The 57,671-nt window shown below is 25.7% G+C and carries 50 protein-coding genes, 3 rRNA genes, 1 other RNA gene and 2 pseudogenes (1 of these 56 only partly in view); 12 read left to right on the forward strand and 44 right to left on the reverse strand.

What is annotated here, in order from left to right; all coding sequences use genetic code 4:
- Positions 1–4: 4 nt before the first annotated feature.
- The 13 genes from ACI2WJ_RS00850 to ACI2WJ_RS00910 all read right to left on the reverse strand — a co-directional run bounded on the left by ACI2WJ_RS00850 (position 5) and on the right by ACI2WJ_RS00910 (position 14,363).
- The gene (locus tag ACI2WJ_RS00850) at positions 5–535 is read right to left on the reverse strand and encodes a hypothetical protein (protein ID WP_338957630.1); all 531 of its coding nucleotides are present in this window, start codon (positions 533–535) and stop codon (positions 5–7) included.
- Between the two features lie 596 nt (positions 536–1,131).
- A complete protein-coding gene (locus tag ACI2WJ_RS00855) occupies positions 1,132–1,686 on the reverse strand; it encodes a hypothetical protein (RefSeq protein WP_339038808.1) in 555 nt (184 codons plus the stop codon).
- Between the two features lie 152 nt (positions 1,687–1,838).
- Positions 1,839–2,645: an SDR family NAD(P)-dependent oxidoreductase gene (locus ACI2WJ_RS00860; protein WP_400254539.1), complete on the reverse strand. Its 807-nt coding sequence runs from the start codon at positions 2,643–2,645 to the stop codon at positions 1,839–1,841.
- A gap of 23 nt (positions 2,646–2,668) precedes the next feature.
- On the reverse strand, positions 2,669–3,310 hold the full coding sequence (gene pgsA, locus ACI2WJ_RS00865; protein ID WP_252320134.1) for a CDP-diacylglycerol--glycerol-3-phosphate 3-phosphatidyltransferase: 642 nt from the start codon (positions 3,308–3,310) through the stop codon (positions 2,669–2,671).
- A gap of 210 nt (positions 3,311–3,520) precedes the next feature.
- Complete coding sequence (locus ACI2WJ_RS00870; protein WP_400254540.1) at positions 3,521–5,404, reverse strand: VirD4-like conjugal transfer protein, CD1115 family; 1,884 nt, start codon at positions 5,402–5,404, stop codon at positions 3,521–3,523.
- Between the two features lie 45 nt (positions 5,405–5,449).
- Positions 5,450–5,578, reverse strand: coding sequence for a hypothetical protein (locus tag ACI2WJ_RS00875; RefSeq protein ID WP_338959541.1), 129 nt, complete (start codon positions 5,576–5,578; stop codon positions 5,450–5,452).
- A gap of 34 nt (positions 5,579–5,612) precedes the next feature.
- A complete protein-coding gene (locus ACI2WJ_RS00880; protein WP_400254541.1) occupies positions 5,613–6,971 on the reverse strand; it encodes an Mbov_0396 family ICE element transmembrane protein in 1,359 nt (452 codons plus the stop codon).
- Between the two features lie 58 nt (positions 6,972–7,029).
- Positions 7,030–7,329 carry a hypothetical protein gene (locus tag ACI2WJ_RS00885; RefSeq protein WP_400254542.1) on the reverse strand — a complete coding sequence of 100 codons (300 nt, stop codon included), beginning with the start codon at positions 7,327–7,329 and terminating at the stop codon, positions 7,030–7,032.
- A gap of 367 nt (positions 7,330–7,696) precedes the next feature.
- Positions 7,697–10,384: an Mbov_0397 family ICE element conjugal transfer ATPase gene (locus tag ACI2WJ_RS00890; RefSeq protein WP_339038815.1), complete on the reverse strand. Its 2,688-nt coding sequence runs from the start codon at positions 10,382–10,384 to the stop codon at positions 7,697–7,699.
- Entirely contained in the window at positions 10,365–10,616 is a 252-nt protein-coding gene (locus tag ACI2WJ_RS00895; RefSeq protein ID WP_400254543.1) for a hypothetical protein, read from the reverse strand. The genes ACI2WJ_RS00890 and ACI2WJ_RS00895 overlap by 20 nt, the downstream gene beginning before the upstream one ends.
- Before the next feature lie 330 nt (positions 10,617–10,946).
- Positions 10,947–12,302: a signal recognition particle protein gene (ffh, locus tag ACI2WJ_RS00900; RefSeq protein ID WP_252320142.1), complete on the reverse strand. Its 1,356-nt coding sequence runs from the start codon at positions 12,300–12,302 to the stop codon at positions 10,947–10,949.
- A 165-nt stretch (positions 12,303–12,467) separates the two neighbouring features.
- Complete coding sequence (gene rny, locus ACI2WJ_RS00905; RefSeq protein ID WP_252320144.1) at positions 12,468–14,042, reverse strand: ribonuclease Y; 1,575 nt, start codon at positions 14,040–14,042, stop codon at positions 12,468–12,470.
- A gap of 153 nt (positions 14,043–14,195) precedes the next feature.
- Positions 14,196–14,363 (reverse strand): hypothetical protein, encoded by a 168-nt coding sequence (locus ACI2WJ_RS00910; protein ID WP_400255220.1) that lies wholly within the window; start codon positions 14,361–14,363, stop codon positions 14,196–14,198.
- On the opposite strand from ACI2WJ_RS00910, the gene ACI2WJ_RS00915 reads away from it, so the two are divergent.
- Both ACI2WJ_RS00915 and ACI2WJ_RS00920 read left to right on the forward strand, forming a co-directional pair.
- Entirely contained in the window at positions 14,299–14,469 is a 171-nt protein-coding gene (locus ACI2WJ_RS00915) for a hypothetical protein (RefSeq protein WP_400254544.1), read from the forward strand. The two genes, ACI2WJ_RS00910 and ACI2WJ_RS00915, sit on opposite strands and share 65 nt — an antisense overlap.
- Positions 14,470–14,491: 22 nt before the next feature.
- A protein-coding gene (locus tag ACI2WJ_RS00920; protein WP_400254545.1) for an IS3 family transposase occupies positions 14,492–15,612 on the forward strand; the annotation gives its coding sequence in 2 pieces (ribosomal slippage) (positions 14,492–14,735 and positions 14,735–15,612; 1,122 coding nt in all).
- A gap of 22 nt (positions 15,613–15,634) precedes the next feature.
- Here ACI2WJ_RS00920 and ACI2WJ_RS00925 read toward each other — a convergent pair.
- The 4 genes and pseudogenes from ACI2WJ_RS00925 to ACI2WJ_RS00940 all read right to left on the reverse strand — a co-directional run.
- Positions 15,635–16,051, reverse strand: a pseudogene (locus ACI2WJ_RS00925) (recombinase RecA); the annotation flags it as partial.
- Between the two features lie 53 nt (positions 16,052–16,104).
- Positions 16,105–16,566 (reverse strand): CinA family protein, encoded by a 462-nt coding sequence (locus ACI2WJ_RS00930; protein ID WP_400254546.1) that lies wholly within the window; start codon positions 16,564–16,566, stop codon positions 16,105–16,107.
- A 48-nt stretch (positions 16,567–16,614) separates the two neighbouring features.
- Positions 16,615–16,964: RNase P RNA component class B (gene rnpB, locus ACI2WJ_RS00935), an RNA gene on the reverse strand.
- Between the two features lie 29 nt (positions 16,965–16,993).
- Positions 16,994–17,311, reverse strand: a complete 318-nt coding sequence (locus tag ACI2WJ_RS00940) for a DivIVA domain-containing protein (RefSeq protein WP_338959370.1) — start codon at positions 17,309–17,311, stop codon at positions 16,994–16,996.
- Between the two features lie 76 nt (positions 17,312–17,387).
- Between ACI2WJ_RS00940 and ACI2WJ_RS00945 the strand changes: the two genes are divergently transcribed.
- Entirely contained in the window at positions 17,388–17,849 is a 462-nt protein-coding gene (locus tag ACI2WJ_RS00945) for a Holliday junction resolvase RecU (RefSeq protein WP_338959369.1), read from the forward strand.
- On the opposite strand, the gene ACI2WJ_RS00950 is transcribed toward ACI2WJ_RS00945, so the two are convergent.
- On the reverse strand, positions 17,846–18,160 hold the full coding sequence (locus ACI2WJ_RS00950; protein WP_252320859.1) for an HU family DNA-binding protein: 315 nt from the start codon (positions 18,158–18,160) through the stop codon (positions 17,846–17,848). The genes ACI2WJ_RS00945 and ACI2WJ_RS00950 overlap by 4 nt on opposite strands.
- A gap of 486 nt (positions 18,161–18,646) precedes the next feature.
- Here ACI2WJ_RS00950 and ACI2WJ_RS00955 point away from each other — a divergent pair, with 486 nt between their 5' ends.
- Both ACI2WJ_RS00955 and ACI2WJ_RS00960 read left to right on the forward strand, forming a co-directional pair.
- Positions 18,647–19,027 carry a RidA family protein gene (locus ACI2WJ_RS00955; protein ID WP_252320861.1) on the forward strand — a complete coding sequence of 127 codons (381 nt, stop codon included), beginning with the start codon at positions 18,647–18,649 and terminating at the stop codon, positions 19,025–19,027.
- 614 nt (positions 19,028–19,641) lie between these two features.
- Positions 19,642–20,431 (forward strand): IS5 family transposase gene (locus tag ACI2WJ_RS00960; RefSeq protein ID WP_400254547.1). Its coding sequence is split into 2 segments (ribosomal slippage): positions 19,642–19,902 and positions 19,904–20,431, totalling 789 coding nucleotides; the frame shifts between segments, so codons are not numbered across the junction.
- Between the two features lie 218 nt (positions 20,432–20,649).
- Here ACI2WJ_RS00960 and ACI2WJ_RS00965 read toward each other — a convergent pair.
- A pseudogene (locus tag ACI2WJ_RS00965) lies at positions 20,650–21,774 on the reverse strand (IS3 family transposase).
- 282 nt (positions 21,775–22,056) lie between these two features.
- Between ACI2WJ_RS00965 and ACI2WJ_RS00970 the strand changes: the two are divergent.
- Positions 22,057–22,959 carry a trans-sulfuration enzyme family protein gene (locus ACI2WJ_RS00970; RefSeq protein WP_400254548.1) on the forward strand — a complete coding sequence of 301 codons (903 nt, stop codon included), beginning with the start codon at positions 22,057–22,059 and terminating at the stop codon, positions 22,957–22,959.
- Here the strand turns inward: ACI2WJ_RS00970 and ACI2WJ_RS00975 are convergent.
- Positions 22,931–23,720, reverse strand: a protein-coding gene (locus tag ACI2WJ_RS00975; protein ID WP_400254448.1) for an IS5 family transposase whose coding sequence is annotated in 2 segments (ribosomal slippage) — positions 22,931–23,458 and positions 23,460–23,720 — 789 coding nt in all. Because the reading frame shifts where the segments join, the coding sequence is not laid out codon by codon here. The two genes, ACI2WJ_RS00970 and ACI2WJ_RS00975, sit on opposite strands and share 29 nt — an antisense overlap.
- 70 nt (positions 23,721–23,790) lie before the next feature.
- Between ACI2WJ_RS00975 and ACI2WJ_RS00980 the strand changes: the two genes are divergently transcribed.
- Positions 23,791–24,132 carry a PLP-dependent transferase gene (locus tag ACI2WJ_RS00980; protein ID WP_400255221.1) on the forward strand — a complete coding sequence of 114 codons (342 nt, stop codon included), beginning with the start codon at positions 23,791–23,793 and terminating at the stop codon, positions 24,130–24,132.
- Positions 24,133–24,142: 10 nt separating this feature from the next.
- Here ACI2WJ_RS00980 and ACI2WJ_RS00985 read toward each other — a convergent pair whose 3' ends face one another.
- The 4 genes from ACI2WJ_RS00985 to tsaB form a co-directional block, all read right to left on the reverse strand.
- Positions 24,143–25,093 (reverse strand): type I phosphomannose isomerase catalytic subunit, encoded by a 951-nt coding sequence (locus ACI2WJ_RS00985; protein ID WP_400254549.1) that lies wholly within the window; start codon positions 25,091–25,093, stop codon positions 24,143–24,145.
- A gap of 33 nt (positions 25,094–25,126) precedes the next feature.
- Positions 25,127–27,226, reverse strand: a complete 2,100-nt coding sequence (locus ACI2WJ_RS00990; protein ID WP_400254550.1) for a fructose-specific PTS transporter subunit EIIC — start codon at positions 27,224–27,226, stop codon at positions 25,127–25,129.
- An 82-nt stretch (positions 27,227–27,308) separates the two neighbouring features.
- The gene (locus ACI2WJ_RS00995; protein ID WP_400254551.1) at positions 27,309–28,151 is read right to left on the reverse strand and encodes a MurR/RpiR family transcriptional regulator; all 843 of its coding nucleotides are present in this window, start codon (positions 28,149–28,151) and stop codon (positions 27,309–27,311) included.
- 50 nt (positions 28,152–28,201) lie between these two features.
- A complete protein-coding gene (gene tsaB, locus ACI2WJ_RS01000; protein WP_400254552.1) occupies positions 28,202–28,783 on the reverse strand; it encodes a tRNA (adenosine(37)-N6)-threonylcarbamoyltransferase complex dimerization subunit type 1 TsaB in 582 nt (193 codons plus the stop codon).
- Between the two features lie 212 nt (positions 28,784–28,995).
- Between tsaB and ACI2WJ_RS01005 the strand changes: the two genes are divergently transcribed.
- Positions 28,996–29,709: a hypothetical protein gene (locus ACI2WJ_RS01005; RefSeq protein ID WP_338988448.1), complete on the forward strand. Its 714-nt coding sequence runs from the start codon at positions 28,996–28,998 to the stop codon at positions 29,707–29,709.
- A gap of 418 nt (positions 29,710–30,127) precedes the next feature.
- Here the strand turns inward: ACI2WJ_RS01005 and ACI2WJ_RS01010 are convergent, their stop codons facing one another.
- Entirely contained in the window at positions 30,128–31,756 is a 1,629-nt protein-coding gene (locus ACI2WJ_RS01010) for a hypothetical protein (protein ID WP_400254553.1), read from the reverse strand.
- A 440-nt stretch (positions 31,757–32,196) separates the two neighbouring features.
- Here ACI2WJ_RS01010 and ACI2WJ_RS01015 point away from each other — a divergent pair, with 440 nt between their 5' ends.
- Positions 32,197–32,988: a Pr6Pr family membrane protein gene (locus ACI2WJ_RS01015; protein ID WP_400254554.1), complete on the forward strand. Its 792-nt coding sequence runs from the start codon at positions 32,197–32,199 to the stop codon at positions 32,986–32,988.
- Positions 32,989–33,058: 70 nt separating this feature from the next.
- Here the strand turns inward: ACI2WJ_RS01015 and ACI2WJ_RS01020 are convergent, their stop codons facing one another.
- The 8 genes from ACI2WJ_RS01020 to ACI2WJ_RS01055 form a co-directional block, all read right to left on the reverse strand.
- Entirely contained in the window at positions 33,059–33,547 is a 489-nt protein-coding gene (locus ACI2WJ_RS01020; protein ID WP_400254555.1) for a hypothetical protein, read from the reverse strand.
- A 39-nt stretch (positions 33,548–33,586) separates the two neighbouring features.
- Positions 33,587–34,376 (reverse strand): IS5 family transposase gene (locus ACI2WJ_RS01025; protein ID WP_400254556.1). Its coding sequence is split into 2 segments (ribosomal slippage): positions 33,587–34,114 and positions 34,116–34,376, totalling 789 coding nucleotides; the frame shifts between segments, so codons are not numbered across the junction.
- A 141-nt stretch (positions 34,377–34,517) separates the two neighbouring features.
- Positions 34,518–34,624, reverse strand: a 5S ribosomal RNA gene (rrf, locus tag ACI2WJ_RS01030).
- A gap of 82 nt (positions 34,625–34,706) precedes the next feature.
- Positions 34,707–37,648, reverse strand: a 23S ribosomal RNA gene (locus ACI2WJ_RS01035).
- A gap of 192 nt (positions 37,649–37,840) precedes the next feature.
- Positions 37,841–39,362: ribosomal RNA gene (locus ACI2WJ_RS01040) — 16S ribosomal RNA — on the reverse strand.
- The 16S, 23S and 5S rRNA genes sit together here, the layout of an rRNA operon.
- Positions 39,363–39,606: 244 nt before the next feature.
- Positions 39,607–42,627, reverse strand: coding sequence for a DEAD/DEAH box helicase family protein (locus ACI2WJ_RS01045; RefSeq protein WP_400254557.1), 3,021 nt, complete (start codon positions 42,625–42,627; stop codon positions 39,607–39,609).
- Between the two features lie 172 nt (positions 42,628–42,799).
- Positions 42,800–43,009 (reverse strand): 50S ribosomal protein L32, encoded by a 210-nt coding sequence (gene rpmF / locus ACI2WJ_RS01050; protein WP_281747878.1) that lies wholly within the window; start codon positions 43,007–43,009, stop codon positions 42,800–42,802.
- Between the two features lie 179 nt (positions 43,010–43,188).
- Complete coding sequence (locus ACI2WJ_RS01055; protein WP_400254558.1) at positions 43,189–43,335, reverse strand: hypothetical protein; 147 nt, start codon at positions 43,333–43,335, stop codon at positions 43,189–43,191.
- Positions 43,336–43,764: 429 nt separating this feature from the next.
- Between ACI2WJ_RS01055 and ACI2WJ_RS01060 the strand changes: the two genes are divergently transcribed.
- Positions 43,765–44,073, forward strand: a complete 309-nt coding sequence (locus ACI2WJ_RS01060) for a hypothetical protein (RefSeq protein WP_400254559.1) — start codon at positions 43,765–43,767, stop codon at positions 44,071–44,073.
- Between the two features lie 225 nt (positions 44,074–44,298).
- Here ACI2WJ_RS01060 and ACI2WJ_RS01065 read toward each other — a convergent pair whose 3' ends face one another.
- Positions 44,299–45,459, reverse strand: coding sequence for an Mbov_0401 family ICE element transposase-like protein (locus ACI2WJ_RS01065; protein ID WP_400254560.1), 1,161 nt, complete (start codon positions 45,457–45,459; stop codon positions 44,299–44,301).
- Positions 45,460–45,532: 73 nt separating this feature from the next.
- On the opposite strand from ACI2WJ_RS01065, the gene ACI2WJ_RS01070 reads away from it, so the two are divergent.
- Both ACI2WJ_RS01070 and ACI2WJ_RS01075 read left to right on the forward strand, forming a co-directional pair.
- Positions 45,533–47,239, forward strand: a complete 1,707-nt coding sequence (locus ACI2WJ_RS01070; protein ID WP_400254561.1) for a hypothetical protein — start codon at positions 45,533–45,535, stop codon at positions 47,237–47,239.
- 150 nt (positions 47,240–47,389) lie between these two features.
- Positions 47,390–47,626 carry a hypothetical protein gene (locus ACI2WJ_RS01075; protein WP_400254562.1) on the forward strand — a complete coding sequence of 79 codons (237 nt, stop codon included), beginning with the start codon at positions 47,390–47,392 and terminating at the stop codon, positions 47,624–47,626.
- A gap of 93 nt (positions 47,627–47,719) precedes the next feature.
- Here the strand turns inward: ACI2WJ_RS01075 and ACI2WJ_RS01080 are convergent, their stop codons facing one another.
- The 10 genes in view from ACI2WJ_RS01080 to ACI2WJ_RS01125 are tightly spaced (at most 42 nt apart) and all read right to left on the reverse strand, a layout consistent with a single transcriptional unit that may run on beyond the window.
- On the reverse strand, positions 47,720–49,762 hold the full coding sequence (locus ACI2WJ_RS01080; RefSeq protein WP_400254563.1) for a hypothetical protein: 2,043 nt from the start codon (positions 49,760–49,762) through the stop codon (positions 47,720–47,722).
- Positions 49,707–50,954 carry a hypothetical protein gene (locus tag ACI2WJ_RS01085; RefSeq protein ID WP_400254564.1) on the reverse strand — a complete coding sequence of 416 codons (1,248 nt, stop codon included), beginning with the start codon at positions 50,952–50,954 and terminating at the stop codon, positions 49,707–49,709. Before ACI2WJ_RS01085 ends, ACI2WJ_RS01080 begins: the two co-directional genes overlap by 56 nt.
- Positions 50,955–50,970: 16 nt before the next feature.
- Positions 50,971–51,093: a hypothetical protein gene (locus ACI2WJ_RS01090; protein ID WP_255495889.1), complete on the reverse strand. Its 123-nt coding sequence runs from the start codon at positions 51,091–51,093 to the stop codon at positions 50,971–50,973.
- A gap of 4 nt (positions 51,094–51,097) precedes the next feature.
- A complete protein-coding gene (locus tag ACI2WJ_RS01095; RefSeq protein WP_400254565.1) occupies positions 51,098–53,659 on the reverse strand; it encodes a hypothetical protein in 2,562 nt (853 codons plus the stop codon).
- 3 nt (positions 53,660–53,662) lie between these two features.
- Entirely contained in the window at positions 53,663–55,360 is a 1,698-nt protein-coding gene (locus ACI2WJ_RS01100; protein ID WP_400254566.1) for a hypothetical protein, read from the reverse strand.
- Between the two features lie 14 nt (positions 55,361–55,374).
- Entirely contained in the window at positions 55,375–56,559 is a 1,185-nt protein-coding gene (locus ACI2WJ_RS01105; protein WP_400254567.1) for a hypothetical protein, read from the reverse strand.
- Positions 56,560–56,577: 18 nt separating this feature from the next.
- Positions 56,578–56,952: a hypothetical protein gene (locus ACI2WJ_RS01110; protein ID WP_400254568.1), complete on the reverse strand. Its 375-nt coding sequence runs from the start codon at positions 56,950–56,952 to the stop codon at positions 56,578–56,580.
- A 16-nt stretch (positions 56,953–56,968) separates the two neighbouring features.
- A complete protein-coding gene (locus tag ACI2WJ_RS01115; protein ID WP_174480113.1) occupies positions 56,969–57,157 on the reverse strand; it encodes a hypothetical protein in 189 nt (62 codons plus the stop codon).
- Positions 57,158–57,199: 42 nt separating this feature from the next.
- The gene (locus ACI2WJ_RS01120; RefSeq protein ID WP_338959443.1) at positions 57,200–57,358 is read right to left on the reverse strand and encodes a hypothetical protein; all 159 of its coding nucleotides are present in this window, start codon (positions 57,356–57,358) and stop codon (positions 57,200–57,202) included.
- A 15-nt stretch (positions 57,359–57,373) separates the two neighbouring features.
- A protein-coding gene (locus ACI2WJ_RS01125) for a hypothetical protein (RefSeq protein WP_400254569.1) crosses the window boundary here: on the reverse strand, positions 57,374–57,671 show its 3' portion. Its footprint extends 125 nt past the window's final position; 298 of the gene's 423 nt are visible here — the last part of the coding sequence; its start codon lies off the right edge, out of view; the stop codon is at positions 57,374–57,376.

A 57,671-nucleotide genomic window follows, 5' to 3' on the forward strand; every position in this document is an offset into this window, starting at 1 on the left:
GAAATTATTCTTTCAAAGTATTGTCACTATAACTTACAATTTTATTATTTAAATTTAAATTTTTATTAATACCAATATTGGCAATTGTATTAAGACTTGATATTGGTAATGTTTTTACTCTAAAAGATAAATCATAAATTTCAGTTTCATTTAAGACACGAAGTTCTCCGTTGATTAAGTATTCATCACCAATTCTAAAGTTTTTAATTCAAGTTGCACGATTAAGATCAGCATAACTAATATCTTCCTCGCGAAAACTTAAAATAGAATTATTATTAGATTTTTTCAATTTAATAATAGATAAGTTATCACCTAATAAGCCTAGGCTTTGCTCATGTTGTTCAATTGAATTTCTAATAATAGGAATTATTAAACATTTTTGATCAGGAGTTTGTGTTCAAATGATAACTGTTTCAAGTTTGCAACCATTACAATATTGATAATTACAATTTATATTTTCACATCTAGTTTCGTTAGTTGTTTTTGTTAATGGCACATTGGCAAAATAAATGCCACAATTTATAATATTCTGCATTTAATAAACCTCATTTTCTAAAGTTTTAATAATACTTTTACTATAAACAAACTTAATTACCATAAAAGAGTAAATTTGACCTTAAACTTAATACTTTTAAATTATAATGATATAAATTTTAAAATGTTTTTAATTATTAGTCTGTATAAATTTTGGTTTAAGGGTAAGTGGGAATATTAATTTATGAAATTGGAATAGATATTAAATTGAGTTTTTAAACTAAATTAAAGACTCATATCAATAAATTAAAATACAAAACCCTTACATGAAAATTACTCATATAAGGGCATAAAGCCAAATTTACAATTTTAAATTAATTAAACTGATGTTTTGTCCTAAAGTTTTAGGACAAATATAATAATAACAAATTTAAACCAAATTACAATAGAATCTCATACTGTATATAATATATTTTGATTAATCATTATTATAAATTATTATTAATGCTTTAATTAATTTTATAATATAAATATTATTTATTTTATTATAATTATTTTATTTTAAAAAACAAAAAAAAATAAAAGCAGTACTTAAGTACTGCTTTTATAATATAATTTCTCTAATTAAGTTAAAAAAATAATATTTTAAACTATAAATTAAAATTCATGCAAATTTAACTTTAAACTAGTAGTAAAATAACCTCTCACAAACTGAGTATCTTTTTCATTATTTGCTGTAACCGTTTCAACACTAACAAATTTAAAAATAAATGCTTTTTGATTTCAATCATAATCGTAACTAACTGTTTGCTGAACTTTATTCATATTTCCTTCATGTGAAATACTATTATCAATAAACTTTGTATCACTAGATACAATAACTGAATTCTTACTTTGATCATTATAATAATAATCTTTTCCATTTATATGAAAATCGACATGACTTTTTATATCAGTTAATTCTATATATTTTAATTTTGAAGGATCACTAAAAAGAACAATAACATTTTTTTCAAAAGTTTTAACTGTAGTTTCTCCATTATCAGCAAAAATAGGGTATTCAACAATATCAATTGGTTGTATTACATCATGTAAATTATCAACATTTATTAAATTGGAATTTTTTACATATGAATTTAATATCGAAGAAGTTGAAAATATTGATGCTGCTGATAATGCTATTGTTGTTAACATTGATAAATATTTTTTCATAAATAACACCTCTTTTTTAATAACTTCTTAAAATCTTAAGAAGTTGGATACATCATAAACCTTTCTTTTAAAGAAAACAATAAAAAAACATTTATAATAAATAAATGTTTTTTAATAATTTTTACGATTAAAATAAAAAATGAAATTCATTATTAGCGATTTTTTTGATAATTATATACTAACTTAAGTACTGTTTTTAAAGGTAATATTCTAATAATAGTTCTTGTAATTTTATTAGAAATTCCTGTAATAATAACACTTTTTCTTTTTGTTTTTAAGGCTGTTTGTAAAGACTTTTTAGCATAAGTTTCAGTATCTAAAACTGGTAATAATGAACTATAATGTTCTTTATTTCCTTTACCATTACTACTACGATTTCAAAATTCAGTTTTTAATGGACCTGGACAAATTGTAATTACTCTTACTTTACTTTTTGCTCTTTTTAATTCATAATTAACTGCAACACCTAAATTTCAAACATATGATTTAGAAGCATAATAACTAGCAAAAACAGGACCTGGACTAAAAGCTGCCATACTTCCAATATTAATAACACGACCATAATTATTTTTACTAAAACGTTGAACAAATAACTTTGTTAAAATATGTAAACAAGAAATATTTAAATTAATCATATTTAATTCTTGTTCTAACATACTATCTGCAAATGTTCCTCAAACACCATAACCAGCATTATTAATAACTACTGTTACATTTAATTCTTTTGATAACTCAAATAATTTATAAATATTTTTTAAATCAGATAAATCTAAATCATAATTTTTAACTTGTAAGTGTGGATACTTATCTGCTAATTCTAATATTTTTTTACTATCACGTGATACCCCTAATACGTGATAACCTTGTGCTAATAATGCTTGACAGTAATAATATCCCAATCCTTTAGACGCTCCTGTAACTACTGCTCACTGATTCAAAACAATTACTTTATTTATCATTTATATTAATACTCCTTTTATTTTTAGATATTAAACAATTTTTTACTATTTGAACTAATATAATTATAAGCACTAAAAATACTTAATACTGTAGCAACGTACATTGGTATCATTACTAATTGATTAATTAAACCATATTGATCATTATTACTATGACCATTAACACTACCATTTAAAAATCGTCAATTAATAAAAAATAAAATTGTAATTCCTAACATTTGTAATGCTGCCTTTATTCTACCATATTTATCAGCAGCCATTACTGTACCTTTAGTAGCCAAAATTTGACGAACTACATCAATAATAAAATCACGTAATACCAAAATAATTACCATTCAAACCGGAATTATAGTAGCACATGCCATTACAATTAAAACACCATTAGTTAAAAGTTTATCTGCAATTGAATCAAAAAATTTACCAAAAGTTGTTACCTGATTAAATTTTCTTGCTCATCATCCATCAATAAAATCACTAATGGCAGCAATAATAAATAAAATTGCTGCTATTAACCAACTAATCGGTAAACTATAACTATTAATATTAATACTTGTTATTCAAAGATGATAAAAATTATCATTATCTATTGGACCGATAATCATTAAACTAACAATAATTGGGACTAATATTAATCTTATTAAAGAAATAATATTGGGAACATTCATATTTAAAATCCTTTCATATAAGTTTATTTATAATATTTAACATTATTATGTACTTACCTTTTTTAGCATAATTTATAAAAAGTAAAACTTATATTTTTGATCTATTCATGAAATAAGTATATCGTTATTTTCTATATCTATCAATAATATACATTTATATATTAAAATAAATATTCTTTTATATACAATTTCTTAACTATTGTTTGTTTTTTATTTTTCTGATTTTTCTCTTTCGGCAGCAGCTTGTGGATTTTTTCTTTTCTCAATATAATAGAATAAACCAATATAACTTAAATAATAATCTTTATTAAAATCAATTAAATGTGAAGCATTTGTAACAGTTGCTTGTCCTGCCGGTTTACTTCCTCATTCATAAAACGGAATTAAACGTGTTTTTGCTGGATTATGTTTTGCTAAAAAAATAACAGCAGTATCAAAATCTAATTTCATTAACTCACTACCTGTAATTAATTTTTTACCTTGTAATGATGAATTAATATTATCAGCTTTTTTATCTTTATTACCAGAATGGCTATAATTAATAATTGTTTTTTCACCGAACATATCTGAATATTTATTAGCGGTTTGTAAATCCATAGTTTGCAAAAAAGTATGCAAAATACAGTTATTAAAAATAGTTTCTGCTGTTTCTTTACCATATTTTTGTGTTAATTGTTGTAAATCTTGCATAATCATCATGAAAAAAATATTACGACTTCGTGCAACAGTAATCATTTGTGCCATACTAGCAATCGTTGGTATATTACCAAACTCATCAAATAAAAAGTATAAAGGACGTGGTAATTTAATATCAGGTAAAGTACTTGCATAACGAATTGTATTTTTATATAACTGTGCAATAAACATTGATACAAAAGCATTACGTTCATTACTTTCATCAGGAACAACTAAGAAAACAGCACTTGGTTTTTTTACAATTTCATCTAAATTTATATCATTACTACAACTAATATTTCGCGTCACTGGATCAGTAAATAAACGTAATCCATTAGCAACCATTTGACTAATTGATCCCGCAGTTTCTTCAGCACCTTCTAATGCACCTAAACCAATTTGACGAGCTAAACTATGAGTTGGCATTTTTTTTAGAATTTCAACATATCGTTGACGATTAGTAGCAACAATAGCAGCATTTGACATACTAAAGTATTTTAAAGGAACATCAGGTTGATCTTCAAGTTGTTCTAGCATAAATAATATAATTGATTTAACAACTTGCATCGCTGATTGATTTCAAAATTTTTGTTTTGGATCTGATTCAGGAAATAAAGCTTCAACAATATCATTAATTCATGATAATGCCATTGATTCATAAGTAATTGATTCATTTAAAGGATTATTTTCTTTTTTTAAACGCATTGATTCTACATAAAAATCATATACTTTAACAAAAGGATTTCATGAATTAGATACTGATGTATCACGTAAATTAATAACATAAACATCGTAACCATTATCTTTTAATATTTTAGAATGATTTTGAAATAATTCTCCTTTTGGGTCAGTAATAACCATTGATGGTTTAATTTTCGATTGGGCATTTAAATATATAGTTGGAATAACTAATTTTTGAGTTTTACCACTTCCTGTTCCCCCAATTACAATATTATGAGCATCAGACTTAATATTAAATTGGACACCACCAATTTTAGTCTTTGTTGTTTGAACAACAATACCGTAATCATTTTCAACAGTTTTTGATAAAGGAAAGGTATTAGCAATTTCAGTGGGTGTTAATCAAGCAGCAGATCCATACACTTTATTTTTTGAATCACGTAAAAAGCGACTTTTATTATGAGTTTCACGATAAATTTTATATTTATGAATCATAAAGTAAGATAATAAAACTGAAAATTCAATAAGAAATAGAATTAAAAATATTAATCAATAATTAATAACATCCTGTATTAAAAATTTAAGTGTAAATGGTTGTTGATTATCTCCACTATGAGAAAACATGTTACGAACAAAGACTAAAGCATAAACTAATAAAGTATTTATTAATACTAAAAAGGGTATAACAATTATAATTACTGCTGGTAGTACTCATTTTTTTTGACGAATAAATTTCATTTTTATGTTCCTTTATTTTTTATATATTTTATAATAATTTATATTTTACCCATATTGGGAAATAACACCAGCAATACCTGATATTATTAATAATAAAATACCAATAGTTACATTACGTCTTCAATGATAACTTTTTTTCTTTTTAAATTCATTTTTTGTTTTTTTAAATTTCATGATTATTTCTCCAAGATTTTAATATTTTACTTTTTTATTCATCAGGATCTCCTCTTCTTGCATTCTTTCTAGTGTTATTTAAATTTACAAAAGGTTCAACAAAAGCACCCTTAGCCATATTATTTAATCCAACAAAAGGGCTTTTTAAATTATTTTTTGTATCTTGTCATTTAGTACCTTGATCATGAGAATTTTGAAATTTACCAATTCCTTTAGCAACTCCTTTAGTACCTTTACCTAAATAACCTGTTATACCATTTTTTAATAGTCCATTTGCTTTCTTTTGACTACCATCAGGATTTCTTCCATCTTTAGCACCACCAAATGCAATTTGTTTCCCAAGTTTTAATGTACCAGCACCACCTGCTGCAAGGCTAGCAAAAGTCCGAGCTTTACCCATAATATTTCCAGCAATAGCTGCTCCATTAGAATCAATAGCACTTTGTACACCTAAGTTTTGTGTTACTAAGTGATTAATAATTTTTTGAGTTCTTAAACAACTAATAGCACCAGCTGTACAAAATAACGTATATAAAACTTGTTTTTCAAGTCAACTAAAATTAGTATTATTAGTAATATCTAATATTGCCTTTGGTAATATTTGAAGAAAGATATAAATAGGTAACATCGTTCCTGGACCAATAATAAACTTACCTATTACCATTTCTTTTCAAACACCCAATCTTTTTCCTTGATCAACAGGCATCATAGAAGCAACAATTGGTGATATTGAAAATAAAAGTAATAAATCAATAATTCTTTCAACCAATGTCATTGATGCAACAAATAATACATATAAAGTAAATCACACCGCAATAATTTCAAGAATAAAGTTTCAATGTTTTAATTGAGAAATAGGTGGCATTGAATAAACACCAGGATCATGCTGAGCAGCATTAGCATCCGGAGCACCAATACCTCATAATAAATCAGCTAAACTAGCATTTTTTCCTAAAGCTGTAATTTGTAAAACTGCCAATAATCCTGTTATTAAATAATTTATAGTACTCATAAAAAATGGAATGAAAACAATTACTAAAAAAGCTAAAAATGTATTTTTTATAGCTTTACCTAATTTTTCTCTAATTGTATGTGTTTCAGTAAATTGAATAATAATTAATTGCATAATAAACATAATAAGTATTACGCCAATTGAAACAATTGCTAATGCTGAAAAAAATACTGGTAAATTTTTACTATTAAGTGGATCTTTAGTAAAATCTCCAAAAACTAAATTAGTTATCGCATCAGTTGTTAAATAATCAAATATGCCGCCATGACCATGATTAGGTGATCTCAATAAAATATCAATTAAATATAATGGTCCTTGAATGAAAATAAGTCAAGGTATAAATAATAAAGCTCCTAGTATAATATCTGTTAGTCAATCCATATTTTCATCTCTTTTCTCTTCATAACTTAATATTAAGTTAATATATAACTTTCTTTAGTTAGCTAGGAAGAATATTTGGATTACCACCAAAAGCTTGCACAAGAGCAATTATTATTGCTGATGCAGTAATGCCAATAATTGGTGCAATTAATGTATACATAAACGCTTTTTTAATCTCACTTCTACGTTGTGGATCATCACCAGCGGCCGCTAAATCTTTTGCCAATATAATTATTTTAAAAACACTAAATGCAATTAAAGCAGCAATTAGCAATCCTGCAACTGCCGAAACATAAGGTTTTGCTACATCAATGATTTTATTTATATCAGGTCTATCTGATAGATAATTAAAAATCATAAGTTTTTCCTCCTTAAATAATAAAAAAATAAAATTATTTACTAATCAAAATTGTTTATAAAGCATGAATTTATCTAATAATATAATAAGCCCTATTTTACTCCTTAAAGAGATAAATTAGGACTTACAGTCAAATTCATATGTTATAAATAATGTTGATACACTTTAATTATAGTTGGTTTTAAAATAAAGTAAATAAAAATTTTCAATTTTATCAACTTATTTTTTATTGTTTTATAAAATTTTTTATTTAAATAAAATCATATTAATAAAACTTATAAGTTTTATTAATATGAAAGTATCTTTATATTTAATTTAAAATAAATTAACAATTATTGATGAAATCGATAATGTATAAAAAAATATACTAATTTTCAATTTCTTTATTTTTTATATTTTTAATTGCTTGTGTTTCAGCATCACTAACATTAATATTTAAACACATACGATATAAACTAGAAATAGCAAAAAGACATTCACCAACTTTAGCACGAGCAATAAAATCAGTTTCATTAGCAGAAATGCCACCATATGAAGAATACAATTCATTTAATGCCGCTAAATCATGAGGTTGTAAGTTTAATACTTTTAAATATTGACTTGAGTTAATAATAGCAGTAGTATATTTTTTAATTTCTTCAGAACCAAGAAAATCGTTAATATTTTGTGTAATAATATTTATCATACCTGTATACTTACGAATTCTCTTAACAATTTGATACATAAATAATAATGCTGCTGGAAATTCTTTATCAATAAGTAAATGGGCTTCATCAATAGTAATTGAAATTCATTGTTGTTTATTATTAATTTCATTATCATTTTTATTTTTTCGTACTTCATTTTCAATATATTTCAAAATTAAAAACATTTGAGCGTTAACTAAACGTTTATTCCCTGATTGCGTTAAAGTATATAAATCATAAACTTGTAATAAACTACTGCTATTAATATTAGTATGAGCATTTCATAAATTAGCATCAGTACCACCAGTTGCAAATCTTGATAATATAATTAGTAAATTTTTTAATTCATTTTTACTTCTAATCTCTTCTTCTTTAACCATATCAGATTCAATAATATCATATAAATCTTGAAAAATTGGAAATTGATTTGGTTTTAATAAATGAATTTTTGTTCGAGAAGTAATACCAAATTTTTCATACATTAAATTTACATAAATCATTAATAAACTTGATTCATTTCTCGTTAATCCACCAGTAGCAACGTTTAAAAATTGTTCTAAGAATTGCATATGTGGTGCTAAAATATCACGAGTATTATTATCATTAGTATTATCATCACTCAGTGCCAATGTAATTTGAAATGGATTAATATTGCCAGAAGAACCGTCACCAACATCAATTCAACTTCCATCATGATAATTACATAAATCGCGATATTCACGTTCAGGATCAATAACAATTACTTTATGACCAAGCATAATTTGATAATTTACTTCTTTTTTAGAAGTATAAGATTTTCCTGAACCACTAGTACCAATAATTAATTGATTATGATTTTTACGAGTACTACTTTTAGTTCTTTGATCAAAAAATACTTTATTACCACTTTCATTAAATCCAAGAAACAGTCCTTGTTTATCATTTAATTCTTGATTTAAAAAAGGAAAACTAGCACCTATTGTTAAACATGGCATTTCGTGACCTGTTTCTTTAAATCAATCAGCACTATCTGGCATTACTGATAAAAAAGCTTCTAATTGACGATAATATAATTTATCAAACTTCATATTATTGTTTTTTATTTCGTATTCGGCAGTACTAATATTTTGCTTAAGTTGCTTACGATCAGCACCATTAATTAATAAATACATATTAGTATTAAATATTTTTTCACCACCACCAGCAATTTGATCTAATAATTCATTTAATGATTGATAATGATAATCATAATCTCTTCGTTCTGATAATGATTTTGTCATAAAATTTAAAGTTGCTAAATTTTGCATAGCTTTATTCAATTGTTTTTTAGCACTTTCTTCACTAATACTATTAAAAGTAAAGATTAAACTAGTATTCGGAATATTTACTAAATTTGCTAATCAGACTGCTGAAACTTCAAATGGATAATCATATATGTTATAAACAGTTTGAAAACAATTAGCAAATTCTAAATTATTCTTATGAACTAATAATTCTTTAATCGCTAAATCATTAGTTAAATCTTTACTTTTAACAGTTTCTTCTTTTTTTGTAGTAAACATTTCTTCTAACGAAGCATTTTCATTAGAATTTATTAATTTACTATAAACAACCATCATTTCAAAACAATTAATATCACTAGCTTTAACACCACTACGACTGATATAATTTTTAAAAGCATTTACTTCTTCTTTTAATTTTTCTTGATTTGATGAATAAAAAAATAAGTAAAAAAATGGTTGCGTCATTTCATTTTGATTTTGAATTTCATTATTAGCATTAATTGCTGATATCATTTGAAATTTTCTTGCTAATTTTGCTTTTTCACTAATATTTTCTAAATCAATTTTTTCGAGTTGTTCTTTATAAAAATTAGTTTGTGCAGTTATATCTAAAGGCATATCAATCTTTATTAAAGACATAGAAATATTAATAATTTTAAAAGCTGCAGCTAAATCTTTAATTTTATTTGAGGCTTCTTCATTAGATAATAATGTAATATTAAAACCCTCCAATAATAAAGCTCTAGTATAATTTGTATTTTTCACATTTAATTGCATCACATTCTTACTAATAATTTTTTTAAATGGTACTAATATTTGTGAATTTTTTTCAGATTTATAATAACGATTTTTACTATGAAATTTAAATCATAATAAAATAATTTCTCATCCTTTTTTTCTTGGCTGTCAATAAAAAGTAAGCGGAATAGTAGCACAACCAACTAAAATAACAGCTAATATTTTAAAAATAATATCAATTTGCAATAATAAAATAATAATTGAAGCAAATCCAACTACCATTAAAATAATTAATAAATCAATTAAACCAACACTTCTCCAAATTTGTAATTTTACAAATTTAATAGTTTTAGGAATTAAAAATTTCATTTATCTTTTCTTTTGAAATTTCATTAGAATTTAGCGCTGAATTTAGTTTACTGTTTATTTTCTCTATCTTTATACTATTAACACGCTTCTTAAAGCCACAACGACTGCAATTAACTTGAATATTTATTCCTTCTAAGTAATCAGCTATCAAAATTACTCTACCACATCGATAGCAAGCAAAAGAATTTTGTGGCTTTTGAGCTAATCGAACAGATGTATACGTATCTTTCATAATCATTGTCTCCTAACTGAATTTAATTTGTTTACTAAACACAATTCAAAGTTATCTTGTTCCTAAATATTATTAAGCAACTGAAAAAGAAAAAATAAATTTTTGCTATATTTTTAATTTAAAATAACCCACTATTTAAACACTATTTTCTTTTTAAAATCTAGTTTTACTTTAAAAAATAAATTAAATTTTTAAAAACAAAGAAGAAAATTTAAAAAAATTTTAATAAAATAATATCTATAAAAACTCAAGAAATCAAAGTTTTATACATTTCTTGAGTTAAATAAATTTTAACAAATTAACAAAAAATAACAAATTTTTTTTATTTTTCTAACTTTTTATTAACTTATCTAATCCTGGAATATTTGGCATTTCTCCTTTTTTAATCTGACCAGCAATTTGATCCATAACTTTTTTAGTTTTTTCAAATTGGTTTAGCACTTTATTTAATTCTTTTTCTGAACGACCTGAGCCTTTTAATACTCTTGCTTTTCTAGTTGGATAACGTAAAATTTGTGGCTTTTCACGTTCTTGAGCAGTTGTTGAAGCAATAATATATTCTGCTATTTTTAAATCAGTTTCAGCATCACTAATTTTAGCATCACTAATTTTAGCAGACATACCAGGAATCATTTTTACAAGTGAGCCCAATTTACCCATTTTTTGAATTTGCTTCATTTGATTAACAAGGTCATTCAAATCAAATTGACCTAACATCATTCTATTCATAGTTTCTTCAACATCACGAGTTGAAACTATACTTTCGGCCTTCTCCATTAATGTAGTAAGATCACCCATTCCTAAAATACGTTCTGCCATTCTTTCTGGATAAAAAACCTCTAAATCAGTTACCTTTTCACCCATTCCTAAGAACTTAACAGGAATCTTTGTTAAATAAGAAATTGAAAGAGCTGAACCACCCTTAGCAGTACCATCTAATTTAGTGATTATACTTCCAGTAATAGGAATAGTATTATTAAACTCAATAGCAACATTAATTATATCTTGTCCTGCCATACCATCACAAACAAGTAAAACTTCTTTTGGTGAAGTAATTTTTCTTATTTCTGCTAGTTCTTGCATTAATTTTTCATCAATGTGTAATCTTCCAGCTGTATCAATTAATATTACATCAAACTTATTTTTATTAGCATATATTTGAGCATTTTTAACAATATTAGTAGGAGTTTCATTTTTTTGGGAAAAAACTTCAATATTCAATTGTTTTCCTAAAACTTTTAATTGTTCAACAGCAGCTGGACGATAAATATCTCCTGCAACTAGTAAACATTTTTTTTGATATTTATCTGTTAACAACTTTGCTAGTTTAGATATTGTTGTTGTTTTACCAGAACCTTGTAAACCAACTATCATAATAACAGTAGGATTAGTAGATAAATCTAATTCAACATTCTTAGTACCCATAATCTTTGTTAATTCATCATGAATAATTTTAATTAACATTTCTTTTTGATCTAAGCCTTCTTTAATAAATTCACCTTTTGCTTTATTAATAATTTCATTAGTTAAAGTTTTAACCACTCTAAAATTAACGTCAGCCTCTAACAAAATTAATCTAAATTCTTTAATTGTTGCTTCCATATTTTCCATGGTTAAAGTTTTTTTACTTAAATTTTTTTCTAATGTTTTTTGTACTTTTTTTGACATAATGTCAGCAAAACTCATATTTATATTCTCCTCTATTTTTAAGACTATATTATTTTAACACTAAAATAATAATGAAAAAATAAATTAAACATAAAAAAATAAATATTTGAATTAACAAATTATATATTTTATAAAGTTAAAAAGAGAACCTAAGGGTTCTCTAAAAAATAATTAATTAATTTTTTAATTAATTAATTCTGTTGCTCTTACTTCACGAATAACAGTAATATGAATATCGCCTGGTATTGTAATCATTTGTTCTAATTTTTGTTTTAAGTTTCTTGCTAATATATGAGCATCAAAATCATTAATAACTTTAGGATCCACAATAACTCTAATTTGTCTTCCAGCCTGAACAGCATATGCTTTTTCTACGCCTTTAACAGATTTACACAAATCTTCAATTTCTTTAATTCTAGTTATAAATTCTTCTAATGAATTATTTCTTGAACCAGGTCTAGCTGCTGATAATGTATCAGCAGCTGAAACTAAAGAAGAATAAACATTATCTTTTGCAACATCACCATGATGAGAATGAATAGCATTAATAATAATATCACTTTCACCATATTTTTTTGCTAAAATCACACCATTATAAACATGTGAACCTTCTAATTCATAATCAGCAGCTTTACCAATATCATGTAATAAACCAGCACGTTTTGCAATATTAACATCTAAACCCAATTCAGCTGCCATTGCTCCTGCAAGTTTGGCAACTTCAAAGGAATGCAATAAAACATTTTGACCATAACTTGTACGATATTTTAATCTTCCAATATAAGATACTAACTCTGGTTCAAAACCAGTTAATTTTAACTCATCAATAATTTTTTTACCATCAACTTTAAAACCTTCATTTAATTCCTGCTCATGAAATCTCAAGATTTCTTCAATTCTAATTGGATGAATTCTTCCATCTTTAACTAAATCTTCTAAAGCTCTAGTTGCAATTTCTCTTCTGATCGGATTAAATGAAGAAATTTGAATTGTTTCTGGCGTATCATCAATGATAATATCTACACCTGCTGTTAACTCAAAAGATTTAATATTTCTACCCTCTTTACCAATAATTCTGCCTTTCATTTCTTCATTAGGTAACTTAACATATGATACTGACTTATCAACAATAAAATTACTTGCATAACGTTCTATTGCTTCACTAACAATATTATTGGCTAACTCTTTAGATTGAAGTTTAATATTATATTCATGATTTTTAATAATTTTATTAAATTCTAATGATAATTTTTCTTTTAATTTACTAAACAATTCATCTTTTGCTTCATTTCGACTCATACCAGAAATTTTTTCTAATTCCATAATAATTTGATCAATTTTTTGATGATATTCTAATTTAACATTTTTTACAATTTCACGTTGATGATAAAGATTTTGTGTTTGTGTTTCAATTATTTCTTCACGTTCACTTAATTTGCGTTCTCTTTTATTTAAAAGTTTCTCATATTCTAAATTTTGTTCTTTACGATATTCAATCTCTAAATACAAATCTTTTTTCATTTTACTTATTTCAATTTTTGCATCGGCTCTTGAGGATTGAATTAATTTTTGAGATTCTTTTTCTCTCTTTAAAATATTAGTAAAACTTTGTTGTTCTTTAATTTTTAAATACATTTTTCTAATTAGAAATCCAGCAATTATCCCTACTATCATTGCTAGAAAAATTGATATACCTACTCACATTCCAAACTGTTGACTACTTATATTTGATAATATAGCTAACATATTTTTTTCCATTTATATTTTTCTCCTTGCTGTAAAACACCTACAAGAAAAAGAATCCTTACACTCAAAAACTTAAATAAAATTAAAATTTTATATTTTTCTTCTTTAATATCTACACACAAATAAGTAGGATAATAATCCTACATTAATTTTAGCATGTTTTTTTTAAAACTTGATTCGTTCCTTAATTTGTTCTAAAAGAAAAGTATTTGTTTCTAAACTTTCTTTTGCTTTTATTTTTCCTTGTCCTAATTTTACATCTTCATAAGTGTATCAGCCACCAGATTTATTAATAACTTCTTTCTCAACAGCAATTGTAATGATTTCACTAATTTTTGAAAATCCTTCTTCAAAACAAAAATCAAGACTTGCTGTTTTAAATGGTTGGATGGGTTACACTTTATTGGACACTAATTACGTAGACAAGTGAACAAATTAGTTAAAAGAAAGGAAATATAATTATGGCCAATATTAACTCATATAATGATGAATTTAAAAAACAAATAGTATCTTTATATCAAAATGGCAAATCAGTATCTTGCCTTGCTAAAGAATACAACGTTACAAGAGCAGCTACTTATAAATGAATTAAGCAATTTACAAATTCAGGCAGTTTTAAAACTAAAGATAATCTTTCGGATTTAGAAAAACAATTAATTCAAGCAAATAAAGAATTAAAACAATTAAGAATGGAGAATGATATTTTAAAGCAAGCAGCACTAATAATAGGCAGAAAGTAGAGATTATTACAAATAATAAATCTAAATATAAAATTCGTCCAATTTGTCGTTTTTTAAAACTTTCTAAATCAACATATTATTTTAATTTAAAGAAAAAAGAAGATAAAATCAAAAATAATATGTATGATGAAGCTGTTATTAGTGCTTTTAAACAAAATAAAGAAGTTTATGGAACAAGAAGATTAAAAGTCAGTCTAGAAAATAAAGAAATTTATTTATCACGCAAAAAAATTAAAGAAATTATGAATAAACATAATTTAATATCAAAATACACTAAATTATCATTTAAAAATCATCATAACAAAGTCAATGATAGCCAAATAAGCAATCTTGTGAATAGAAACTTTAATAATAGGCTTAAAAATGAAGTTATTGTTAGTGATTTAACTTATGTTCAAGTTAATGGTAAGTGAAACTATATTTGCTTATTAATCGACCTATTTAACCGCGAAATTATTGGACATAGTGTAGGTACTAAAAAAGATGCATCATTAGTATATCAAGCATTTATGCAATCAAATCGCTGTTTAAAAGATATTCAAATATTTCATAGTGATCGCGGTAATGAATTCAATAATAAAACTATTGATAAACTTTTATTAGCATTCAATATTACCCGTTCTTTAAGCAAAAAAGGTTGTCCTTATGATAATGCTGTTGCTGAAGCAACTTTCAAAACTTTCAAAACTGAATTTATTAATGATAAAAATTTTACATCATTAATCCAATTAAAATTAGAATTATTTGATTATATCAATTGATACAACAACATACGAATCCACAGCACTTTAAACTACCTAACTCCAGTTAAATATCATGAAAAAATGTCTACCAAAAAATAGTCCTAAAAAGGGTTGCCATTCCAGCTTCTGATTTAACAAGAATATCTAGTATTTCTAATGCTTGTTCTCCTGAATCTGGTTGTGTAATTAATAAACGACTAATATCAACACCTAATTTTTGACTATACTGACGATCTAATGCATGTTCAGCATCTATAAATGCTATTCTACCATTTTGTTTTTGAACTTCTGCTAAAGCCATTAATGCTAATGTAGTTTTACCTGCCGATTCTGGTCCATAAACTTCAATAATACGACCTTTTGGAAAACCTTTAACACCTAAAATATCATCTAATAATATACTTCCTGAACTAATAACTTCAATATCGCCAATACTACTATCACTTAGTAACATAATAGCACCTTTGCCAAATTCTTTTTCAATTTGCTTAATGGCCTTTTCTAATAATTGCTCTTTTTCTTTAATGTTTATTTCCATAAAATCACCCTACAAAATATTAATAACTCTGTAAGATAATTCCTTTTTAAAATTTAAAAACTTAATAAAATTTTTTTTAAAATAACTACTGCTTTTGCTACTATAGTTGATCTAATTTCGTTTCTATTACCTGAAATATTTAACACTTCACATCAAACATTATCATTGATAACAATACCTACATATACTAAACCAACCGGTTTATTTTCTAGAGCATTAGGTCCTGCATTTCCAGTAAAACTAATAGCAATATTTGTTTTTAAAATTTTTTGTGTATTTAAAACCATTTCTATAGCACATTGTTTACTTATTACACCATATTTTTCAATGGTTGTTTTTTTAATTTTAACAATATTGATTTTTGATTCATTAGTATACGTTATAAAACCACCACTAAAATATTTAGAAGCACCAGCAATACTAGTAATCTCTTGAGCAAAAAGTCCACCAGTAATACTTTCACAACAACTAATTCTAAAATTAAATTTATCTAATAAAACTAAAAGTTCAGTCATTTTTAAACCTTCAATCAAATAATTTACAATACAAAAAAAGAATAAAAAAATCATAAGCCACGTTCTGTTCTTGCTTCTTGCAAGTGCTAACCATTTATCTACTATTGTAAACAATAGTTCGGTTTATTATTCATTTCTAATAAACCAATGCCCCTACCTAAATTTGGGTTTCTCACTTGTGGGGTTTATCTCGTTCCAGCTTTTAAGTTTCCTTAAAACTCGTCTCTATGACACTTTTATAGACTAGAACCTTATTTAATAAAAAACTTAGGTTTTTGTCAGCCGTCAGAATTACTGCTTAGAGTTATTGTTTTCTCTAACACAAACATTACTTTCATCACAGAAAGTGCGAGCGTGGACTTTCCTCTACATACTAATGCAGCGATTAGCTCATTTTTTATTCTTTTAGAAAAAAATTATAACATATTTATTCTTCATGTACAATACTTTCTAATTTGCTTAACCTCGTAATAATATCAACATTTTCTACACCTTTTTCTTCTAATTTTTGTTTTTCTTGTTTTAAAACTAAAATTTGTGTTTTTAAAACATCAATTTCTTTAAGTAACTTGTAATTATTATTTTCTAAAATTGCATTTTGCTTTTTTAGTTTATTTACAAATTCTTCTAGTATTTCATAATTAGTAGCTACTAAATCAAGAAATAAATCTACTTCTTTAGAATCATAGCCTTTATAATCAACAGTAAATTCTTTATCTATAATATCCTTTTTACAAATATTCATACTTATACCTCCTTTAATTAAAAGGAAAACTATTCCAAAGTTAGTAATATTCTATATGTAAGGGGGAATTAAAATAATGTTTTATGCTAACCGTGGAATGTTTCTTGAAACTATAATTAATTATACTATTGAAATTATAAATAATGAAAAACAAGCACTAATTTTTAAACAAAATCCATCAATTTTATATCAAAACAATAAAATTTTTAAAGAAAAAAGTAATGTTGATTATCATGGAGTTTATCATGGTAAATATTTGTGTTTTGAAGCAAAAAGTACTAAGTCTTTAACATTACCATGAAATAATTTTAAAAAACATCAACTTGAATACTTAGAAAATGCTTTTTATCTTAATGCTATTAGTTTTGTTATTATTTATTTTTCAGAACATAATGCCTTTTTTTTAGTTTTTTGAGAAAAATTAAAATTTTTAAAAGTTCAAAAAAAAGCACTGACATATAAAAAAGTAGAACAAAATGGATATAAATTAGAAATTATATATCCATTTTATCTTGATTTTTTAAAATTTTTAATTTAAGAAGCTAAAGTTTCTGTTTGTTGATTAGTATGTTTTTTAAATTCAGAACTCGCTTTAAATTTAGGTGCTTTAGAAGCACTAATTACAATAGATTCACCAGTTTGGGGATTACGACCTGTTCTTGCTTCACGAATAATAGTTTCAAATATTCCAAATTTTGGTATATTAATTTTACCACCATTTGCAACTTCAACTTTTATCTCTTCAAAAAATAAATCAATAATATTAGTCGCTAAGGCAATTGTGACGTCAGACTTTTGCGCCACTATCTTAATAATTTCTGTCTTTGTTTTAGAATTACTTTTTGCCATAAAAATTTCCTCCTAATGTTTTAAGAATTATAATTATAATGTCTATTATAGATATTATTATAACTACGTTATCTTCAAACCAATTTAAAAATGTTACTGGTCTGTAATCAAATTATATAGTAACATTTTATAAAGTGAACCATAAAATGTATTTTTTTTCTAAAAAAATGATAAAATTATTTGAATAATATTTTTTTACACTTATAAAGGTTAAAAAATAAAAATAAAATTTAATTTTCAATACTGATAATAAAATATTAAATAAATATTTAATTAAAATTAAAATGAAAAATAATTATTAAAAAAATGAAAAGAAAAACATGTAAAATATATTTATAGTTGTTCAAGTTTTAATAATTAATGATGCTAATTTTATATTACTAATTAATTATTTAATACCACGTAAATAACTTAAAAATAACGCTACATTTTACTAATATATTCAATGATGCAAAAACATAATAATTTTAGAAAGAGTGATAAACTATGAAAAATATTATCCATACGCCTAATGCTCCTGCTGCTATTGGGCCATATAGTCAAGCAATAATTGCAGGTGACTTTTTATATATTTCTGGACAATTACCAATTAATAGTAAAACAGGTGAATTTATTGGCACTGACATTTCTTCACAAACTAAGCAAAGTTTATTAAATATTAAAGCAATTTGTGAAGCTGCTAATATTACTTTAAATAATATTGTAAAAGTTAATATTTTCTTAAAAGACTTAAATCACTTTGTTGAAATGAATAAAGTTTATGAAGAAATATTTGGTACACACGCTCCAGCAAGAGCAGCAGTTCAAGTTGCTAGAATTCCCAAAGATGCATTAATTGAAATTGAAGCAATTGCTTATTTAAAATAATTTTTCTAATTTTATTTTTTTATTGCATATCTAAATTTTTAACTATAAAATTAAGTCAAGATTTATTTAGAAAAAGTACTTTAAAATTTAAAAAGTTTTATTCATATAAAAATGATATTAGTAAAATAAACTAATATCATTTTTAATGATACATTACTACACTTTCCAATTTAATATTCTTACTACAATTTCACACTTTTCTCAAAATTCTAAATATTTTATACTTAAAACAATAATAAAATACATTCTAAATAAATCTTAATTTTAAAAATAAATTAATGAAGAAGATAATAAAAAATGGGACAAAAAAATTTATTATCAATTTTTAATAAGTGATGGAAAAAATACTGCACAAACACAATTTTTTATTTTAGACTTAAGTGATGAAGCTAAACCAGAAGTTAGTGCAACAACAGTTTATCGCTTAACTGGAAGTAATAATCCATTTTTAAATAACTATAATAATCGTCATGTATACCTATACGAACATTATATAATTGTTACTCATTCCGCAATGTGAGAGAAAAGTTCAGTAGCAATTATATTAGAACCTGTTTAAAATCTTTTAGAGAAATAGGGTAAAATGATTATATATTTTAAGATAAGAGGTATATATGCGTAAAAATTATCCTAGTAATGTTAGCAAAGAGCAATTTGAAAATATAAAATCAATTTTAGAAAATACTAAAAAGAGAACTAAACCAAGAAGCTTAGATTTATATGAAGTATTTTGTGCAGTTTTATATGTATTAAAAAGTGGTTGTCAATGAAGAATGTTACCAAAAGATTTTCCAAAATGACAAATTGTATATTATTATTTTCAAGTTTGAAGTAAAAATAATGGTAATGAACCTAGTGTATTACAATTAGTTTTAAAAAAAATTAGTCATGGCATTTCGTATCAATAATGGTAGAAAAGAACAAACTAGTTTTTGTATAATTGATTCACAAAGTGTTAAAAATACAGATACTACTGAAAATAAAGGTTATGATGCTGGTAAAAAGATTTCAGGAATAAAGCGTCATATTGCTGTTGATTCTCAAGGTTTACCACATGCAATTTACATAACCACAGCAGAAAAAACAGATCGTAACAGTGCTATAATAATGATTGAAAATGAAAAAGAAAATCTTTCTGCAGTTCAAAAAATACTAGTAGATGCTGGTTATACTGGTGAAAAATTTGCTTCTAAAATTAAAACAATTATAAATGCAAATGTTGAAGTTATAAAACGTAATGAATTACATTCTTTTGTAGTATTACCAAAAAGATGAGTTGTAGAACGAAGCTTTGCTTGATTAGAAAAATGCAGAAGATTATGAAAAAATTGTGAAAAAAAATTAAATACTAGCTTACAAATGGTTGTTCTTGCCTTTATTTCAATTTTATTGAAAAGATTTTAAACAGGTTCTTAGATTTAAAAGAAGACAATGTAACAATAAAACAATCTGCTGATGATAATCTTTATATGACATTTAATGAAAAAAGTGGGTATTTATATTTTGTTGATAATTATAAACAATTTACTGCATATAAAGTTAATAATAAAAATACATTAACATTAAAAAATAAATCTGACTTAATATTTTCAAAAATGTTGGAATGGCAACCCTTTTTAGGACTATTTTTTGGTAGACATTTTTTCATGATATTTAACTGGAGTTAGGTAGTTTAAAGTGCTGTGGATTCGTATGTTGTTGTATCAATTGATATAATCAAATAATTCTAATTTTAATTGGATTAATGATGTAAAATTTTTATCATTAATAAATTCAGTTTTGAAAGTTTTGAAAGTTGCTTCAGCAACAGCATTATCATAAGGACAACCTTTTTTGCTTAAAGAACGGGTAATATTGAATGCTAATAAAAGTTTATCAATAGTTTTATTATTGAATTCATTACCGCGATCACTATGAAATATTTGAATATCTTTTAAACAGCGATTTGATTGCATAAATGCTTGATATACTAATGATGCATCTTTTTTAGTACCTACACAACTATGTCCAATAATTTCGCGGTTAAATAGGTCGATTAATAAGCAAATATAGTTTCACTTACCATTAAACTTGAACATAAGTTAAATCACTAACAATAACTTCATTTTTAAGCCTATTATTAAAGTTTCTATTCACAAGATTGCTTATTTGGCTATCATTGACTTTGTTATGATGATTTTTAAATGATAATTTAGTGTATTTTGATATTAAATTATGTTTATTCATAATTTCTTTAATTTTTTTGCGTGATAAATAAATTTCTTTATTTTCTAGACTGACTTTTAATCTTCTTGTTCCATAAACTTCTTTATTTTGTTTAAAAGCACTAATAACAGCTTCATCATACATATTATTTTTGATTTTATCTTCTTTTTTCTTTAAATTAAAATAATATGTTGATTTAGAAAGTTTTAAAAAACGACAAATTGGACGAATTTTATATTTAGATTTATTATTTGTAATAATCTCTACTTTCTGCCTATTATTAGTGCTGCTTGCTTTAAAATATCATTCTCCATTCTTAATTGTTTTAATTCTTTATTTGCTTGAATTAATTGTTTTTCTAAATCCGAAAGATTATCTTTAGTTTTAAAACTGCCTGAATTTGTAAATTGCTTAATTCATTTATAAGTAGCTGCTCTTGTAACGTTGTATTCTTTAGCAAGGCAAGATACTGATTTGCCATTTTGATATAAAGATACTATTTGTTTTTTAAATTCATCATTATATGAGTTAATATTGGCCATAATTATATTTCCTTTCTTTTAACTAATTTGTTCACTTGTCTACGTAATTAGTGTCCAATAAAGTGTAACCCATCCAAAAAGATATTGTAGTATTTTCATATAAAAATTGAATATTAGATTATAACTACTTTTTTAAAACAGGATTGTTAACATTAATCTAAGATATTTATATACTTTAATATAAACTTGCTACCTTTATTTATATAAAAGGTAGTTTTAAAATACAAATTAAATGGAAATAACATAAAAATAAAATAAATTTATATCTATAAGGAGATAATTATGACAAAAATTAAAAAAAATAAAAATAATTACCACATTGCAACTAAATTAGTTCATTGTGGTAATTATAATGATAAATTTGGAGCCGCTCTACCTCCTATTTATCTATCAACAACTTTTGCTTTTGATAGTGCCAAACAAGGTGGTAGGATATTTAATTTACAAGAAGAAGGATATGTTTATACAAGAATTGGTAATCCAACAACAACTGTTTTAGAAAAACGAATGGCACATTTAGAAGGATCAGAAGAAGCAATTGCTTTCTCATCGGGTATGGGGGCCATTGCATCTACTTTTTGAACATTATTGAATGCTACTGACCATTTATTATCATCAAAAACAATTTATGGTGGTACTCATTCACTTATTGAAAAAGGAATATCACGCTTTCAAATTGAAGTTGATTTTGCTGATTTTACTAAACTTGATGAAATTAAAAAAAATTTAAAACCAAATACTAAAGTTGTTTTTTTCGAAACACCAGCTAATCCTACTTTAGAAATTTTAGATATTAAAGCAATTAGTGATATTGTCCATCAATATAATCCACAAATTCAAGTAATTGTTGATAATACTTTTTCTACACCAATCATTACTAAACCATTAATTTTTGGTGCTGATATTGTTATCCATTCAGCAACAAAATATATTAACGGTCATTCTGATGTTATGGCCGGAATTGTTTGTGGTAAAAGTACTTTAATAAATAAAATTCGTTTTGAAGGATTAAAAGATTTAACAGGAGCTGTATTATCACCTCATGATGCCTTTCTTGTTTTAAGAGGACTATCAACTTTAGAATTACGATTATGAAGATCTTGCAAAAATGCAAGAATAATTGCAACAAGATTAAAAGAACATCCTAAGAACCTGTTTAGAATCTTTTTAATAAAACTGAAATAAATGAAAGAACAACCATTTGTAAACTAGTATTTAGTTTTCTTTCACAATTTTTTCATAATCTTCTGTATTTTTCTAATCAAGCAAAGCTTCGTTCTACAATTCATCTTTTTGGTAATACTACAAAAGTATGTAATTCATTGCGTTTTATCACTTCAACATTTGCATTTATGATTGTTTTGATTTCAGAAGCAAATTTTTCACCAGTATAACCAGCATCTACTATTATTTTTTGAACTGCAGAAAGATTTTCTTTTTCATTTTCAATCATTATTATAGCGCTATTACGATCTGTTTTTTCTGCCGTGGTTATGTAAATTGCATGTGGTAAACCTTGAGAATCAACAACAATATGACGCTTTATACCTGAAATCTTTTTACCAGCATCATAACCTTTATTTTCAGTAGTATCTGTATTTTTAACACTTTGCGAATCAATTATACAAAAACTAGTTTGTTCTTTGCGATTATTGTTGATACGAACTTTTTTAACTAATTTTTTTTAAAATTAATTGCAATACACTAGGTTCTTTACCATTATTTTTACTTCAAATTTGAAAATAATAATATACAGTTTGTCATTTTGGAAAATTTTTTGGTAACATTCTTCATTGACAACCACTTTTTAATACATATAAAATTGCACAAAATATTTCATATAAATCTAAACTTCTTGGTTTTGTTTTCTTTTTACTATTTTCTAAAATTGATTTTATGTTTTCAAATTGTTCTTTGGTGACATGACTTGGATAATTTTTATGCATATATACCTCTTATTTTAAAATATATAATCATTTTACATTATTTTCAAAAAGATTCTAAACAGGTTCTAAGATTAAAAAAGTATTTTATCCTGGACTAACTAATTCAGCAACAGAACAAGTACTTTATGAACAACAAATGAAATTACCAGGAGCAATGATTAGTTTCGAATTAAAATGTGGATATGATGGAGGAATCAAACTATTAAATAATTTAAAATTAATAATTTTGGCAGTTTCTTTAGGTGGAGTTGAGTCATTGATTGAACATCCTGCTTCAATGACACATTCTACTTATAATGCACAAGAATTAGCAGATGCAAATATTTCAGAAGGTCTTGTTCGTCTTTCAATTGGTATTGAATATGTTGAAGATTTGTGAAATGATTTGGAACAAGCATTAAAAAAACTATAATAATTATTTATTAGCAATATGTAACCATCAACAACATATTACCACTTAAACAAAAATCAGTATAACCATTTGGTAAAATAAATGAGTCACCTTTTTTAATACTAGTATCATCAATTATACCATTACCATCCAATACTGAGATTTGCAATCATCTAGTATTAGGATAACTATAATGGTTAATTCCCTCATTAATTAATTTAATTAACTTAAAAAACTTGTTATCAACTAAATAATTATCATGACCATTAGCTTCACTACTATTTAAATCAGGAGCTAAAACAATAGTTGATGCTTCTTTCAAATGCAAATTTCGTAAATTACCAAGTTCATCTTTACGATCATAATCATATAAACGATATGTAATATCTGATGATTGTTGTAATTCAAAAACCATAGTATGTGCCAATAAACCATGAATTTTTAGAGAAGGAACATAAATAAATTGATCTTTTTTAATTGGTATATATTTTAATAGTTTATGTCATTGTTCTTTTGCCAATCATTGATTAAACTGATCTTTGGTTTTAGCATTATGACCCAAAATAACTCTACCTTTGGGTAAACATTCTAATATATACCAACATTCAGTTTTTCCTAAACATTGATGATTTTTTTCTGCGAATTTATCATCAGGGTGAATTTGAACGCTTAAACTATCATTTGCGTCTAAAATTTTTGTTAACAATGGATATTCTTTATTAATCACACTACCTGAACTATCAAGATTAGCAAATAAACTAGGTTGCTGTTTAAACAATTCTGCTAAACTTAATCCTTTATACTCGCCATTTAAAACATAACTCATCATTCCATTGGGATGAGCACTAACTAATCATGCTTCACCAATTGGTGTATTTTTAGGTAAATCAAAATTAAATTTGTGTGCTAATTTTTGACTACCTCACAATTTGCGAATAAAAGCAGGTTTTAAAAAAATTATTTGTGATGTGCTATTATTCATATTCACTCTCCTAAACTTTGATTATTTGTTCAATTAAACTTTATTTTTACTATTTTTAGATTTAGTTTTTTTACTATTAAATATTTTCATGATTCTTTCATTCATTAATTTAAAAACCTTAATATTACGTGATTGAATAATTAATAATCCACCATATACTAAACAAGTAACAATACTTCCAACAATAATGGCTAAAAAGAATAAAAGAATACTTACCCAAAGCACATAATTAACTGAACTAACTGCACCTAAGATAGCAACAATAGGACCACCATGACCAGCAGCATCAGTTAATAAGAAAGCACCAGCAATACTACCAGCAACAGCACTACCAATAATATTACTAATAATAGCACGTTTTGGATCTCTTACTGCAAAAGGAATCGCACCTTCAGAAATACCAATACACCCCATTAACATTGCTGTTAAACCTAATGTACGTTCACTTTCATTAAAGAATTTACGAAAAATCAAAGTTGTTAAACCCATTCCAAGTGGTGCAACAGGAATAGCTGCAGCTACTGCTCCCATAAATAATTGTGAGCTAGGATCAGCAGTTATAGTTGTTGAGGCTGCTAAAAAAGCAACTTTGTTAATTGGACCACCCATATCAAATCCAATCATGGCTCCTAGCAACATTCCAATTGCTGCCATTGCTTCACGTGGCATGTGGGTTAACCCATTTTGAAATTGTTCCATTATTCAACCAATTGGAGCTCCAATTGCATAAATAAAAGTGAAACTAATTAAAAATGTTACTACAATAGGAATAAAGAAAATTGGCATAATTGGAGCAATAGTCTTTGGTACTTTTCAAGTAATAATTCATCTTACTAAATATCCAACACTTGGACCAATTAATAATGCTCCTAAAAATCCAGCAGAAACCTTTGGCTCTAAACCAGCAATTGGATAAACTAATCCTGCTGTATTAGCAACATATGCACTTACCATTGCCGGAACCAAGGCAGCACGTCCTGCAATTGAATTAGCGATAAAACCAGCTAAAATTGGAATCATTAATGTAAAAGCAATACTTCCAGCTTGATTCATAAAATAAAGAAAATGATTATGTGGTAACTTGGAAATATCAAAGTCAACACCATAAACTGCTTTAGCAATACCAATTGATAATGCTAACATAATTCCACCAAAAACAACAAATGGAACCATATAGCCAACACCAGCCATAATATGTTTCATAATTCCCTGTTTATCAGTAGTAAATAAATCATTTGATTTATTTTCTTTTTCCGCTTTTTGTCCCGATTCTGACTTGTTTATTTCATAAGGTTTTGCGTTAGCAAAAGCATCATTAACAATACTTTCAGGATTTTTAATAACTTTGCTAATTTCTACTTTATATAATGGTTTATTATTAAAACGTTCTAATTTTAAATCTGCAACACCGGCCGATACTGCAATAATAACTAAATCAGCGTTGGCAATATCAGTTGCTGTAAAAGCACCTTTAATACCAATACTACCATGAGTTTCAACTTTAATATTATAACCTAAATTTTTTGCAGCAATTTCTAATTTATCTTGTGCAATATAAGTATGTGCTACCCCAACTGGACAAGCAGTAATTGCTATAATATTTTTAGTTTTTTTTGAAGAACCTTTCATATCTTCACTAATAGTTTTACTACTAGTTTCAACATTAGATTTATTATTAATATTTAGTGATTGAATAATTACTTTTTTATCTTTTGAATTAAATAATATTGATTGAAATTCCGGTTTTGTTAATCTTTGTGCCACTTTTGATAAAATTTCCAAGTGCTCATTACCAGCACTTTTTAGTGGCACAATTAAAGCAATAATTGCTTTAACGGGTTGTTCATCTAGTGCTTTCCAAGGAATTGGCTGTTTAAAACGCATAATAAAAATTCCTGATTTAACAATATCTTCATTACGAGCATGTGGCACAGCAACACCACCACCAAAACCAGTAGTTCCTTCTCTTTGTAGAAAACTATTAACTAGTGATTTTTCACTAATATTTTTTTTCAAAAAACCTAATTTTTTAGCAGAAGTTGCTATTTCTTGAAAAGCTTCTGCTTGTGTTTTACAATCAGATTCAAGAAAAACGTGTTCTACTGTCAAAATATCATCTTGTTTAGACAACATACTTCATCTCCTTACTTAATAAATATTCATGACATAATATTAAATTATTATTTTAAAAAAAACAGTTTTTTTATTTAAAAAATTAATTAAATTTTTTAATTACTTTATTAGTTTTAATTCTATTTTCTAAATATCAATCTTTATGCTTTGATTTTAATAAATATGTTGTTACTAAATCATTAAAATAAGTAATAGCAAATAATGGAGAAATAAATATTTCTTGTGCTTCATAAAGTCCTGAAGAAACAATATTAAATGTTCAATCAGCATAAGTCACTAATTCAGTTTTATCTTGTGATGTAACAACTGCAATTTTAGCATTATTCTTTTTAGCAAGTTTAGCTGCTTCAACAATAGTAGCGGTTTTACCTGATAATGAAAAAAGAATTATTACATCTTCTGGAATAATTAAAGAAGCATGCATTAAAATACTATCATCATCTTTATTTAAACAGATTGATCGTAAACCAAACCGATATAATTTATTTGATAAATCCTCCGCACCTAAACCAGAATGACCAATGCCTGCTAAATAAATACAAGCTTTACGATTATCATCTATTCAATTAATAAATCTTTGTAATTCCTCATAATTAATCGTTGAATCATTTAAATCCATTAGTTTTTTATAATGTTCTTTTAAAACACTACGATCACCAAAAAACTCACGATTTAAAGATTTGAAAGTAGTTTCTTGCGCAGCTAAACTAATGATAAATTCACGATAACCTTTAAATCCCAATTTCTTAATTAAATTATAAACAACACTATAACCAACAGTATTTTCTTTAGCCAAAGAACTAATAGTAACTTGATCCATTTTTTGACTATTCTTATTAATATAGTTAATAAGAACTTTTTCTTTTTTTGTGAAATTATTTTCTTCCTTTGATACTCTAGATCAAAAATTATCATTGATAAGCATGTAAAAACTCCTTTTTAAACTAATGTAAAATATTTAAATATTATTATTTTTTAATTATGTGATGAAAATGGATCATTAATATAATATGGTTGCAAATCTTCCATGTTTTTTACTTCGATAAAATATGGTGACAACTTTTGAAAATTTTCCACAATATTACACTTTTCTAAATTTTCAATTATTTTATAATCTAGTAAATCACTAATAATACCAATTTTAGCATTTTCATCTACTAATTGCGGCTGAATAATTATTTTTCCATTATCACATACTGCCAAATAACTTTTATTATTGTATCCTGACAAAACACTTATTGATTTTATTAATCCTGCCTGTAATAATAAACTATTAATAGTAAAAACCGTTAAAAAACTATTCAAAACTTTAAGTGTTTTGACAAAAGTAATTGCTACTCTAATTCCAGTATAACTGCCAGGACCATTTGCAATAACTACTTTTGAAATATCTTTTAATTTTATTTTACATTTTACAAGTAAATTAGTAATAGTTGGAATTGCCAATTCTGTTTGTTTTTGTCAAGCAATAAATGATGAACTTGCTAAAATTTTATTAGCTTGCAAAATCACCACTGTTAATTTGTTATTTGTTGTATCTAAATATAATTGATACATAACATCACCTTATTATTTCATTTAGTTGCTATTAATAATTTTCTAATATCTTACATACTTATTATAATATCATGTATAATGTAATTAAAATAGAAAAAATATAGAATTGTGAGTTGATCCATATGGGAATAGGAAAAAATATAGGATTTAAAAGTAAATTTTCTGATTTTTTACTTTGATCTGGACTAATTATTGCTGTTATAGGTCTAATAATGCAATTTGCAATAGTTTTAATTGAGTATAAACCAATAACAGTTGGAACACCTAATCCTCATAATTTATGAACTCCAGATGGCCCATGAGTTGGTATTTGAACAATGATTTCTACCTTTACTATTCAGTCAAATTTTTTAGTTTTTCTTTTCTTTTGTTTTGTATTAACAAATCGTTTTCATGACAATCGCGCACAATTTGTTTTTGGGCGCTTTTCATTAGCAATTACTGTTTATATTACCGTAACTCTTATCGTATTTTTTGCTGTATTATTTAAACCAATGATAAATAATTTAGATAGTAGTAATAGTATTAGCATATTAAATTTTATAAATACATTTTTATTACATTTAATAGTACCAGTGATAGTGATTTTATATTTTATGTTTTCTGCTGGTAAATACTACTGAAAACTTGGAAAACAAACATATCTTTGAATACCAATTATTTCTATTTACATGTTTGTATATTTAGGTTATGCACTTGCTAAAGGAAATTTTGTTGGTTTTTTAAGAAAAGGAACAACAGAAATTGATTATTCATTTCCATATCCATTTTTAGATTTTCATAAAAGTTTAACTACTTTCTTTATTTATATCTTTGCAATTTTAATCTTATACATAATTTTGATGTTACTTTTTACTCTTTATAATAATATCCTTTATAAAAAAAATAATAAACCAATAGCGGCTTTAAGAGATACAAATTTTTAATGTAAAATAATTTATAAATAAAGTGTACTAGTTTATAAACTAGTACACTTTATTACTATTATTTATTATTTAAAAAATATTGAAAAATAATTGTAGGGAGGGATATATATTTGTGAAAAGTAAAAATTTGAAATTGTATTATTTTTTTTAAATATTATTTTGTTATTTTTTGCCTCCTTTTTCTTAATATATTTTATTTTAAAATTATATAAAAACTCCTTGTATACTATATATGCTATACAAGGACTTAAAGTCAAATATAAAATTAAAACCGGCATTACCTAAACATTTATAACTGCCATTTTTATTGTAACTCACTAAAAAGAAAAAACAAGTAATAACATTTTTTACACTTATCATTTTATATTTTTATATAAAATATTGTTTTTTAACAAGTACTACTTAAAAATAATAAACTTTATTTTAAATATTTCTTTTTACGAATAATAACAACAACTATTGGAATTATAGTTAAAAAACTAATAATGAAGCCACAAATGATAATAATATTTCAATTATTAACTAACATCTTAGTTGTTAATGATATATTAACATCTCAGGGACGATCTGAATTATTACTTTGTAAATAATTAACATAATTTTGTTTAGTAATATCACCTTGATATTGAATAAATCATGATAAAAACTCACCAGCAGCATTATTTTTTAAATCTTCAATTTTAATACTATTATTAGTAGCACTACTAGTTAAATATTGTTGAAAACCCGCTAATAAATTATTAGTTTTTTCAAAAAAATCAGTACAATTTGGAAAATTAGGTATTTTTGTATTGCTTCTATAAACAGTAATATATTGTTCAGAAGCAGCTTGACGTTGTAAGTCAGATGTATCTAAACCTATACAATAAACTTGAAAATTACTTCCTTGATTAAGAGTTAAATTATCACCATCTTTAATAGGTGTTCCCAAATCATTTTTTGCTTTTTGTAAAGTTTGTGAATCAACTTTTCATTTTAGTCAATGTTGTTGTGAATCACTAATATTTACTTTAGCTTTCTCAATGGCTTTATTCATAACTATTAATGTATTTTTATTATCTTGTGAATTATTTTGAACTAAATATTGAGGTACAATTACAGGATTTTCTTTAACTTTTTCATCACTAATAGTACTAAATTGAATATTTGAACTATTATTTGTTAACTTAATAGTTTTACTATAACCACTATCTTTAACACTAACATTAAAACTAGTTGATTTTAAATGATCATCTGGTTTATGATTTAATATTGCATAACTAATTGAATCATTATCAACAACTTCATCCTTTTTATCATTTATTAATAATTGTTCATTCTTATCATTTTTATTTTTTGCTAAAATAGCTAACATTGGTTGATTAGTATCATTGGGATTACCATTATTAAGTGGTAAAATTGCTAACCGATCTTGAACACTTTTATGACTATTTAAAAAATCATCGCTCGGTTTAATCATATAAGGAATACTAAAATAATTATTAAAATCTGCCCTAGGATTTACCGTTGCAAAAATACCATTGTTAATCTGCGCTGGTAAACTATTATCATGGTAACCAACATAAACATAGCCAAAACTAACAATATCATTAAAACTTTGTTTAGCAACACTACGACCAATAACTTTATCAGTAAAATATTTAATACCATTATCTGGCAAGATATTATTAGCTTTGTTTTCAATTTGTTCCTTAAATTTCTTATTAACATCTTTACTAATATCATCATTTGGATTATTATTAACCTTATTAATAAGGTCTGATCAATCATTAAATTGTTCTGTTATTACTTCTTTATGCAATCTAATAAAATCTTCATAATTATTATTAATTGAATTTCAAGTATTAGCTTCACTAATTAAATTTTTATTATTTTCCTTAACAGTAATATGAAACCCAGAAAGTTTGTTACTCTCATTAACAGTACTAATATTAGATTGATGATTAGTAACTATCATTAAACTACTAGTAAGAGATAATGCCAAAGCCAAACTTATTGTTTTAAAACTTTTAGTTTTAAAAAAACTAAAAGATAAGAAATTTGTCATTATGATTACTCCTTTTTTACCTATTATTTGTGTTTATAATTATAATATTAAATTAAGCATATTTAATTAAATACTTAAAATCTTAGTTTTAATAAAATAAAACTAAGGATATATAATCAATTATTAAACTTTTTGTTAAATCAACATATATAATTTTAATACTTATATAATTACTTATATATTCATTAAAATTATAAGGATAAAAATTATATCCTTAACATTAATAATAAACTTTATTAGCAAAAAATCAAGATTAAATAATTAATAAGTTAATTTTTTTTAACTTATTAGGTGTTTTAAATAATCAGTTAGTAAATATTAATAGTGATAAGGAAAAACTTGATATACTAAATAAGTAGCATATTCAATCATAATAAAAAATTAAATTTCCTATCAAAAATTTAATTAAATTTAATTCTAATATAAATAGGAGAAAAAATATGAATTGAAAAAATAGTAGTGAATACCGATTAAAAAAAAGAAATCTTATTAAATTTACTTGACGTTTATTTGGTCTACTTATTATTTCTTTATTCTTAATTTTTGATTTAATAATTACTATTAATTATCCCAATGCTTTCATTGTTCCTAATGTTGATAAACCAACTGAAAGATTAGCAATTTATTATTTTTATTTTACAACTCAAACTAATTATTTAGTACTCATTTATTTATTTGCTTTTTTATTTGAAAGTAAATTTAAAGAAAATTCAAAACCAAGTTTTTATATTTTATTAAGCATTACTATTTATATTACAATTACAATGTTAGTATTTTGAATAGGTATCATTAGTAATAGCCAAGAAAGAAGTAAATATGGAACTGATATTTATTTATGATTTAAAACAATAATTCTAAATCTAATTATGCCAATTGTTATGATTTTAAATTTTGCTTTATCATGTGGACGTGATTTTTATTCACTAAAAAATCATCATAAACTTTATATGTGATTTATCTTATTTTATCCTTGTTTTTATGTAGTAATGGTAATGGTTCGTGGTGTACTACGTGTTAAACAAGGAGAAAATATTAATACTTGTTATCCTTACTTTTTTTTCAACTACCAAAAATATGGTGTAGGAGTATTAGTTACTGCTATTATTTTTCTGTTAATTATTAGTATTGGTTTACAATACCTTTATTTATGAATTAATAATATACAATATAAAAAAAAGCATGATGATGATAAACCAAATTTTCCAATCATTACTTATCCTTATGGTTTTTAAATTATAAAAAAATAAAATAAGGCTTTTAATTTCTAAAGCCTTATTTATATAATTTATTAAATATTTTTAATTATTCATTTACCATAGAAACTACTTCTTCTGGTTTATTAGTAACTGGAAGATATTTACCAATAATTAATAATACACCTGAAGCAATATTAAGTCCTAAAAAAATAATATTAATACCACTAATAAAATTAAAATGTGATGAAAACATATCTATTAAAGAAAAACCTGCTAAAACTAAAGTTACAATTCCAACAGCTAAACCACTATTAGCATTTCCTTTTAAAACATTATTGCACATGATAATTATTGCAATTGAAAATCCAATATCAATTAAAAGTCCAAAAATCAATCCAACAATAAATATTGTACTAACTCCTGATGTTAATGAAGTGTGATCATATTTTGTAAAATTGTTAAAAATGACACTACTTGCTGTAGCTAAAATAATTGTAATAATTACACTTCAAATAATACTTATAATATTTGTTATGAATCCAATTTTAGCTCCAATGTATAATTTTTTATCTAATTTCTTTTCAACCTTATCCATTTTTTCTCCTTTTTTCTTAAAATCTTTTTTAGAACCTGTTTAAAATCTTTTCAATAAAATTGAAATAAAGGCAAGAACAACCATTTGTAAGCTAGTATTTAATTTTTTTTCACAATTTTTTCATAATCTTCTGCATTTTTCTAATCATGCAAAACTTCGTTCTACAACTCATCTTTTTGGTAATACTACAAAAGAATGTAATTCATTACGTTTTATAACTTCAACATTTGCATTTATAATTGTTTTAATTTTAGAAGCAAATTTTTCACCAGTATAACCAGCATCTACTAGTATTTTTTGAACTGCAGAAAGATTCTCTTTTTCATTTTCAATCATTATTATAGCACTGTTACGATCTGTTTTTTCTGCTGTGGTTATGTAAATTGCATGTGGTAAACCTTGAGAATCAACAGCAATATGACGCTTTATTCCTGAAATCTTTTTACCAGCATCATAACCTTTGTTTTTAGTAGTATCTGTATTTTTAACACTTTGTGAATCAATTATACAAAAACTAGTTTGTTCTTTTCTACCATTATTGATACGAAATGCCATGACTAATTTTTTTTAAAACTAATTGTAATACACTAGGTTCTTTACCATTATTTTTACTTCAAACTTGAAAATAATAATATACAATTTGTCATTTTGGAAAATCTTTTGGTAACATTCTTCATTGACAACCACTTTTTAATACATATAAAACTGCACAAAATACTTCATATAAATCTAAGCTTCTTGGTTTAGTTCTCTTTTTAGTATTTTCTAAAATTGATTTTATATTTTCAAATTGCTCTTTGCTAACATTACTAGGATAATTTTTACGCATATATACCTCTTATCTTAAAATATATAATCATTTTACCCTATTTCTCTAAAAGATTTTAAACAGGTTCTTACATTTTAATATTCTCAATCTTAACATAAAAAAAATTTAAATTTTAAATTAAATATTAACACAATAAAAAAAATTTGGCATCGTGCTATTTTCCCATTGCTGGTATTTTCGCCGCTGGAGTGCTTAACTGCTGTGTTCGAGATGGGAACAGGTGTGACCACTCCGCCATGGACACCAAATAGTTTAGCAATTGCTCCCTAAAAACTAGAAACAGACATCTTTAAATTTGATTACTTTTGATTTGCAATAGAGAATATATTCTTCAATAAATCCTCGATCTATTAGTATCAGTAAGCTGAACATATCACTATGCTTACACACCTGACCTATCAACCTTGTAGTATTCAAGGGATCTTACTTCTTTCGAATGAGAAATCTCATCTTGGAACTGACTTCGCGCTTAGATGCTTTCAGCGCTTATTCATGCCCTACATAGCTACCCAGCTGTGCCACTGGCGTGACAACTGGTGCACCAGAGGTAGGTCCATTCCGGTCCTCTCGTACTAGGAACAGCTTTCCTCAAATTTCTTGCGCCCACGACAGATAGGGACCAAACTGTCTCACGACGTTCTGAACCCAGCTCGCGTACCGCTTTAATGGGCGAACAGCCCAACCCTTGGAAGCGACTACACCTCCAGGATGCGATGAGCCGACATCGAGGTGCCAAACCTCCCCGTCTATATGAACTATTGGGAGAGATTAGCCTGTTATCCCCGGGGTAACTTTTATCCGTTGAGCGACGGCCTTTCCACACAGCACCGTCGGATCACTAAGCCCAACTTTCGTTCCTGCTCGACTTGTATGTCTCGCAGTCAAGCACCCTTTTACCTTTGCGCTCTACATATGATTTCCATTCATATTGAGGGTACCTTTGGGCGCCTCCGTTACTTTTTAGGAGGCGACCGCCCCAGTCAAACTACCCACCAGACACTGTCCTTAGACCAGATTATGGTCTCAAGTTAGAATTTCAATATTGCAAGGGTGGTATCCCAATGGTGACTCCATGCCTACTAGCGTCTGCATATCAACGTCTCCCACCTATGCTGTACAAACTACACCAAAATTCAATATCAAGTTGTAGTAAAGCTCCACGGGGTCTTTCCGTCTAATCGCGGGTAACCTGCATCTTCACAGGTACTAAGATTTCACCGAGTCTATAGCCGAGACAGCGTCCGGATCGTTACGCCTTTCGTGCGGGTCAGAACTTACCTGACAAGGAATTTCGCTACCTTAGGACCGTTATAGTTACGGCCGCCGTTCACTGGGGCTTCAATTCAAAGCTTCGCTTACGCTAACAAATCTCTTTAACCTTCCAGCACTGGGCAGGCGTCACCCCCTATACATCGTCTTACGACTTAGCAGAGAGCTGTGTTTTTGCTAAACAGTCGCCCGGACCTCTTCACTGCGACTCATATTGCTATGAGCTCCCCTTCTCGCTAACTTACGGGGTTATTTTGCAGAGTTCCTTAGCTATAGTTATCTCGCTTGCCTTAGGATATTCTCCTTGACCACGTGTGTCCGTTCTCGGTACAGGCACCATGGTGATGTCTTTAGAAACTTTTCTTGGAAGTATGGCATCAAATGCTTCGTTACTAAGCGAACCGTTCACTCCCCATCGTACTTCAAGGTTAACGCTGTGCGGATTTGCCTACACAACCCTCTCTTTGTACTTAGCCCAGCACTACCAATCACTGGGACATTTTAGCCTTCTCCGTCATTCCATCAGTCACCATGGTGGTACAGGAATATCAACCTGTTATCCATCGACTACGCCTTTCGGCCTCGCCTTAGGTCCTGACTAACCCTGGGTGGACGAACCTAGCCCAGGAAACCTTGGTCAATCGGCATGAAGGATTCTCACCTTCAATCGTTACTCACGCCGGCATTCTCACTTCTAAACACTCCACTAGTCCTTCCGGTCTAACTTCGTCGCAGATTAGAACGCTCCCCTACCGCCCACAATATATGTAAACATATATATAGACCCATAGCTTCGGTACAATGCTTAGCCCCGGTACATTTTCCGCGCAGAATCATTCGACTAGTGAGCTGTTACGCACTCTTTAAAGGATGGCTGCTTCTAAGCCAACCTCCTAGCTGTCTGAACAATTCCACATCGTTTTCCACTTAGCATTGATTTGGGGACCTTAGCTGATGATCTGGGCTGTTTCCCTCACGTCCATATGGACCTTATCACCCATAGACTTACTGCCAGATATGTAACAATGGCATTCGCAGTTTAATTGCATTCAGTACCCCGAGGTGGGGCCATCATACATTCAGAGCTTTACCTCCATTGCACTAATTCTGACGCTAGTCCTAAAACTATATCGGGGAGAACCAGCTATCTCCAGGTTCGATTGGAATTTCACCGCTAGCCACAAGTCATCCACGGTCTTTTCAACGAACGTTGGTTCGGTCCTCCATTAACTGTTACATTAACTTCAACCTGCTCATGGCTAGATCACCTGGTTTCGGGTCTACGACCACATACTAAACGCCCTATTCAGGCTCGCTTTCACTTCGGCTCCGTCTTTTCAACTTAACCTTGCATGTAATCGTAACTCGCCGGCTCATTCTACAAAAGGCACGCCGTCACCCATTAACGGGCTCCGACTTGTTGTAAGCATATGGTTTCAGAAACTATTTCACTCCCCTCTTGGGGTACTTTTCACCTTTCCCTCACGGTACTGGTTCACTATCGGTAATTGGTTAGTATTTAGCCTTACGCAGTGGTCTGCGCAAATTCCGACAAGGTTCCACGTGCCTCGCCGTACTCAGGATACTGTCAAGAGATTTATACATTTCGCATACTGGGCTTTCACCATCTATGGCGTTGCTTCCCAACAACTTCTGCTATATATAAATTTTGTAACTCTTCATAGGTCGAACCTAATAGACAGTCCTATAACCCCAGTCTGACAACTGGTTTAGGCTGCTCCCTTTTCGCTCGCCGCTACTAAGGGAATCGCATTCGCTTTCTTTTCCTCTAGGTACTAAGATGTTTCAATTCTCTAGGTATCACTCTGCACAACTATGAATTCATTGTACAGTACTATCTGATTAAAGATAGTGGGTTTCCCCATTCGGACATCTCCGGATCAAAGCTTATTTCCAGCTCCCCGAAGCTTATCGCAGGTAATCGCGTCCTTCATCGTCTTCCAATTCCAAGGCATCCACCATACGCTCTTAATAATTTATTTTTAGAATATCCTATTGCAAGATAAAAATTATCTTATTTTTTTTAAAAGATGTCTATTATCCAGTTTTTAAAGAACAATTGCTCAGAGAAAACAATCCCTGAAAACTAAACAGAACAAAAGAAGTAATCCAATAAATCATCCATCTATTTTTTCTTGTTGTCTTGGTTTCTTATTAGAAACTAAACTCCATAGAAAGGAGGTGATCCATCCCCACCTTCCGGTAGGGATACCTTGTTACGACTTAACCCCAATCATCAACCCTGCCTTTGGCAGCTCCCTCCTTACGGTTAGGACACCGACTTCTGGCATTGCCAACTCTCGTGGTTTGACGGGCGGTGTGTACAAGACCCGAGAACGTATTCACCGCGACATTGCTGATTCGCGATTACTAGCGATTCCGACTTCATGAAGTCGAGTTGCAGACTTCAATCCGGACTGAGACTGACTTTTTGAGATTTGCTTGACCTCGCGGTTTAGCGACTCTTTGTATCAGCCATTGTAGCACGTGTGTAGCCCAGGTCATAAGGGGCATGATGATTTGACGTCGTCCCCACCTTCCTCTAGCTTACACTAGCAGTCTCCTTAGAGTCCCCAACTTAATGCTGGCAACTAAGGACAAGGGTTGCGTTCGTTGCTGAACTTAACCAAACATCTCACGACACGAACTGACGACAACCATGCACCACCTGTATCCTTGTTAACCTCTACTATATCTCTATAGCTTCGCAAGGTATGTCAAGACCTGGTAAGGTTCTTCGCGTTGCTTCGAATTAAACCACATGCTCCACCGCTTGTGCGGGTCCCCGTCAATTCCTTTGAGTTTCACTCTTGCGAGCATACTACTCAGGCGGAGTACTTAATGCGTTAGCTACAGCACTGCCTCATGGCAACACTTAGTACTCATCGTTTACGGCGTGGACTACTAGGGTATCTAATCCTATTTGCTCCCCACGCTTTCGTGCCACAACGTCAGTAATAGGCCAGTTAGCCGCCTTCGCCACTGGTGTTCCTTCATATATCTACGCATTCCACCGCTACACATGAAATTCCACTAACCTCTCCTATACTCTAGTAATGTAGTTTCCAAGGCGGTTAGGGGTTGAGCCCCTAAATTTAACCTCAGACTTGCAAAACCGTCTACGCACGCTTTACGCCCAATAAATCCGGATAACGCTTGCCACCTATGTATTACCGCGGCTGCTGGCACATAGTTAGCCGTGGCTTTCTGGTAAGGTATGGTCGATACTAAAATCATTTCCTATTCTAGCACTTCTTCCCTTACAACAGACCTTTACAATCCGAAGACCTTCATCAGTCACGCGGCATTGCTCCATCAGGCTTTCGCCCATTGTGAAAAATTCCCTACTGCTGCCTTCCGTAGAAGTTTGGGCCGTGTCTCAGTCCCAATGTGGCCGTTCATCCTCTCAGATCGGCTACGCATCGTTACCTTGGTAAGCCATTGCCTTACCAACTAGTTAATGCGCCGCATCCCCATCAATTAGCGAAGCAAATGCTCCTTTCATTATTTATCATTGCAAATAAATAACATATGCGGTATTAGCTGTCGTTTCCAACAGTTATTCCCCACTAAATGGTAGGTTAGATACGTGTTACTCACCCGTTCGCCACTAAAGTATTGCTACTTTCGTTCGACTTGCATGTATTAGGCATGCCGCCAGCGTTAATCCTGAGCCAGGATCAAACTCTCAATAAAATTGTTTTTGTTAAAAGATGATGTCTGACTTATTTAATTTTTAATAAAAAATTGACGGATTAATTCTTGTTCTATTTAGTTTTCAAAGATCGTTTTTTCTAGTTTGTAACCCATTTATTTTTGGGACAATAACAATAGTACAACATGCCATAATTATTGTCAACCTAATTATCATAAAAAAGCATTATTTTTTTAAAATTAAAATTATTAAAATTTTTTATAAAATTAAAAAATAAAATATTATTTATTCTACTAAAAATTTAATAGTAATATAATCACTTTTAATTGTTAATTGATATTGACCAATACCAATAAAGTCATACAACTTTAAAGCAAGATTTTTAAATTTTTTATTACAATCATTATTTAAAAATAATATTTTTTCAATATTATTATTTTGTAAATCTTTCACTAATTTTGAATTAATCGTTTTATTTTCTGGTATTGATCAGTAATATTCTTTTGTTAATTTATTATAACTAGTTAATTTACCATAATTTGTTCCATCAATATCTGCAAAAATTACTGATTTATTTTCATTAAATGTCAAATGACCCGCTTGAAAGGCAATAATTTTTAAAGGTCCAAGTTTTTTATTAAAATTAACACGATTAATTGCACATAGTGCCTGATGCACAGTAAATGTTGATTGATAAGATAATAAAGGGTAATCTTGATTAAAATGTTCATTAAGTAATAATGTTTCATAATCTAGTTTATATTTAAGAATAATTTTTAGTTCATTAACAACTAATTTGTTATTTTCAATGAAATTTGTAACTAAACATGGTATTTCATTAAAATTTGGAAAAATACGATTAAATACTTTATTACTTGTAACCTCATATAATAATGATGCTATTAATAAATTGTCATAATGATAATTAATTAATTTAGTATCTAATTCTTGACTTAATCTTAAATAAAAATAATTAACTATTTGATAATCATTTAAAAATAAGAATTGTTTTAAGATATTTTGATTACGATTAGTATCATTATCATGGGTTTGATAATTTTTTATTTTTTTTGCTATTCGTAAATAAAAATCATTTAAAAAATTATAAAATTCTTGAATTGTCAAATCATAATCAATTAATATTTTAAAAATAGCATTATCATTATAAAGTTGATAGTATGATTGAATTACCAAATAATTTTTTTTTCGCGATTGATATCATTGCTTTAAATTAGTTAAAATGACGTTTTGACTTCTTGGTTCTAAAGTAATAGTACATCCATAAGGTAAATTAAAACTATTAGGTAATTGTTTATTAACATTGATAATATGTGAATTTGAAAGATTTTTAATACCAATCGTTATGTCATATTTTTTATCAATATTAGCAATTAAATCATAAACCTCTAAACAATGTTTAGTTTCTGTTTTTCTCAATCCTCTTCCTAATTGTTGCAAATATACTGTTTTTGAATTAGTTGGTCGTAATAAAATAATAGTATCAATTTCAGGAATATCAATTCCTTCATTAAAAATATTTACTACACATAAATAATTAATAATTCTATTTTTAAAATCATTAATTATTTTACTACGATTAGTTTGATTTTTACTTGTTAAAAAGTCTGTTTTTAAGCCCTGATTTTGCAAAAATCTAGCAACAATTTGTGCATGAGTAATGTTAATACAAAAAATTAAACAAATCCGATTACTATAAAATCCAATATAGTCATTAATTACATCTAATAATAACTTATTTCTTGCTTCAGTATTTAATTTTTTAAATAATTGCTGATCATTATTTAAATCAATACCAGTTAAATCAGCAGTAATGTCATCAATACAATAATAATCAAATGGTGATAAAAGTTTTTCATTAATTGCATCTCACAATCGTAATTCATGTGCAAACTCATTATCAAAATAATTAATAATGTTTTTATTATCTTCTCGTTCTGGTGTTGCTGTTAAACCAATAATTTGTTTAGGATGAAAATAATTAAAAATTGTCTGAAAAGTTTTGGCAGCCAAATGATGAGCTTCATCAAAAATAATAATATCAAATTGTTGATGTTTAAACTTATTTAGATGTCTATTTACAGTTTGTACTGTTGCAAATAAATATTGTTCTTGAAAATTATTTTGTTTACTATTTAAAATAGTTGCAAATTTTTTATCATTTATTACTTTTCGAAAAGTAATAATTGCTTGTTCAATAATTTCTCTTTGATGTGCTAAAAATAAAATTGAAGGTTTTTGATTATTATTTTCTTTGATTTGATTTAAATAGTCGAAAGCAGATACTACTGTTTTACCAACACCTGTTGCCATGACAATTAAATGTTTTGTTTTTTTAAGTTTTCTTCTTAACTTTAATTTATTAATTAAGGCAATTTGAAAATCATAAAGAAAATAATTAGTTGCTAATCATTGTTCATCTTTTTTATTTACAAGCAATCGATTATATTCAATTCGCGATAGTAATTGTAATCGTTGTTGTTCATTATTTAAATCAACTAAATTATCATTTCATAATTTATAATACTGATTTAAAATATTTTGATATAGTTGCTTATTATCAAATTCATTAATTTTAATATTTCATTCACGACCACTAGTTAAACCTTTTTGCGTTAAATTTGATGAACCAATTATTGCTGAAGAAAAACCTGAATTTCGTTTAAAGATGGCAGCTTTAATATGAATTCTTTCACTACGTTTTTCTAAATTATTTTCAACTTTAACTTTAATATTAGGATACTTTTTTATTATTTTAACTAATGCATATAAATTAACAAATAAAGCCATATCATCAAAAGTAGTAGTAATAAAATTAATAGTAATATTATGATTTAGAGCATAAGTAAATGATGAACGTAACTTATTAATAATTGAATTTGATATAAAAGGATAAATAAAGTATACTTCATCACAAGTTCTGATTTCCTGATTTAAATGATTAATTAATACTTGTTGGTTTTCATTAGTAAATAGAAAATTGTCACTTAATCTAATATTAGAAGTTAAAGGATTATCAATTATACTATCATTTACTTGTAATAAAATGTTATTACTAAATTTATTAGTAGTAAAATTACTTATGATTTGATTTAAAAAATTAATTTTTGCTTCTGGTGATTTAATCGTTTTTAATTGTTCAATTAAAATATTATTTAATTGTTTAACTAAATAATGATCAATGTCTTTAATTAATTCTTTTTCATCATTAATATGTGATGTTTGGAAATTATTGGTAATATCATCACTAATCTTTAATAATAAATCATAATAGCCCTTATTTTTCATACTCTACACTTCCTAATAATAAATAGTGTCTATTTTAATAAATTATAATCTATATTTTAATAAATTATTAACTATTATAAAATAATTTTGTAAAGTAAAAAACCTCTAATATTTAAAATATTATTTTAAATAAATAAGAGGAAGGTAATCTAAGATAAGATATATTCATATTTTATTTTTTTTCTGTTGATGATGTTTTTTCTGCTTGTAATGGATTAGTAATACTTACACCTTTGTATGTCTTGCATTTCATACAGGCATGATGTGGTTTAGTAATTGCTCCACAATTTAAACAGTTAGTTGTAGTTGTTGCAGATAAACTATCATGGGCACGACGTGTATTTTTACGCATTTTTGACGTTCTTCTTGCTGGTACTGCCATAGTCTGTTGCCTCCTTACTTTCGTATCTCATAAATTATATATTGATTTATCAGAAAAATCTATTTTTTTTGATAAGTTTTTCAAATTTTTGGAAATAAAATACTAATAAATCAAATATTTTATTTATTGTTATAAAATAAAAAATATTTTAATTATTTTATAATCCTAAAATAAGTTATTTATAATCGTGTTACATATTTATATTGAAAAGAATTATCTATATTTCAGTCTTTTATATCAATTTCTTTTTGAACTTCAGTTAGTTCATTATGTAAGTAATTAATTTCAGCTTTTACTTGTTCAAACATTCTTTCATAAATTTTCAAAATAACATCTTTATTTATATTTTCTATTTTTAATATTTTATTTTCATATTTGGCTAATTCTCTTTTTCTTTTTTAACATTTTTTAATTTGACTAACAGTTGTATTATCAACTTTGATAATTTTTCCTTTAACATAAAATGGAGAAATAAAATCATTCTTATTTATATTTTAAATATTATCACCTTTAATTATACTATTTTCGATTAAAAAAATTTTAATACTATATTTATTAATGTTACTTAAATAAATTTAGATAAAAAAATTGTAACTTTCATTAGTAACTTTTATTGTATATGATTTTTTTAAATTATAAAATTAACAAGGAGTAAAAACAATTATGTCACAACAAAATAAAAACGAACAAAATACTTTCAATCAAAATGAAAAGATGAGATTCCCAATTGTTTAGCATTTGAAGTAGAGTATAGGATGACGAAAGCAAATTATATAAAAATTTGAATTGATTATTTTACATTTAAAAATTTGATAGATATTTATGTTTCAAATGTTTCTACAGAAGCTCGTCTTTTTGAAGAACTAAGAAGGTTTCCACGAATTGATAATACTAAATCAAATATTTGACTTACAGATATAGAAACAGGTTTTAACATTCTTTATAAAAACTTTCCAGAAATAAGAAATTTTTGAACAAAATTACCAACAGATGGATCACAAGGTTTAGTAGTCAAAACAAATAGAGATGGCGATTGAAATAAATGAGATTTTACAGTACACTAACTAAGGGAGCGTACCGATGTTGTCAATAATATTCAAATTTGTCTTAAAATTATAAAGTTAGACGAGAATAATTTTGACTTCAATATGCAATTGTATGTTAATCTTAACACTTGAAAAATATTAGTCAACAATAATACTTACTTTTATAACACAAAAATTCTTATTAAAGTAAACTTTAATAAGTTTTATTTTATTTTTCATTTTTTTTAAAATTTTAATTTTAATTTATAATAACTGGATGGCAGTATTTATTTGATAGCATTTAAAATTAACCATTTTTGTATACATATCAATATTATAAGTTCTATCACCAATCATATGCTTTAAAATTTGTTTAATATTAGTTTCAGTAAAGCAACCAATATTTTCAACTAATGCTTGGTTTAATACACCATCTTTTGCATTAATAAAATAACCAACTTTTAATTTTTTATATTGTAAGGTTAATGATTGTAAAAAATCAATTAATTCATAATATTGACCTTTTTCAAATAAAGTTATTGCATTTTGATAGTGTAATTTAGCGATTTTATTTTTTCTTCTTCCAGCCATTATTCCAAGAAATAAAACATGAAAAGCATGAAATTTATCTAAAATAAATTTAGCATTTAAAATTGTAGCAGTTTTTCTAATTCATTTTGCACTATCACCACAAACTATTAAATTTGCTTGGTCAAAGTTTTCAAAATATAAATTACCATATTTTTGAATAAATTTAGCTGTTTTTTCTGCACCAATTTCTGTTTTTGATACTCTTATTTTACAAACTGCTCTTTTATTAATTAATTTTCCATTTTTCTTTTTACCAGTACAAAATACTAATAATCTCATAGAACATTTTTTACAATTTTTAGTATTATGTTTTTCATTAAACTTAAATTTTCTATGTCCATCATCAATATTTATATATAAAGTTTGATTTTTTTCTAATACTATTTTAGGTATATTTGCTTTTGGTAATTCAAATTTTTGATATGTTCTACAAACTGTACTATTGCTTATTAAACCTTCAATAAAAGTATCACAAACATCACGATACTTTTTATCATCAGCAAAATATTTTAAAATTTGTTTAATAACATTTGGTGCAAGCTTACTATATTTTTTAACACCAAGATAGTTATCTAATAAGGATACGTATTCAGTTTTTTGTTTTTCTATGTTATAATGTTTACAAATACGCCGTTTATAAGTTAGTAAACCCTTTTTTGCTTTTAATTTTCTTTTTCTAAATCTATATGATTTATATTCAGATTTATCACATATACTTCATAAATAATCATCTATTTTGGAAAATAATTCTTCTGTTTGTTTTAAACTTAATTCATCTTGATTAAAATCATGTTTATCTCAATCAAAATTATTAGTAAATGGTAATATAAACATTTTTAATGTTCCTTTCTAATTTTTGTTTGTTAATAATTTAAGTTTAATTTTTTTAAAAAAATAAGGAGTAAATATGGCTTTTATCACTAGTTATGCACAATTAAATAAAAAATATAGTCTTAATTTTAGTGATAATAATTATGGTTTTAGTTGAGATATTTTTAAACAATTTGTTGGTGATGAATGAGCAGAATTTTTTACTACCAATTGTTTTTATCGTTTTGTACCAACTGCACGTGGAACAAGAAAAACTTGAAACTGTTTAGCATTTGATTTATTTATATGTTGTAATTTTAGTGATAGTAGTGTCCAAGAAGTAAGAAGATATGAAAATACTCATAGTGAAACTACAATTGGTGCTTTAATGAATGTTTGTCAAGTTTTATTAGATACATATAATATTAATTTACTACCTAATAATCCACATGGAATTAAATGAAAAATTACTAAGGATGGTGGTTGTATTATTTTTCCTAATAATCAACAAATTGACTTTATTGGTTATGCTAATGGTAATAAGATTTTTGGAAAAGAAGCTGGTGGTTCAAGTTTTTTAGGTTCAAGAACAGATGAAATTATTATGGCAGAAGAAAAAGAAACATTAACTGAAAAGCAATTAACCTATCGATATGAACGTTTACAAAACTCTATGTTTAGAAGTAATCGTATTAAAGTATCAAATGAACCTATTAAAGAGTGAAGTTGAATATTTATTGATAAAAATATATATAGTTCTACCTTTGGACAAAAGATTACTCGTTATTTTTATAAAAGTTTTTTCATTACTTTTACATGTAATCCATACGATAAATATCATCCATTTTATTTAAAGTATTGCACGCCATTTTTACCATTAAATGATAAAATTATGGAAAATCTTAAAAAAGTTGGTAAAGTTTATTATGAAAATAAAGAAATGTTTAGTGGTTTAGGTTTATTTATATTAAGATTTACTATTCAACCATTTTGAAATAAATTACCAGACATTCAAAAAAGAACATTATTAGAAATGAAAAAAAGTAATCCCGATGAATTTAATACTGTTTATTATGGTTTTGAATTTTTAGATAGTGATGCAACAATTTTTCCATTTCAAAAAACAGTAAAATATTGACAAACATATGATTTAAAACAATTTTATAATCAAGAAAAAGATATGTATAAATTTGATTTTTATAGTGTTGGTATTGATTGAGCTACGGGACCAAAAGACCATACTGTATTTATGGTAGTTGGTTTTAAAGAATATAATAATACTGGTTATTATGATGCTTATATTATTTGTGAATTAGTAGTTACTCCAAATGACTTTATAAATGAAAATGAAAAAATTAATGCTTATGTTAATGAAATTTTAGGATTAATCGATAATTTTGAAAATTTTGACCAAACAATTTATTTTTATGATGATAAAGCAAGAACAGCAATTGATTGATTAAATCAAAAATTAATTGATGAACACAATACTATTCTAATAACACAAACTGCTATTAAACATGCTTCAAATTTAAATCAAGAAGCCGGATTAACTAATAGAGTAGTATGAATGAGAAATATTATGAGTTATGGAAACTTTTATGCTAATAAAGATGATTTACCAAAGACTACTCAATGTTTAGAAGAATTACGTTATGATGAAACAAAAACTAACATTCCTGACAAAAATATGTATCAAGACCCATATGATGCTTTGTTTTATGCACTGTACCCATACAAAAATGTAATTAGGGGTAAAAATAATGCTACTGTGAAAAAAAGTATCTTCACATTTGCTATATAATAAACAATTTCAATATAATTAATAGTATAGGTATTATAAAATAAACGCCTTTAATTTAGGCGTTATTTTCCATTTAAAAGCATACTTGTAAAAATAATCAAAAATAGTACAATTTAAAAGTAAAATCAAGGAAAAAAGGAGTAATTAAAGATGAACGAACAAAATACAGAATTACATTATGCTAAAAATATAGCAAAACAAAGAAAAACACAAAGAAATATATTTATTGGATTATTTTCATTTATGACAGTATTATTTATTATTGCAACAACAGCACTAGGGCTTGCTTGTAAAGATGGAAGACAAAAATTAAGTTTTTATTTAGGTCATGATTATACAGCCTACTGGGGGGGCTGGGACAACTATATGAGAAACAAAAACTGATAATGCAAATAAAATAGATTTATATTTTAGTATTAAACCGCTTCTTAATTCTGATATAAAATGAGATGGAATTTATCCTGATGGATATTTTGATAATTAAATTTCAATATTTATATATGAAATATTTTCACTATATTTATCAAATAAATTAATATTTTTTAAATTTATTTCTTTTTTGTCAGTTATTAAAATTAAATCATAATTTTCAGCACCAAATATGCCACTAATTTCAATCCGATTTAAGTTATTAATCGAATTTTCAATTTGTATTTCAAATTCACTATTATTATCAATTTGTGCAATTTCTTTATAAAATTCTAATTTAGAAAATAATTGAGATTTATTTGAACCATATAAATTTAAAGCATTTTCAATTTTATTATTACTAATAATTACTCTTGTAAAATACTTTCCATACTCACCATTACCTAATGTTCAATCAGCAGGAATTAATGACGGTATATTATTGCTTTCTAACTCGTTTGTAATAGATAATCAGTTAAATTGGTTATCATCTAGTTTGAATAATTCATTTTGACTGATATCATTATTTTTTAATTTAATATTATTGGTATCTGTAAAATCAAAATATACAGATTTTAATATAACTTTTATGTCTTTGAATTTTCATATTTCTTTATCATTTGGTTTTATTGGACTTGATTTTAATTCAAAATAATAAGGTAATAAAATCTTATTATCATCATTTAAACCTTTATTAATTGATAATGATGAATAAATATTTTTTGATAACATAATAAATATTTGTTTAAATATTTTTATTTGCTCTAAGTTAATATAATTTGGATATTCAAACTCTCATTGTTTAAATAAGTTAGTAATTATTTCATCTGGTTTTTGTCCTTCAAATTTTTCACGTAGTGTTGCAATATCATTTTTTGGTTTACCTTTATCATCGTACAAAGCACCATCAAAATTTCTATTGTAGTTATATGTATAACTTAACATATCTAATAATAGTTTCTGTAAACTATCAATTGGTGGTTTGTCACTTATTTCAACTTCAATATCATCAAATTTATCATATGTAGCAATACTTGTATATTCTTTTCCAATTGGACCACTCTGAATTTTTCATACTTCTTTATCTTTAAGTTCTTTCTTTTCTTTTAATGGTCATTCACCAAAAGAATAAGAACTTAAAAAATATCCTAATCAAGCGTGTGTAACTCTTGCATTTTTAATTATTTCTTTTCTTGTTTCTTTACCCCCACCAATAGCAATTAAATCTAAAACTGATTTTTCTTGTCCAATAAATTGTTTTGCTAAATTTCATGGTAATATTTGTTCACTAAATCATTGTTGTAATATTCTAACTTTTGGTTGAGTTTCAATAGGCATTGATAATAGCGGAAATGCTATCTTATCTTTAACAAATAATTTAGGGTATACTTCTTCCATATTGTCAACTTCACCAAGTACCTTTATATTGCCAAAAATCATGCTTCTAGGGGCTTTAATTTTTAAACCAATTACTTTGGTATCTTTATCTAATGGTTTTTGTAATTTAATAATGATTGGATAACCATCTCTTGTTTTAAAATCTTTAATTTTAATAATAGTAATACTTTTTGTACTTCTTGTTTTTGGATTTTGATATGGTTGTGAATAATTATTAATAATATATAAATTATCAATATTATTTTCAGTTAATGGTTCATTAATAGAAACAGCATATAATTTAAATTGATTTAATAAATTTATTTCTTGAAATATTAAATTTTTAATATCAGTCATACTATATTCAATTGTATTATCATTAATATTAGTACTTGCTCTTTGATTTAATTGCATAGTAAAATCAGATGTTTCAACTGCAATAGTTTTTAATACTTTATCAATATCAATAAAACCTATTTTAATAGTATTTGCTGAAAATCTTAAACTATTATTTTCATTATTTTTAAATAAACGTTCAATTTCATAAATATATATAGTTCTTTTTTTAAATTCATCGTATGCTCTATTAATATCTGGGTCACTAGTAGCACCCATCATATTAGTAAAATCATAAGGAATATTATCAATTAAATAATCATTTTCTACTTCCGCTTGATTAATTTTAGTTTGCTTCTGTTTCTGTGGAAACTTCGTTTGTGGTTTGTTGTTGTTTTCCATTGTTCTCTCCTATTAATTGGTTATTTTCGGGATTAAATAATTTTAATTTAACAGTTAAATTATTAATTTCTTGTTCATCATTAATATTAAATGTTTTACTATTTAATAATTCTTTATCTAAACGTACTAATATTTGAATAAATTTAAGAATATCAATATTAAATTGCCATAATTTTTGTTCAATATAATTAATCGTTGAAATATTTACAGCTGTACTTTCGGGTACTGATTGTTGTGCAGATTTCTTTTGACTTGGTATATGAATACCACAACGTTTAAATATTTCATTAACATTTCAATCATATATATCAGTTAAATTTTTACCTTTAAAATTACTATTTGTCATATTGATATTTTCGTTTTGTTCATTATTATCTCCACCACTTTTAAATATGTAGTTTTTAGTAACTAATGTTCTTACTGCTTCTTCTAATGCTGATTGAACATTACCATAAGTTTGATTAAAAATAAATTTAGGTGAGTTTAAAATAGTATCTAAAACAATTTGTTCATAAATAACATCTAATGCTTTAATTTTATCCATTACTTTATTACAATCTGCTAACTCATTTGCTTTATTTCGCATAATTGCTATTGGTATATAGTTAATATTTAGTGTTTGTTTTTGTGCTAAATTAGGGTTATTACTATATGTTCTGAAATCTAATGGAAATTGTTTTTTAATATCACTAATACTATAAATAGCACGATTAATAGTTACTTGTTCATTATTTAATGTATAAACTTCAAATAATCTTACAGTTTGTGCATTTTCTTGATAACTATCATAAAAAATAGTACATTGAATTAATTTACCAGTAATATCATAAACTCTTTGTTGTATATCTACTACTTGAAAATATAAATCATCATTAGCAATATAAATTAAATAACCACTAATTCCTAATTTACTTAATTTAAAAATAGAATTTCAATTTTTTCTATAAAATTCTTGTTGAATTAAGTATTGTTTAATAGTTTCATTATTTATTTCTAATGGAGCATTATATAAATTAGCATTATTTTCTGCTACAAAATCAGTAAAATAAGTTTCATGATTAAAATCATTAAAACCAAAATAATTTAAAATTGAAGCATGAGTACTTTTATTTTTATTAGTTAAAAATTTTACTTTTTCATTTTGATTATCACTAATATTACTTTTATCTTTTCTAAAAAATCTACCTAACATAATATTCACCACCTTTTTAAAAAATTTGATTAATTTTTAATACAATTTTTACAATAATAAATATAATTAAACCAGCAACAGCAGAAGATAATAAAACTCCAATTAAACCTAAAATAATTTTTATAATTTTAAAAAACATAATATTATTCCTGTAATTCTTCTAATTTTTTAAAAATATAATCTTTACCCATACCCCACATTATTCTATTGTTATAAATATTAATTTCAGTTTGTTGGTTATTGTTATTATTTGCTATTCATAAACTACTTTTTACAACGCTTGTATCTAATTGATAATAAAAATTAATTATTTGTCAACTATAATTTTTATTATTTTCTTTAGTTGTATAATCACCATAACTTATATATATTCTATAATGTGTTTTATCTTTAAATATATATTTTATATAATTTTGATTATTATTATTTTTATCTGTTATAACTTCTCCTACTTCTTTTCAATTTGAACCACTTGGAGTTGGTGTATCATTATCTCTTAAATCAACATCTCATTCATTTTCTTTAATTTCTAAACTAATAATTTCACCATATGGGTTATTTTCTGCACCATTTATTTTTAAAATTGATTTATTATCCTCAGTTGTCATAATATCCAAAGTAACATCTTCATTACCAATTTTTCCATTAATAATTGTATGAGGCGCTGTATTAAGACCCTTAGCAGTTTTAAATAAAATCATTATTGGATAACCTATTAATTTAGTTTCTCATGTTATAAGCGCTCTATATGTTTGATTAATATTAATATGAAAATCTGTTCATGTACGTTTATTAAGGCTCTTACCAACAATAACTCATTTTTCTTTACTTTCTTTTTTATTTATTTCATTAATAGCACCAGCAACAGTTTTATTAGTAGTTTCTAAATTAGAAATTTCTTGACCAACAGCATTTAATTGAAATGCAATCGGAAATTGTGCTTTTGTATCTTCTAATTTTTTATCTACTTCTGTTTTTATATAATAATTATCTAAATTAGGTATTTTATCATCTATATATTTCTTATTTGGAATATCTAAATCATCAGTTACAACTGGATTATTTCTATAAATTAAAGTTTTTCCTCCAACATTAGTTTTAATAACTTCATTAACTAATCTTGTAGTACTATCTTTATCATCTTTATTATTAAAAATCTTATCTTGTAAATTCTCTATTTTATCTTGTTTTTTATCTAATAAATTATCAACATATTCTTTAGTTGTAGCATCACTTAAAAATGTAGGGGTACCAACATCAATAATTCTTTTACCATTAACATCAATACCTTTATCATCTTTTGGTTTAATAAAATTAGGATTATCTTTATCAACTTCTCATAATGATTCACCAATACCACCAGTAGCACTAATAGTATTAGTTTTTTCATCAATCTTAATATTTTCACCAGCAATTAATTTATTTTGTTTTTTATCTAATAAATTATTAGTTTCTAGTTTTGTATAATAATCACGTTCAGTATTTTCTTCTGCTATAAATTCAGTTGGTGTCCCAGTTCCTTGATATTGATATATATTATGAATTATTGGTGTATACTTTTTTGTGCTATTAGTAATAATAAACTTTATTAAATCAACATCATATAATAATGTTACTTTGTCAATATTAACATCAATATTTTCAATTATTATTTGTTTTTGTTCTATTTGACCATTAGTAATTCTTATATTAGATTTAGTTAATTTATTATTACTTATAATAATTTGTTTACTATCAATAAAATAATATGTTCAATCAATAATATATCATGTATCTGTTTTAATATTTTCATTTTTAACTTTCTTTCATAAAGGACTAGTTTCAATATTAAATCAATTATTTTTAACATCATTAATATTTTCATTTGCTTTAATTAATTCAGTATTTAATTTGGTAATTTCATTTTCATTAGTAGTAATTCGTTTTTGTTGTTTAGCAGAAAAATCACAAGTTGGTGCATGCGTATAATCACCAATTTGTGGATTATTTTGTAATGCTTCGGGGGGTAATGTACCAATTTCATCAGGTCAATCTAAAATCATTGTTTCAGTTTCTTTATCATAATCAGTTGCAACATAACCTTTATTAATAAATTTACTAACAGGACCTCTATATATTTCATTTTCATTATCATCAACTAAATCATCATATAATTTCATTTGTTTTAATAATGTAAATTCTTTTTGTTGTTCAATTAATTCATCAACTTGATTTCTAGTATAAAATGCTTTTAAGTCAATTTTTTCAACATCTATTTCATCATCATTATAACTTGAAAATATTTGTTTTAATTCTGTTAGTCTTGCTAATATTTTCATTCTACTAGGTGCTAAATCTCAAACATTAATTGTAGGAGTACTATTTGCACTAAATTGACTACCATTATTAAATTGAATAGTAGCATCAACATTAAATTCAATTGGTGTACGATTAAATACTCAATGTTCAACCATTACATAAACCATATCTCTTAATGTTTCTTTAATTAACTCATCTTTAAAACTATCAAAAGGAAATTTAGATAAAATAAAATCAAGATAAGCATTAATATCATTTTCAGCACGAATAGCAAAAGTTTTAAATCAATCATTAACATTTGGTCATGTTTGTATATATTGCTGTGGTGTTTTTGTAATTTTTCCAGTTAATGGATATCAGTTATTATAATTTTCAAGACTGACATCAGTTCAAAGTTTATTAATCATAATTTATCATTCCTTAAAAAATGCTTTTTTATAATGCTTAGTTTTTGTTTTAGTTTTTCTATGTGAAATATGGATAATTTCTTTTTGTAATTTCTTTTTACCTTTTTCTACAACTTGACTATATGCAAACTTTTCTAAATGATGTAATAATCCTGTACCAAATAAAGTATTAACTGAAAATTTTAAACCAACACTTTTAAATGATTTATTTACATTTTCAATAGGATTATTAATAACATTTACTACTTTATGATAAGTTCTTACTATTCTTAATATTTCTCTATATACTCTAAAACTATCTCTAATTACTTGTTGAACAACTGGTGGAGCAAATGCTATTGCTTTTAATCATTTATTTTGATTAACTCCATAACCAATGTATCAACCACTATATCAACGATATCAATGGAATGGATGTATTTGAGTAACAAAAGTTTCTGCTTTAAGAATACTATCAATAACTGTAATTGGTTTATACTTAGGATTACGATGATAAATAGTAATTGCACATTTATTTAATGATAAAGGTTGAATTTTACAACCCATAAATACTGGTGAATTTAATGGAATTAATTGTGCATGTTTAATTGCTTTTTTTTCTGCACTAGTAAATAAATTAGTTACTTTTTCTTTTAATTTATTATTTTTTTCAAATGCTTGTTTTTCTAACTTTTCAAATTTTTCTTGTAATTTATATATACTTTCTCGTAATTTTTCAAAATATGGAGTATCTTTTCAAAATTTATTTAAACCTTTTTTTAAATAAAATCTAATATCAAAATACTTAAAAATTTTATTTGCATTTAAAACAATCTTATGAATTGAACTTTTTTTAAAATTAAATTTAATAGAATTAGCACGAATTTTTTGTAAATCTAAAATTAAAGTTTTTCCATATCTATTTTCTGTATGTATTGTATGAACTAAATTTAATCAATCATGCTGATTCATAGATAGTACTTTTTTTAAATCAGTATTAAATTTTTTTAAAAAGTTATTTGCTTTTTCGATATCTTTAATTTTAAATTTAGGAGTTAATTGTGGACTTAGTTTTATTAATGTATTTTGTAATAATAAGTAATCTTTTAATTCTGGTGCTTCTAATTTTTGAAAATTATTTTTATATTGTCTTTCAGCAACATAACCTAAATCTCGTAATACTGTTTCACGATTAGGAGTAAAACTATAATTCATTAAATAACGTTTATTACCAATAATTTTATCTGTTAAAATTTCTTTTCCACTTACTTGACTAATAACTTCTTGTAAGTTTTTTGCTTCCTTAATTCCAACTTGTTCTAATGTTTTAGTTTTTTGTGCTAATTTAATGAATTTAGTTGTACGATAACCACGACTAATTTTATTAAGTCCAGCAAATGCAGGTAATAAATTTAAGAAAGTATTTAATTTTGTTACATTTCCTTTTAAATAATCATAAACTTGATTAATAGTAAAATCAGTTGTTGCATAAATACCAAAATTAATAGTACTTGCAATAAAATCACTTGCACCTAATCCAAGGGCTACACTTTCACTTAATCCGCCAGTAAAAGGAGCAAGTGCTACTGCTATAACTTGTACACCAATCATTGCTAAAATTTCTCATCAAAAACTTTTATTTTCTTGTTGGTTACTTATTCTAGTATGTTTTGGTTTATTTATGTTTAAAAGTATTGCTGTACTAGTTGTACCAATTGGCATGATATTAATTTCCTTTATTTAAGAGTTATTTTAATTGGATTTGTTGAACCTTTATAATTTAAATCATTAACATTTGAAGAAATAACTATGTATAAGTCACCCGCTTTTTGTTTTTGATTACTTACATTAGTTTTTCCTTGTGCATCACTAAAATATTTAATAGTTGGATTTGTTAAATTTGGATTTAATGATTTAAGTTCATTAGTACTTTTTATTTGTGTATTTAATTCACTATTATTGTTATTAACATTTGCAGTAATATCAGTTGTTAAACTTGTAATTTTAGTTTTTAAATCAGTTTTTTCTGTTTTAATAACTCCACATAACATTCAACGTGAAGTTGTTTCATTATTAGAAATATATGGGATTGCTTCTCCAACAACTTCACCAGCAACTTTATATGCTCTTCCTGCTTTATCATCTTTAATAAAATCTACATAAATAACTGTATTTTCTATCATATATCTTTTCATCGCTCTTGGTGTTGCTAAAACAAAGGTCATTAATTGTTGTTCATTTTTATCATTAGTAAAAATCATATAGTCATCAAGAACGATTTCACATAATACGCCTTTTACATATAAATTATTTCCATTTAAACGTAATTGTTGTGCCAACTGATTATCGGTAATTAAACCTTTATTATCTGCTAAATAAACTAAACTATCATAAAGACCATTAGTAATAAAAAATTTACTATTTGCAATGTTTTTAAATTGAAACAAAGTATTTCAAGCAGATAACATTGATTTTAAATAGCCTACTGGTGTTGTATCTTCAATATCGATTTTAGTAGCAAATTTTGCAATTGCTTGTGTATCATCAATTGCTAATTTATCTGCTAAATCATTTGCAACTTCATATTGCATACTATCTAATAAATTTTGTCCATTATTTGCTTTTAAATCTACATCTGCAATAATTTCTCCTGCAAGATATTTTTTAGTTATTTTTTTACTAATTTTATCTGTATCAACATATGGTAATTCATATCTTTTGCTTTTATCATCTCAATCAATAATTTTTACTTCCGGTTTTTTTGGTTTTTTAACAATAAATTCAATATTTACTGAGTCAACAATTTCAGTAGGAAAAAAGTTTGCCCATGGACTATTTGAAATTTTAAAAAATTCTATAAATTCTGGTGCTTCTACTAATCTCTCTGTATTGTCTAAATTTTGATTAAATGGTACTGACATTTTATTTCTTCCTTTCGTTTATAAATAATTTTTCTTTTTATAATTAATTAAAAAATTTTCTTTATCATTTGTTTTATTATTAATAATTATTTGTTTATTGCCACCTGTATTAATTACTTCTTTAAATACTGGTTGTTCTTTAATCATTTTTTTAATAGTTTCTTCAATTTTTGAATTTTCTAGATTACTTGTTTTAAATTTTAAAAAATCATAAAATTCAGTTTTAACTTGATATTTTTTAAATATATTAATCATTTCTTTTTCTTTAATTTCTTGATTAAGTTTATTTAACTTATTTTCTGCTTCATTAACTTTATTTTCTATTTCTTGTTGATCATTATTTTCAGTTAAAGGTTCAGTTGTTTGTTGAACATTATTTTCATTTTCTAACATTTACATCACCACTTTATTATTTATTTTCTTTATTAATCTTTTCATTTAACTTTGCTAATTTTTTTTGATGTTTGATAATTTTGTTATTTGCTCTAACATGTTTTGGAGTTGTGATAAATCTTTTTAATAAAACAATAATTTCTCTGCAAATTAATGTTCCAACACTTGTTCCAATAATTATTAATTCATGTAAAAATTCTTTCATTTGAATATTTTCCTTTCAATTATTTATTGTTTATTTTTTTGATTATTCATCAAATTGACCACCATTGATTCTTTCAATCATTGACTGTGAATTACTTATAATTTTTACTAATACAGATATTTCTTTATTTAATTGTTCCAATCTTTCTTTATATGTCTGAATTTCATTATTATAATATTCAATAATTTTTTCTTTATTCATTACTTTTCACCCCCTTTATAAACTCATGTGATTATAATCTCAATTTAATGAAGCATTATCTAAAATTACATCACTCATATTAGTTCCATATTGACTACTTGTTTCACTATTAATAGTAAATCTATTATCATTAATTAATCTTGCAGTTTCATTATTAAATGGTGTTTCTTGCATTTCTTCAATATGATTTGTAGTTTCCATAGGTAATAAATTATGGATAATTTCACTTGCACCAGCAACTATTGTAGGTATAGCATAAGCATTATTAAAATCATTATTTATACCCATAGCAACACCACTTGATATTAAACAA

The sequence above is a fragment of the Spiroplasma endosymbiont of Cleonymus obscurus genome (assembly GCF_964273375.1).
Lineage (GTDB): Bacteria > Bacillota_I > Bacilli_A > Mycoplasmatales > VBWQ01 > Spiroplasma_E.